Genomic DNA, 57,671 nt, shown 5'->3' with positions numbered 1-57,671 from the left:
CAAATTCCGCGACGAAATCATTCGCCAGATCGGTGACGACCTGTCTGGCTACGTGCTGGAAGACGCGGCCATCGATTACCTCGAACAGACCCCTTTATCCAAGCTCGACCCCAGCAACATCCTGGATGCCCAGGGCATCAAGAAGATCACCGAACTGACTGCCATCGAAAACGTGCGCACCAACGAGCTGCGCCGCAACGAAGAAATGCAGATCAAGAAGAAAGACGTGGAAACGCGCGAAACCATGCTGGAGCTTGAACGTCAGCAGGCCGACGCCGAAGCCCGCCAGGCGCGTGAAATCAACAATGTGCGCGCCCGTGAACAGGCGGAATCCAACAAGGTCGCATCGGAAGAGCACACGAAGTCAGAGCTGGCCCGCCTGCAGTCCGAGCAACTGGTTTCCGTGCAGCAAGAAAACGTGCTGCGCGAGAAAGAGGTCGCCGAGAACAATCGCAAGCGCGCCGTCGCTATCGAAGAGGAAAAGGTCACGCGTGCTCGCGAGCTGGAAATTGTTGATCGCCAGAAGGAAGTGACGCTGCAGGAGATCGAGAAGGACAAGGCAGTCGAAATCCAGAAGAAAGCGATTGCCGATGTGGTTCGCGAACGCATCATCGTCGATCGCACAGTGGCCGAGCAGGAAGAGGCCATCAAGGAATTGCGTGTGGTCGCCGAGGCGGACCGCAACAAGAAAGCCGTCGTGATTGCAGCCGAAGGCAAGGCTGAAGAAACCCTGGTTCTGGAAGTTAAAGCCGCCGAGGCGGATGAGCGCCGTGCGCGCCACAAGGCTGCGGAAGAAATCACGCTGGCTGACGCCAAGCTGAAGGTCGCCGAAAAAGATTCCGAGTCGAAGAAGCGCGAAGCCGAAGGCCTTGAAGCCATGGAGGCCGCACCGGGCCTGGCAAGCGCCAAGGTGATGATGGCAACGGCCGACGCCAAGGAAAAACAAGGCATGGTCGACGCCAAGGTAAAAATCGCTGAGGCCGACGCATTCAGCAAGTACGGTGCCGCCGAAGCCAATGCGCTGCGCTCGCGCATGGATGCCGAAGCCGACGGCAAGGAGAAACTGGGTATGGCCGATGTGCATGTACGTTCAGCAAATGCCGATGCCACCGTCAAGGCCGGTCAAGCCGATGCACAAGTGGTCGAAGCGCGTTTCCAGGCCGAAGCCAAGGGTCTGCGCGAGAAGTTCGAGGCCATGAAGGCCATGAGCCAGGACACACGCGAGCACGAAGAATTCCGCATGCAGCTGGAGCGTGCCCACACCGAAACCATGGCCGGCATCGAAGCGCAGACCGGCATCGCCAAGGAGCAGGCCGAAGTGCTGGGCGCAGCACTGTCGCATGCCAAGATCGACATCGTCGGTGGTCAGGGCGATTACTTCGACAGCTTCGTGCGCGCACTCTCCATCGGCAAGGGCATCGACGGCGCCATTTCCAAGAGCGACACGCTCAAGATCGGTCTCAAGGATCACCTCAGTGGCGAGCGCGACATGGTCGGCGACGTGCGCGACATCATTGGTGCATTGGGTGGCTCTGCGGGCGAGATTCAAAACCTCAGCGTCGCGGCCCTGCTGACCAAGGTGGCACGCGATGGCAACGACAGCCAGAAGGCTGCGCTGCAGACATTAATCGAAGGTTTCCGGAAATAAGGAGAAGACGAAATGAGTGAGAACCGTGATTACTTGGAGATTGCTTTCCGTTCCATCGAGTGCTTCACCGACGACGGCAAGCTGCGAGTGGATGAATTGCAGAAGCTGGTGGACGTGGCGCTGCGCGATGGTGTGGTGGACGCCAACGAGAAGCGCGTACTGCGCAACATCCTGCGTCGCCTGAAGACCGACGAACTGACGCCCCCCATGCTGGCAAAGATTGAGGCCGTGCGCGCGGCGACGGGCATCTGATGGGGATGCGCCTTTTCTGCAGTTGCGCCGCGCAAAGTGAGCTGGCCCGCGCTGAGCTGGCGCCCGGGCTAATGACACAGCAATGCGAAGCCTGCGGTGGCGTGTTGCTCGACATGTCGGACTATCGCCAGTGGCGGCAGCAGGCCGCGCCCTCTGCGGAGTCTGGCGCAGAGGATCACGAGGTCAGCGACAGTCCCTCGGCGCGTGGCTGCCCATCCTGCACGCGGCTGATGCAGCGCTACCGTGTCGGGTTGACGCCGGATTTCCGCGTTGATCATTGCCCGGCCTGCCAGTTGGTATGGCTGGACAAGGGCGAGTGGCAGACACTGGCACAGGCAGGCTTGACGGCCAGCCTGGGCGAGATCGTCAGCACAGCATGGCAGCGCCGCATACAGAGCGATGAATTGCGTGCGCTGCGCGAAACCGCCCTGCGCAGCAAACATGGTGACGCCTGCATCGATGAGATCAAACGCATGCGCGAGTGGCTGAACACCCAGCCGCAGCACGAAGAACTGATCGCGCTGCTGCGCGCCGATTGGTAACCCGCAGCTTCAAGCTCTGAACACTCAAGATGGCCACGATGGACAACACCGAACAAACGCAAACGCCTGACAACCAGACCGAATCCATGGTCGCCGACAGCAGCAGCTACGAGTTGCTCAAAAAGCGCTTGAGTGATCAGGGGGATGCACTGCTGGCGCAGGCCAGCGCGCTCAACGAGGCACGCGTGGGCGCGTTCGGCAAATCCGATCAGGCGCTGATCCTGCGGGCCCGTGCGCGCACCGAGAACAACTGCGTGGCACGCGACATCGTGCGCATCGGCGATCTGTTGCTGTTCGGCTACAACGTCACGCTGGGCCTGCGCCGCGAGACTACGGCGGGCGATGTGTTCGCGCTTTATCGGCTAGCCTCGAACGATGGTGCGGACGAGCTGGAGAGCGTGCCGCTCGCTGGCAGCTTCCTTGAAGACTCGCGTTTTACCTCCGATTTTCGCGAGCTGTACGCCTACTACAAGCAGGCGCAGCTGATCCAGTTGCGCGTTACGCAGGACAAGCTGCTGGCTGCATTCCGCATCGGTGCGCAGGTCAGCGATGTGCGCGTGTTCCGCTGGAGCATTGATCGCGATGGGCTGGTCAGCTACGTCGACAATCGCGGCGAACGGGACATGGCACTGCCTCCGACGCATGATTTTGAATGGATGCAAACCACACGCGAAGATCATGTGGACGGCAAGCATCCGCATGTAAACATCCTCGACACCGTATTCGTTGAAACGGTAGGCGGCGACCTGACCGTCAAGATCGAAAACAACAGTGAGACCGGCCTCGGCATATTTTCCGAGCCGGTCGAGGATCGCAACCAGTCACTGGCCGATGCCGATATTGCCTACGCGAAACTCGGCTCGCTGATCCTGCTGCGCGTGCGCCCGTATCGCGAACAGATTGAGCGTTTCCTGATCTACAACATGCGCACCCAGAAGGTGCTGCGCATCGATGCGATTGGCCGGGCCTGCGTCCAGTTACCCGAGGATCACGGCATCATTTTCCCCGGCGGCTATTACCTGCAGTCCGGCGAATCCAAGCGCTTCGACATGCCCGGCGAGGTGGTCGACAGCCTGCGCTTCAAGCGGATGATCCGCTCGCCCAACGGCGAGGATGTGCTCTACGTTTTCTACGCGCCAGGGATTGGTCACTACGGATTGTTCACCTACAACCTGATCAACAAGACACTGGCCACGCCCATTCTTGCCAACGGCTATGCGCGCTTCCCGGATGGCCGCGTGCTGGTCTTCATGGCCGAGAGCGGAGAGCCGACACGTGTGCACCCGATGCAGTTGTGGCAAACACCGTTCTCCACCGAAGAGCACGCAGCCGCCACACCCAAGGCCAAGGGGTTTTTCGGTCGCATCGGCAATGCCGACCTAGTGCGCGGCATTTCAGAATTGATGGCGATTGCCCGCGCGCTGCGTGAACAGACGCCGACACGCACCGCTTACGAAGACCTGATCCGCCAGTGCGTGCGCGTCCAGGACGCCTATTTCTGGCTGGATTCCGAAGAAGCCGGTGGCCTGCTGGCAGGTCTCAAGCGTATTGCCGAGGGCGCGCGCCAGACGCTGGATGAATTCGAGAAGGTGGACAGCATCCGCCGTGACACCGCTCGCGAGCTGACCAAAGCGCAGGGCGAACAACGTGCGCTGATGACCGATGTGGCCAGCATGCTGTGGCACAAGCCGGATGATTTCGTGCACGCGCTGGGTCGTCTGCGTGAGCAACGCGGCAAGCTGCTGTCCTTGCGCGAATTGCGTTACGTGGATCTGACCATCATCGATGCGCTGGATGCCGAACTGAGCGCCGAGCAGGCCCGCGTGGGCGAGCGCGCCGTGCAGTTCCTCGCAGGCGAGACTGCTTTCAATGGTTATCGCGGCACCCTGGAAAAACTCGCCAGCCAGCTGCCTTCCGCGGCCACCACGGGTGATATCGACCGCGCGCTGGCAACGCTGGACGAAACCGCGACCGGTCTTGATTTGCTGACTGAACAGCTGGGCACCCTGCCCGGTGGCGACGCCGTGGTGCGCACGCGGATTCTCGACCAGATCGGCATGGTGTATGCCGATGCCAATCGCCTGCGCGCCGAGGCGCGCCGCACACGCAAAGGTTTGGGAGCAAATGAATCGGCAGCCGAGTTCGGTGCGCAGTTCAAACTTTTCGGCCAGGCTGTCGAGAATGCGCTCGACTTCGCCGACACGCCCGAGAAGTGCGACGACGCGCTGACGCGATTGCTGGCACAACTCGAAGAACTCGAAGGCCGCTTCATCGAGCAGAACAACTTTGTTGCCGACATCGCCGCCAAGCGCGAGTCGGTCTACGAAGCCATGACTGCCCGCAAACAAAGTCTGCTGGAAGCGCGTCAGCGCCGCAGCCAAGCGCTGGTCGACGCGGCCGAACGCATCCTTGATGGCGTGCAGCGGCGCGTGGCGCAGCTCGCCGACATGCCTGCCGTGCACAGCTATTTCGCGGGAGATCCGCTACTGGGCAAGCTGCGCAAGCTGATTGAGGACCTGCGCGGTATTGGTGCCGCCGTTGCCGCCGATGAGCTGGATACACGCCTGAAGACCGCGCGCGATCAGACGCTGCGCGCTGTGCGGGACCGTGCCGACCTGATCAGTGATGGCGGCAATACCCTGCGCCTGGGAAAGCACGCCTTCACCGTCAGCCGTCAAGCGCTGGACATCACACTGGCACCGCGCGATAGTGCCCTGTTCTATCACCTGACAGGCACAGACTACTTCGCACCCGTGCAGGACGAACGCCTTACCGTGCTCAAGCCATTCTGGAACCAGAGTCTGGTCTCCGAGAGCGAGCAGCTCTATCGCGGCGAATACCTGGCGGGCAGCCTGCTCGCTTCGGTGCTGGACGGCAAAGGCCCGCTGGACTGGGATGAATTGCTGCTGGCCTGTAGTGAGGGTGACGCATCCCCGCGCCTCGCCGAGCAACTACGCACTTTCGCCGCCGCCCGCTACCAGGAGGGTTACCAGAAGGGTGTGCACGACAGCGATGCACTGCGCATCCTGCAACAACTGGTCAGCATGCAGGCCGAGGCGGGCTTGCTGGCCTTTGGCGCCACCGAGCGCGCCTGGGCACAGCTGTTCTGGTATCACGGCTGCTTCGACGCGGATCGTGACACCCACCAGCGCGGCGCACGCGCGGCCGAACAGATGCGCAGCCTGTTTGGCGCGCGTCACAGCTTCGAAAGACTGGCGGTCGACATTGCCGGCGCGATGCAGCCTTTCGTGCAGCGCTTCGGCTTGCAGCGCGGCATCAATGCCGCTACAGAGGAAACCCTGCGCGCACGCGCCGCCGAATACCTGGTAACGCAGCTTGCCAGCGAACGCAGCACAGACGCCTGGGTGATTTCCGGCGCAGGCGAGGATCTGGCAGCCGAGCTGTCACGCCAGCTCGATCGCGCGGGCAAACTGGCGGCATGGCAAAACGACTTGGCCAACGCACAGCCAGCCGAGCGCTGGGCGCTGGCCTGCGAGTGGCTGCGTGCCTTCGATGCCGCGCAGCCGACATCAGCGGCCGCATGGGTTGCTGATGCAGCCCTGCAACTGGCCCTGCCGGCGCAGCGCCTGCGCGTCAATGCCAAACTGGATCGCAGCGTGACTGCAATGCTGGGCGAACACCCACGCATCGTCGATGCCGCGCTGACACTCAACCTGAATGATTTCTGGCAGCGCTACATCGCCCACTGCCGCAGCGTCGTCCCGGCCTTCAATCAGTTGCAGGCCCTGCGCCAGGATCTGGTGGCAGGGGAAAAAAACCGCCTGCGCCTCGGCCAGTTCCAAGCCAAGCCGCTGGCCACTTTCGTGCGCAATCGCTTAATCGACGAAGTGTACCTGCCCATCGTTGGCGACAATCTGGCCAAGCAACTAGGCACCGCAGGCGAAGGCAATCGCACCGACCGCATGGGCATGCTGCTGCTGATCTCGCCACCGGGTTACGGCAAGACGACGTTGATGGAGTACGTGGCAGATCGCCTCGGCCTGGTCTTCGTGCGCATCAACTGCCCGGTGCTGGGCCACGAGGTCACCGGCCTCGACCCGGCCAGCGCCGCACATGCGGCGGCAAGGCAGGAGCTGGAGAAGCTCAACCTCGGCCTGGCCATGGGCAGCAACGTCATGCTGTATCTGGACGACATCCAGCACACCAGCCCCGAGTTTCTGCAGAAATTCATCGCACTGGCCGACGGCACGCGTCGCATCGAAGGCGTGTGGAACGGCGAGCCTCGCACCTACGACATGCGTGGCAAGCGCTTCGCCGTGGTAATGGCGGGCAATCCCTACACCGAATCCGGCGACGTGTTCCGCATCCCGGACATGCTGGCCAACCGTGCCGACATCTACAATCTGGGCGACATGCTGTCGGGTCGCGAAGCGATCTTCGCACTCTCCTATATCGAGAACGCCATCACCGCCAACCCGCTGCTGAAGCCACTGGCCTCGCGCGATCCGAAAGACATTCTCCGTCTGGTACGTCTGGCCGAGGGCGAGGATGTGCCGGGCAGCGAATTCGCACATGGTTACAGCGGCCAGGAACTGGATGAACTGACTGGCCTGATGAAGCGCCTGTTCCGCGCCCGTGATGTGTTGTTGAAAGTGAACGCCAGCTACATCGCATCGGCCGCGCAGCAGGAGGATTACCGCACCGAGCCGCCATTCAAGCTGCAGGGCAGCTATCGCAATATGAGCAAGCTGGCGGCGCGCATCACCGCGCTGATGCACGACGACGAGCTGGACGCACTGCTGCGCGATCACTATCGCGGCGAAGCGCAAACGCTGACCACCGGCGCAGAGGAAAACCTGCTCAAGCTGGCCCATCTGGTCGGCACGCCGAACGAAGCCGAGCGAGCCCGCTGGAAAAGCATCTGTGATGAATTCTCGCGCCTGAAAAAACTCGGCGGCAGCGACGATGCTAGCATGCGCATAGCCAACACAGTACTGGATCTGGCGCGCGCGGTCGATGGTCTGAAGCGCGACACGCGGCTGGACGAAAGTCTGCGCCAGGGCCTGGCCACACTGGCCGAAACGCTCAATGGTGTGAAGCCGAAAATCAGCATCAACAACAGCGCACCGGATGTGGCAGGTATCGAAACCGCCATCAAGGGCATGACCGAGGCCTACGACCGGGTGTTATTGCCCCTCGTGACCGCCACCTATCACAAGATGAAGCTGGACCACACGCTGTGGGAAGAAATGAAACGCATGTCCGGCTACGTCGAGCGATTGGAAAAATCACTGGAAGCCGGCAGCGAGCGCAGCCACAAGATCAACAAAGACAGCAAATAGCACACTGGGAGTGAAGGCATGAAACGCAGCCAGTACAAATGGACTTTACCCGCCGAGATCACGGCGCGACTGGGCAGCGAAAGCTGGGGCGCGCAGCGCGCCATTTTCGAGACCGGCCACCTGCTACTGGTACTGCACGCGCCACCGAAAGCGGATGGCAACGAGCGCGAACATGAAGTCTTCCTGCGCCTACCCGAAGGCAAGTGGCTGTACAAGGGCACTGATCGCGGCGATCACGCCTTGACCAAATACCTCGAAGACTACCGAGCGCTCTACACCGAACTTGAAAACCGCTTCGAGAAAGCCGCCAATATCGATGCGCTATTCGCCATCATCGACAGCCTGATCCCGCTGGCGCGCTCCGCGAGCAACATGAAGCAGGCCTTGCAGGCCGCGCGTGAATCACTGGGAAACGATGCTTTCATCATTGACATGCGCGATCGCGGAGTGGACATCGCACGTGGTTTCGAACTGCTGCTGGCCGATGCACGCCTGGCGCTGGAATTCCGCCTCGCGCGCAGCTCCGAAGCACAAGCCCGCGCCGCCGAAGTCGGCAACCGCGCGCAGCACAAGCTCAACATCCTCGCGGCCATCGCCTTCCCGCTGATGAGCGTATCGGCCGTGTTCGGCATGAACCTGCACAGCGGGCTGGAAAACCTGCACGTGCTGGCCTTCTGGCTGGTGTTCCTGGGCGGTCTGGGGCTGGGGCTGTTTGTGAAAGGCTGGGTCTCATCCACCGCGCCATCAGCCCCTGAAGGCAAGCGCCCGCCGCCTGCCAAACGATGAGAGACGCATTCACCGCGCAGGCTCCGATACGCTGAACTACTTCGGTGCATGGCTGAAGAGGCGCACCCACATTGCATCTTCAGCCATGCACGTTCAAGATGCAAATCCGGAGCGGCTCTTCAGCCACTCGCCCGCTACGCCAGACTTTCTGATTTCCCAAAAAATCATCCAAAGGGCAAGCCATGAACATTCTCATCACCGGCGGAACAGGCATGCTCGGCCGCGCCTTGTGCGCTGTACTGCTGGCCGAGGGCCATCAGCTTACGGTCCTCAGTCGGCAGCCCGCCAAAGTTGCCAAACTCTGCGGCGCCAGTGTTCAAGCCTTCGCCAGTCTTGATGACTGGCGGCCTGGCGTCCATTTCGACGCTGTCATCAATCTCGCTGGCGCCCAGATTCTTGATTTCCCCTGGACCGAAGTGCGCAAGCACGCGCTCTGGGCGAGCCGTATCACGCTGACGGAACAGCTTACAGCAGCCATCGCGCGAGCCGAACGCAAGCCCAGCGTACTCCTCAGCGGATCAGCCATCGGCTACTACGGAGACTGTGGCGAAGCGCCCTGTAGCGACGCCTTTGCCGTGCCCAACCCCTCGGCACACGATTTCGGCGCACGTCTCTGCGCGGCATGGGAAAACGCCGCCAGCCAGGCAACAGGTTGGGGAGTGCGCGTTTGCCTGCTTCGCACCGGCCTTGTGCTCGCGCGTCAGGGCGGATTACTCGCGCGCATGCGTCTTCCATTCAAGCTGGGCCTCGGCGCCCGCTTGGGCGACGGTCTGCAATGGATGAGCTGGATTCACATCGACGACTGGGTTGGCGCCGTACTCGCCCTGCTGCGCACCGAATCCGCCTGTGGCGCCTTCAACTTGACCGCCCCACAGCCCGTACGCAATATCGAGTTCACAACCACTCTGGGCCGTTCACTGAACCGCCCGACGCCTTTTACCTTGCCAACCGTCTTGCTGCAGCTGGCACTCGGACAACGCGCCTACCTGCTGCTTGGCGGTCAACGCGTACTCCCCGAGCGCTTGCAGGCCATAAGCTATCGCTTCCAGCAGCCCAGCTTGCCTGAGGCACTGCGAGGGCTTGCCTGAGGCACTGCGAGGGCTTGCCTGAGGCCCAACCGAAGGCAGCTCCCACACTCACTCTGCAAGCATGCAACCCGCCAAAGCAGCGACAAAGCGCTTGTGCGGGCATGACCGATGGACAAGCCCGGCCGACGGCCCTCTAAAGGCCGCTCATCTGAAGAGCCCCGCGACAAGACGCTCTTCAGGTTGCTCCAATCCACACTTGCACCCATCCGTCCGCACCGCTACGCTCCGCACTCCCTTCTTCCATCCTTATGCCCAATGCAATCCCTCTGCGTTTTCTGCGGTGCCTCCGCCGGCCATGACCCCATCTACCGCGAAGCCACGCGCGCCTTTGGTCAGACTCTGGCCGAGCATCAGATCGAACTGGTGTGGGGCGGTGGCCATGTCGGGCTGATGGGCGTGCTGGCCGATGCGGTGCATGCGCATCGTGGCAAGAGCTACGGCGTGATCCCCGAATTCATGGCCGAGCGCGAGCTGGCACACCCCTTCGCCACCCAGATGGTGATTGTGGATTCGATGCACACGCGCAAGGCCACGATGGCCGATCGAGCGCACGGATTTGTAGCCCTGCCCGGCGGGCTGGGCACGATGGATGAGTTTTTCGAAATCCTGACCTGGGCGCAACTGCACATTCACCACAAGCCGGTGGGCCTGCTCAACGTAAAAGGCTTCTTCGATCCATTGCTGATCCTGATCCGCCACATGGTGGCCGAAGGCTTTGTGAAGCAGGTCCATCTGGATCAGCTGTATGTGGCGGACACCCCGGAAGCACTGATCGCCGCGATGTGCCTGCACCGTCAGCCGGAGGGTGACTGGCTGGCCAAAGTCACCCCGGATCGCGGCTGATCAAAGGTAAAATGCAAACGGCCTGCCCGCGCTGGCCGTTTCGCTTTACTACGTCAGAAATGACTTACTGCGGTTTCATCTTCTGCATCGCTTCCATCATTTTCCTGATGTCTTCCTGGCTCATTTTCGGTGCCTGCCCGGCTGCGCCGCCCTGGCCGATTTTTACGCCATTCACCGTTGTATCGCCGGGCTTCATATCCGCTTTGCAGGCGCCCAGATAGCGCACCTTCATCGTGCTCTTCATTTCTTTCATGCCCTGCATAGGCGGCTCGAAGGTAGTCGTGCTGTCCATTCTGTAAGCGCTTTGAAAATCGCCGCTCATCACCGTGTGCCCACTGATGGTGGTTTTTTCCTGCTTGCACACGGTGTCCATTTCCCAACCGCTGGCGGTTTTTTTGCTGGAAACGAGTTTGCAATCGCTCTTGCCACCGCCATTGCCCTGCATGCTCTTTTTCTGCATATCGGCATCGCTCTTCTCGTCGATGCACTGCTCCATGGTGGTAACCATGCCTTGCATCATGGCGGACTCCATCTTGATCTCCCACTGCCCCGGCTTGCGCTTGGGCATATCAAGATTCTGCGCGCAGACCGCCCCGCTCAGCAGACTGAAGCCTATGCAACAACTCAACAGACGTATGTTCATTTATCCCCCTGCTGTGTCGAATAAAAAACCGGAATAAAACCGGGACAGGAAACAGCCCTAAGCCTAGCCCGACGAGCTCGTCTGCGCCAGTCGCACGAATGGCCGGGGTTTTTGCGCTGGATCGGCACGCAGCGATCCATTTGCCGGCACAATCCAAAGTCGTTCGCGTAGCCCTCCTTTGTCATGAAAAAATCCGGCCAGAAACTTGATCTCTTCGCCATCACTTGGCCCATGTTCGTTGAACAATTGCTGATGATGGCCATCGGCACACTTGGCCTGTGGATGGCAGGTCACGTCTCCACCGCTGCCGTAGCGATCTTTGGTTTGGCCAATCAGCTGCGCGGCATTTTTGATCGCCTGTTTCGCGTCGTCGGCATCGGCACCAGCGTAATGGTGACCCAACACAAGGGCGGCGGGGACGATGCAGGCGCCCGCGACGTAGCACGCGCCGGGCTGGCCGCGTCGGTATGGACGGGCCTGATCGCCATGGTTCTGATCGGTCTGGCCCCCGCGCAAGCGCTCAAACTACTGCGCCTGCCACCCGAGTTGTTCGAGCTGGCTACGCCCTTCTTCGTACTGACCGGCATCGGTCTGGCGCTGGATTCCATTTTCATCACCATGGTGTCGGTATTGCGCGCCTACACCTTCACGAAGGACTCGATGCGCCTGACCATGGCGATGAACATCCTGCAGGTGGCGGTGAGCGTTCCGCTGGTCTTCGGCTTTTCCGGCATTCCGGCGCAAGGCCTGATGGGGCTGGGCTGGGGACAGATAATATCGCGCATCGTGGTCCTGATCCTGCTCGCGGTCCTGTGGCTGCATCGTTTGCATATCCGTCTGACGCCCATCGATCTGTTCCGCCTCGCACGCGGCCCACTCTCCGGCATTCTGCATATTGGTCTGCCCAGCGCGGGCGAAAAAATCGCCTTCCGCATCGCCTTCCTGATGACCGTATCGATGGCTGCCGGCATGGGCACCAGCGCGCTGGCTTCGCACGCCTATGGCATGCAAGCCGCCAGCTGGGTGACGATGTACATGGTATCGCTGGGTTTTGGCTCGGAAATCATCATTGGCCACCTGATCGGTGCAGGCAAACTCAAGCAAGCCAACGCCACCCTGTGGCGCACACTGTGGATCGCGATGGGTATCACCATGGCCGGCGCCATTGCCAGCTGTTTCCTCACGCCGGCCGCCATCGGCTGGCTGGCCAATGATCCGCAACTGGTCAGCCTGATCACCACCATCGTAATCCTGGAGCTGCTGCTGGAGCCGGGCCGTTGCCTGAACGTTGTGCTGATGGGCGGACTGCGCGCAGCCGGCGACGTTCGCTTTCCGGTGAAGTTCAGCGTGGTCTCGAATTTCGTCTTCGGCGCCGGCCTTTCATGGCTGCTGGGCGTGCACTTCGGCATGGGCTTGCCCGGCATCTGGATTGGCTACATTGCCGATGAATGGGCACGTGGCCTGATCATGAGCTGGCGTTGGTATCGACTGGGCTGGACCACTACCGCGCGCGCTGCGCGGCGGCGCATCCTGAAGAAACTGGCTGCGGCATGATGCCGCACCGTCCGCCGCCCTTAACCTATTGGTCTCATAGTCGGCGCAGCTTCCCTCGGGGAGGCAATTTGGATAGGATTGAGGCTCACAGGCTTGATACAAAACCTAGCCGCGCATCAATACCCCCAGCGGCCTTCATTTCATTGCGAGGAATCATGAGCGACCAAATCGTCTACGTCACCGACAGCAGCTTCGAAAAAGACGTGCTGCAATCCCAACTGCCCGTACTGGTCGATTACTGGGCTGAGTGGTGCGGCCCTTGCAAAATGATTGCGCCGATTCTGGATGAAGTGGCCAAGGAATATGCTGGCAAACTCGTCGTGGCCAAGGTCAATGTCGATGATAACCAGGCGATTCCGGCGCAATTCGGCATTCGCGGCATTCCAACGCTGATGCTGTTCAAGGGCGGCAATGTGGAAGCCACAAAGGTCGGCGCGCTGTCCAAATCCCAGCTCATGGCTTTTGTTGACGCCAATCTCTGATTTAAAGTTTGACAGGCCGGAACTGAATCGCTAGAGTTCCGGCCAATTAACGCTGCAGCGCGTCGTTCAAGTCTCGCACTTCCCTTCCGCGCGAATCGCAGCTCTCGGTTTCCGAGACCCAAACATCCCCTTCATTTTCGGCATACAGGCAGTCCTCGCGACGCCAGCATTCCTTCCGCACATCTCCTTTCAGGGTTTGTCCATGCATCTGTCAGAGCTCAAGGCTCTTCACGTCAGCGAGCTGCTTGAAATGGCGCTCGCCAATGACATCGAGGGCGCCAATCGCCTGCGCAAACAAGAACTCGTTTTCGCCCTACTGAAAAATCGAGCCAAAAAAGGCGAGCCGATTTTTGGCGACGGGGCTCTGGAAACGCTGCCGGATGGCTTCGGCTTCCTGCGCTCACCGGACATTTCTTACTTGGCCGGCACCGACGACATCTACGTGTCGCCTTCGCAGATCCGCCGCTTCAACCTGCACACAGGCGACACCATCGAGGGCGAGATCCGCACTCCGAAGGATGGCGAGCGCTACTTTGCACTGGTCAAGCTGGACAAGATCAATGGTGAGCCGCCTGAGGCGTCCAAACACAAGATCCTGTTCGAAAACCTCACGCCGCTGCACCCGAACAAGCCTCTCAGGCTTGAACGCGAGATGCGTGGCGAGGAAAACATTACCTCGCGCGTGATCGACATGATCGCGCCGATCGGCAAGGGCCAGCGCGGCCTGATCGTATCGCCGCCCAAATCCGGCAAGACCGTGATGCTGCAGCACATTGCGCATGCCATCGCAGCAAATCATCCGGAAGCCGTACTGATCGTCATGCTGATCGACGAGCGCCCGGAAGAGGTGACCGAAATGCAGCGCTCGGTGCGCGGTGAAGTGGTTGCTTCGACCTTCGACGAGCCAGCTACACGTCACGTCCAGGTTGCCGAAATGGTGATCGAGAAGGCCAAGCGTCTGGTCGAGCACAAGAAGGATGTGATCATCCTGCTCGATTCGCTGACCCGCTTGGCCCGCGCCTACAACACCGTGGTGCCTGCCTCTGGCAAGGTTCTGACCGGCGGGGTGGATGCCAATGCACTGCAAAAACCCAAACGCTTCTTCGGAGCAGCCCGCAACATCGAAGAAGGCGGCTCGCTGACTATTATCGCCACCGCGCTGATCGACACCGGCAGCCGTATGGACGAAGTGATTTACGAAGAATTCAAAGGCACGGGCAATATGGAGATCCATCTGGATCGCCGCATGTCCGAGAAACGCATCTATCCGTCCATCAACGTCAATCGTTCGGGCACACGCCGCGAAGAAATGCTGATTGAACCCGCCAATCTGCAGAAGATCTGGCTGCTGCGCAAACTGCTCTACGGTATGGACGATCTTGAGGCGATGGACTTCCTCCTCGACAAGATCCGTCAAACCAAGAACAACGCTGAGTTTTTCGAGGCCATGCGCCGCTGAGAAACTTGCGGCCGCAGGAAAATCCTGCGACAATCGCGATCTTATTTTTCAAGGGTGGTCACATCCTCCACCCGCGCAACAAGGAAACGAAATGAAAACCGAAGGCCATCCGAATTACGTTGCAGTCAAGGTTACCTGCTCTTGCGGTAACGTTTTTGACACCCGCTCTACGCTGGGCAAGCCCGCTTACCATGTGGAAGTCTGTTCCGAATGCCACCCGTTCTGGACGGGCAAGCAAAAGGTTCTGGATACGGCTGGTCGCATTGAGCGCTTCAAGCAAAAATACGGCAAGCGCGCCTGATCTGGCCCGCTTCGCAACAAAAAAGGCAGCCCGATGGCTGCCTTTTTTGCTTTTGACTTTTAGTCGGGTCGTCTGAAGCCCACCGAACCCGTACAATTCTGCCCATTACGTCCAGCGCCATGCGAGCGATGCAATTCACCGAATTCCCGAGTAGCAAACCCGCGATCCATGTGCCCAACTGGGCCCTGATCCTGCTGTTCATTGCCTATGCACTGCCCGGCAACCTCGGCCATGTCCCGTGGCGGGGTGATGATGCGCTGCACATCGGCGTGGCCTACAGCATGCTGCGCGAAGGCAATTGGCTGGTTCCGCAAATTGCAGGCGTTCCTTATATGGACTGGCCGCCCCTGCTTCACTGGCTAGGGGCCTTGAGTGGCAGTCTGCTCGGCTGGTTGCTGCCCCTACACGATGCCATTCGCCTCGGTGGAGTGATCTCGGTCACGGCGTTACTGGTATTCCTGCGCTTTGCTGCGCGCGAAATCTATGGCCGCGAGGCGGCCTCTGCTGCAGCCATGCTCGCCTTGGGCTCACTTGGCTTGCTGGTTCACGCCCACGAAATGCAGCCACAGGTATTGGTTGCCGCGTGTATCGCCGCCACAATCTACGGTCTGGCACACATGCGCCAGCGGCCTGTGCGCGGCGCCCTGATCGCCGGAACGGCAAGCGGAGCGGCCTTCCTGGCGGGGGGGCTGCCAGGACTGGCGCTGAGCCTGCCTCTCTGGGCAGCCTTGCCTGCAAGCGAGGCGGAATGCCGCTCGCGGGCCTTTCTGCTCGCATATCGACATGCGCTGTGGCCGCTTGTGCTGCTCGTGCTGCTGTGGCCACTGGCACTTGCAATTTGGCAACCTGACTATCTTGCCGTCTGGTGGGCAAAAGAGCTGGCAGATATCACCCCGCATGCAGGACATCTTCAACGCACCGGCGCGCTAGGCAATCTGATCGGCTGGTTTACCTGGCCTCTCTGGCCGGTCGTGCTGTGGTCGCTATGGCATCGACGTACCAGCCTGCGGGCCTTTGGCCACAGCCTGCCTTTGCTGGCAGCCGCACTTTCACTCGGCCTTATCGTCACCACAGGCGCGATGCGCCCCGCCAATGTCGTACCGCTTCTACCAGCCCTGATCCTGATTGCTGCGGGTGAAGTGTGCCGGCTCCGGCGTGGAGCGGCCAATGCGTTCGACTGGTTTGGCTTGATTACTTTTTCGCTGCTGGGTGTCGGACTTTGGCTGGCGTGGAGTGCGCTGATCTTTGGCTGGCCAGTGCCATTGTCACGCAACGTCCTGCGCCTGCTACCTGGCTTTCAGCCAAGCTGGCACTGGTATGAGGTACTGCTGGCGATCACGCTGTCCATTGCCTGGATCATTGCCATTGTGCGCTTGCCCTTCTTCCAGTTACGCGGGGCGGTACACTGGGCGCTGGGCATAACCCTGAGCTGGGGACTGGCGACTACGCTATGGCTGGGCTGGTTTGATTACGACAAAAATTACCGGCCGGTCGCCAACGAAATTGCCCGTCAGATCCGTCAGCAAGACAAGGGCTGCGTCGCCACTCTGGATACCGGCGACTCACAACGCGCGAGCCTGTACTACTTTACCGACATCAAGCTGGAACCCGGTGCGGCGGCACGCGCCCGCTGCCCGCTGCTGCTGGCCTATTCAACCGGACAACGCGCCTTGCCCAGCATGAATCCTGGCTGGGAGCGCATCTGGCAAACCCAGCGAGGGCGCGGACGTCTGATGGAACGCTTCGGGCTATACCGGAAAGTCGGCAATCAATCGGAGGCGGCGGACCAATCCGCCAGATAAGCCTGCAGATGCGCTAACGGACTGTTCTGCAGGGTTTGACGCAACAGCGCAAACTCCTGCAAACACGCAGCCGAATCAAGCTGGCCCTTGAGCAAACCATAGCGCAGCCAGAGCAGATGCAAGCTCAGAAGCCGGGCTGTATTGAGCACATCGATGCGCTCCCGGTCGCCGCCCATAAATGTTTGCCAAATCTCATCCAGACTCATTTCCTGGCGCAAAGGCAGACGTGCCAGCGTGGCCATTTCATGCAGAGGTAGCATTGCCGGAGCCAGAGGCGCGGCCAGACACGCGGCCAGATCGATCATCGGCAATTCCGGCACAGCCGCAAGTTGCCACAGCAATGCTCTGCAATTCAGAATGGGTGCAGCCGACAGGACCTCCAGCCCGAATGGCCGCGACCACTCCACGAGCTGTTCAGCCTCAGCAAGCAAAGCATTGAACGCTTGCAGAATGTCAGCTTCATCACCAGCCAGGGAGACGTATCGCAATTGATCCCCTGTCCGTAGCAGCGCCGCAATATGCACCACTCGCTGCTGATGCGGCGGCAGGCTATCACCCGCACCATTAGCGCGACGCCGTTGGTAGGCGTATTCGGCCACTTCTTCATCGGACAAATCCGTCGGCAATCCGTGCAAGCGCCGCAAGCCAACGACATCCGGTACGGTTACCAGAGAAAACGTCAAAGTTGGTTTCACCATGCGCCTCAGGCCGGAAATACGCCAGTCGACAGGTAACGGTCACCGCGATCACAAACAATCGACACGATCACGGCATCCTGCACCTCCGCGGCGATGCGCAAGGCCACACTCATTGCACCACCAGAAGAAATCCCCGCAAAAATCCCCTCCTCGCAGGCCAAACGCCGGGTCAGATCCTCGGCCGCCGATTGCGCAACCGACTCAACCCGATCTATGCGTGCCGCGTCGAAAATTTTCGGCAGATAGGCCACAGGCCATTTGCGGATGCCAGGAATCTGCGCGCCATCTTCAGGCTGACAACCGATGACCTGGATCGCTGGATTCTTTTCCTTGAGAAAACGTGACACGCCCATGATGGTGCCGGTGGTCCCCATGGCACTGACAAAATGGGTGACCCGGCCATTGGTTTGCTTCCAGATTTCGGGGCCAGTGCTTTCGTAATGGGCCAGAGGATTATCGGGGTTGCCAAACTGATCGAGCACCGTGCCACGACCTTCGTCGCGCATGCGAATAGCCATGTCACGCGCCAGTTCCATGCCGCCTTCGCGCGGCGTCAGCACCAGTTCAGCCCCGAAGGCGCGCATGCTCTGCCGCCTTTCCACGCTCTGGTTCTCAGGCATGACCAGAATCATCTTGTAGCCACGCATGGCTGCGGCCATCGCCAGGGCTATCCCGGTGTTGCCACTGGTGGCCTCGATCAGGGTATCGCCGGGCTTGATCTCACCGCGGCGCTCGGCATGAACGATCATGGATAGCGCCGGCCGATCCTTCACCGAGCCGGCCGGGTTGTTGCCTTCGAGCTTGGCCAGCAGCACATTATTGCGCTGTGCAGCGAGATCGCCCGGCAAGCGTTTGAGTTGCACCAGTGGCGTGTTGCCCACGTAATCATCAAGACTGGGGAATTGCATCGGAATGACCGTCTGTTGGCGGGCCTGCAATCATACCGGAGCCGCTGCGAAAGTACCCGGCCTACTCCGCCGCAGCGGGGGGCAGCATGCTCTCAAAGGTGCGTGACTGCTCGCGAAGTTGCCCCAGATGCCCTGACAAAGCCGCCAGATGCTCGCCCAGCATGCCCAGCAACTGACGCGAAGCCTTGACCGGCGTACCGGCCTCTGCACGGGAATGATCAATCAAAGCCTGCAATGCCTGCAACTCTCCACTCAAACGCCTCGGTGCGGCGTCCATGAAACTCTTCAGCACCTGCTCACGCGCAGCAAAAAAGGCCGCAGGATCTTCCTCAGCCAAAGAACGCCAATGATCGAAATCGAACTCAAACCTGAACTGCGGCACAGCACACCTCTTATCACTAAAGTACAAGTCTCTAGTGGGATGCTATGCAAGAAAAAGGCCATCCGCAAGAAGGCAACAACATGCAAGGCGAGCGCAAAACAAGCTAACCGAAGAGCCCCGCGGGGCTTACATCTTCAGCCACCCTACCCGCACAGGCTTGCTGCATGCGGTTTTGCGGGCATGCCGCACAAAAAAAGGGCGGGATTGCTCCCGCCCTGACAGATGCCGCTTCAAGTATCAGGCTGCCGCTGCGATTTGCCCCTCCAGCAAAAGCTGGGCACGCGTAGCAAAACGCTGCTCACCCAGGCTGGAGAGCAACTCCTTCATATCCAGAATCAACACAATCTGCCCATTCGACAAGGTCGTCACGCCTGCCACGCCCTTCGGCCTGAAGTCGTAGAGCGACTTGATCACCGCGTCCTCACGGCCGGCGAAGGTGTCGATGGCCAGAATGAAACTCTGATCCGCCGACTGCATGAGCACACCGTACTCAGGAATCCGTTGCTGTGGCCAACCCAACAAGGCTGCCAAGGTCACAATCGGCAACACCTCGCCGCGCACCACCATGGTGGCGCGACCGCCCAGTTCCTGCACTTCTTTGGACTCGATTGGCAGAATTTCGCGCACCATCGACAGTGGTACAGCAAAAGGCTGATCTTCCAGACACACCAGCAACACTGGCAAGATCGCCAAAGTCAGCGGCAACGAAATGATGAATTCAGTGCCTTTGCCCTGTACCGAACGAATATCGATCGAGCCATTGAGCTTCTGGATATTGGTTCTCACCACATCCATCCCCACCCCACGCCCCGACACATCAGAGACCGCGCTAGCCATCGAGAAGCCGGGCAGGAAGATGAGATTAAAGCTCTGACGCTCATCCATTGTGTTGGCCTCTTCATCGGAGATGAGGCCCTTTTCCAGCGCTTTGGCACGCAACCGTTCAGCGTTCATGCCGCGACCATCGTCGGCAACGACGATCACAATGTGATCACCCTCTTGCCGTGCCGCAAGCTTGACGAAGGACTTCTCACTCTTGCCCATGGTCATGCGTTCGGCCGGCAATTCGATGCCGTGATCTACCGCATTGCGGATCAAGTGAATGATCGGATCAGACAAATCCTCAATCATCGTCTTGTCGATTTCGGTGTCCTCACCTTCAAGCACCATTTCGACGTCTTTGCCCAGAGAGCGCGCCAGATCACGAGCGATACGCGGATATTTCTGGAACAGCCGGCCAACCGGCTGCATCCGGGTTTTCATCACCGCGTTCTGCAGATCCGACACCAGCAAATCAAGCTGACTTACCGCCAGATCCAGTGCGTGTAAAGTGTCCGTATCATTCTTGCCGTTCAGGATGTCACTGCGCAAAGCCGTCAGACGATTTTTTGTCAGGCCGATTTCACCCGACAGATTCAACACCTGATCCAGGCGCGAGGTATCCACGCGAATCGAATTGTCACGCTGGCGTTCGCCTTCGCGCCGCCCTCCCGGTGGGCCTTGGTAGCCAGGCTTGTCCGTGGTACGTCGCCCAACCGCGGCAACGATGATCTGCTCGGCAACCACCTCATCCAGATGCAGATCGTCAGCCTCGTCAAAGGAAGCCTCCACAACCGGTAACTGTGCGGCCACCGGCTCGGTACCCGTCACGGCGTGATAGTACGCGTCCCAGTCAGGCTCGTTGCCTGCAGCAGGAACCACCGCAACCGACGCTTTCGGCGTCACGGCTGGCTTGGGAGCTGCTACCGGTTTTGGGGCGGCACCACCACTCTTGAGGCCGCCCGCAAGCGCTTGCTTCAATTGTTCCAGTAAGGCGGGATCTGCGGCTCCGGGCTGCACGGAGCGCTCCAGATCATCAAACATGGTGCGTACCGCAGCAGTCGCACTGAGGATGACGTCAAGCATCTCCCCCGTCACCTGCATTTCATTGGTGCGCAATTTGTCGAACAGATTTTCGGTGAGGTGGCACAAGTTCACCAAGGCGCTGGCATTCAAAAAACCAGCACCGCCCTTGATCGTGTGGAAACCCCGGAAGATTTCGTTCAACAAGGGCAAATCCCGAGGATTGCGCTCCAGGTCGACAAGCTTGTTATCAACCCCGGAGAGCAAATCCCCCGCCTCGACCAGAAAGTCCTGTAGCAGGTCTTCCATTCCCGCGAAATCGCTCATAGCAGACTCCGGTACCGTTGTAATGCACTACACCATTCCGGGAAAATCCCGGCGCCGTTCAGAACCCCAGACTATCGAGCAAGTCATCAACCTGCTCCTGGCTGGTTACAACATCTTCACGCCCCTCAGCGCTCACCACCGGCCCGTTCAGCAAGCCATCCTCGGCCACCACACGCTTGTTTTCCGGCATGATTTCGATCAGCACTTTAAGCAAACCGTCTTCCATCGTTGAGGCCATATCCACGATTTTCTTGATGACCTGACCGGTCAAATCCTGGAAGTCCTGCGCCATCATGATTTCAAGCAGCTGCTCGTTAACTACTTTGCTATCTTTTGCTGATTGCCCCAGAAAACTCCTGGTTTCTCCAGCCAACTCCTTGAACTCCGCCACAGACAGCTTCCTGTCATACAGCTTGTCCCAGCGCTTGCTCAGATCCGTCGCACGCTGTTCAATCCGGTCCTGAATCGGCTTGGCAATATCCGTAGCATTCAATACCCGACTGGCGGCCTGCTCTGTCATTTGCGAGATATAAGACAAGCGCTGACGAGCATCCGGCAACTTCTCTGCGGTTTCCGAAAGCATGCGGTCGTAACCGAGCTGACGAATCGTGTCGTGCAACAGTCGCGTCAGCTGCCCCAATTGCAGGAAAGCTTGTTCCTGACGCTCTTGGGCTGACATGTGAGACGAGGCCGCAACAACTTCCTTTAGGTTAACGCCAAGTTCACTGGTTACAACAGGTGCTGCTGCGCTGCCTTGTGATTGCCCGGCAACACTGTCAAAGAGCGCTTGCAAATCGTCGGAATCACCCAAATCACTCACTGCACTCACAACCGCGTTTGCCACCGCAGGAGAGAGCGTCGCCGCCGGTTGATTGGCACTATCCGCGATAGAGTCAAACAGCGTCTGCAAATCATCGTTATCGCCAGATTCGTCCGCTTTCAGGCGTTTGGCCATGGTGTCGGCTCCTAAGTCTTGTAAATACCTTTGCGTCAATGGGCTAAAGCCCTGCGCAGCCTTGTCTTTCGCAAGCCGCGCGAATCAACCCTTACCCATTTTTTCAAAAATCTTGGCCATCTTTTCAGCCATGGTCGCTGCCGTAAAAGGCTTCACGATGTAACCACTGGCCCCGGCCTGAGCGGCTTCAATGATGTTTTCCTTTTTTGCCTCGGCGGTAATCATCAGCACCGGCAAATGCGCAATCTGAGCGTTGGCCCGGATTGCACGAAGCAACTCGATGCCCGTCATGTTCGGCATGTTCCAGTCCGTCACGACGAAATCGAAACCACCAGAAGTCAGCTTTTGCATCGCCACGACACCATCTTCGGCCTCGTCAACATTGCTATAGCCCAACTCTTTAAGGAGATTTCGCACGATGCGACGCATCGTTGAAAAGTCATCTACCACCAGGAATTTCATTTTTGGATCCGACATGATTTGTATTCTCCGGATTAATCCTTGTGGGCTTTCAAAAGATACGGGCGCAAAGTTTCCGCCAATATTTCAGCATCAAACTTTGCAACATAAGCATCGACCCCCACCGCCTTGCCCATCGACCGGTTTGCCTCTGACGACAAAGAGGAATGCATCACTACAGGAATCCCGTCAAAACGCGGATCATTTTTGATATTGCGAGTCAGCACGTAGCCATCCATTTCCGGCATTTCAGCATCCACCAGAATCATGTTGATCTCGTCCGCCAGCTTGCGTTTCTGCTGCTGTGCATGTGCGGCCATGCCATCCAGCCGAGTCCAGGCCTCCAGACCATTTAACGCATGCTTATGACGAACTCCCAGTTTGTCGAGAACCTCCGCAATTTTCTTGCGGGCAATCGCCGAATCATCGACAAAAAACAGATTGGCCTCAACGCCGTGATCCAGCGCAGCAATCTGACCCACCGGCGCCTCACCGAAGGTTTGCGAAAGAATGGTTTCCACATCAAGAATGGAAACCAGTTTTCCGTCTGCAAGTTCAGTAATCGCAGTAATGTAATTCTGGGTTGCCCCCGCCATGTTCTCGGGCTGGCGAACTTTGTCCCACTCCACGCGAATGATGCGATCCACGTCATGCACGAGAAAGCCGAGAGTACGCTTGCTGTACTCGGTCACCATCATCGAGTTTCCCAAGGCCTGCCCAGGCTTGGCAATACCAATGATCTTGGCCAGCGACAAAACCGGAATGACGTTGCCACGCAAGGAGATCAAGCCTTCGACCCCTGCCGGCATATTCGGCGCCTTGGTGATGAAAGGTGTCTTGGAAACCTCACGCACCTTAAACACATTAATGCCGAAAGTTTCGCTGGTACCCAGTGCGAACAGCAGGATCTCCATGCGATTGGAGCCAGCCAGTTTGGTTCGTCCATCGACTGTATCCAGCAGGTTACTGTTTGCGTGTTCCATGTTTGCCCCTTATTGACTCAGCACCCGTGGGTTCAGGAAATGGTCTCAATGACCTGGTCTGGCGCCAGCATCGAACGAATCGCGTCCGCCAGACGATGTGGTTCAAATTTCGGCACATAACCATCCACGCCGACAGACTTACCCAGCGTCTGGTTCGACATGCTCGACAAGGAGGAATGCATCAGTACCGGCACTCCGTCAAACCGCGGGTCACTCTTGATTTTCTTGGTCAGGATGAAGCCATCCATCTCCGGCATTTCCACATCAGTGAGGATCAAGTGCAACACCTCCCAAACCTTTCGCCCAGTGACTTCTGCATGTTTGGCAATGCGTTCCAGCTCGTCCCAAGCGGCGCGGCCATTGACGGCTGCGACGTAACGCACACCCAATACGTTCAAGGTTTTCTCGATCTGCTTGCGCGCCACGGAGGAATCGTCGGCAAACAGCACGGTGTAATCCCGGCCGATGGGGGGAATATCCTTGAACAGGTAATCGTCGTCGTAGCGAGTGGTCTCCGCCAACACTTTCTCGACATCCAACATCATGATCAAGCGTCCGTCTTCCAGCTCGGTCACTGCCGTCACCAGACCACCAAGCTTGGTGGTCATCATTTCTGGAGGAACCCGCATCTGCGACCAGTCCAACCGCAAAATGGTATCTACTCCCTCGACCAGAAAACCTTGGGTATGACCGTTATACTCAGTCACGATCATGATTTCGCGCTTGCCCGTGGGATCTATTTCGCAATACTTGGCCAGATCAACAATCGGCACCAACTGACCACGCAATGACACCATGCCCTCAACGCCAGGCTGCATGTCAGGAGCTGCGGTGATGGGCGGCGTACGCATCACCTCGCGCACTTTGAAAACATTGATCCCAAAGCTTTCCTTGCGCCCGGTCCGCACATCTGTGCCCAGCGAGAACAACAGGATTTCAAGCTTGTTCGTCCCGGCCAAGCGGGTTCTAGCATCAATGCTCTTCAGCAATTCCGACATGGTGTTCTCCGCGATTTGATTCAGCCCCGTCAGGCCCTGATCTGCAGTGCTCAGTCCCTGATGAGTTTACGACACCCGTTTTACAAACTTGAGACCTCACGAGCACGCTTTGCTTCTGGCTTTCAGCGAAGTTTTGCCTTGCAGACGACCTTGCTTCACAAAGCCGACACGCACTCATGACTCCGCAGTACTCGTCGGATAACGGTTGCGCCGGCTTTAACTTGAGCGAAAGAAAGGGACTTAGGCCATCAGGGTGTATTGGCACGCCCCGCTACGGAAAAGGTTTGGCAGAAAAAGAAACGGCGCGATCCGTAGGTCGCGCCGTACAAGCTTGGTCTGCCGCAAAGGCAGGCTTCAATTCACGTTCAGGTAATCGCAAAAAGCTTGGAGAAGTTCGCAATATCCAGCACTTGCCGAACACTGCCCTTCACACCAACCAGCGCCACATCCTTGTTGGCGGCCTTAGCCTTGTCACGCAGCATCAACAGCATGCCCAGTGCCGAGCTGTCCAGATAGGACACTTCACCGAGATCGACCTGAAGCGGCCGAGCACCCGCCTGCCCCAGCAGCGAATCAACCGCATCACGAAACTCGCGGTGAGCCTTGAAATCGAAACGGCCGGCCAAACGCAGCACTGCGTGCGCGTCGTTCATCGAAACTTGAGCATCCATCGAAAACCTCCTTTTGCAATACGTATTCGGACAGAGATGCCGTGTTATCGAGCGCTTCACACCCTCGATAAAACTTACGGCACCGCGACAATTTGCTTGAGGTGGCATTATCCAGAAATCTGCCACCAAGAGCTTGCCATGCACGTGAATATCTTCACCCGATTGCGCGAAAAAGCCCGATACATGCCTGTTTCCACATATTCGCGCTTCGCGGCGCGCACCGCCAGCCGCACTATCGGGCAGCCCACAGGTTCACGCGCCTCGCAGGCTGTGTATCACCCGCCCAGGGATATCACGTAAAGCAGCAACCTCGTGCGCCGCGCCGTTGATGGTTGCCTCACGCGGCATACCCCACACCACGCAGCTTTCCTGATCTTGGCAGATGTTGTAAGACCCCGCCTGACGCATGCCCAGCATGGCCACAGCACCATCCTTACCCATCCCGGTCAGCATCACGCCGACCCCGTTACGCCCGACCTGAGAGGCTCCGGAGTTAAACAACACCTCAACCGAAGGTCGATGACGGTTAACCGGATTCTCGCGCGACAACTCACACTGAAACCCCCCCGTTACTCGCCGCGCCATCAAGTGTGAATGCCCTGGCGCGATGTAAGCCGTGCCCGGTTTGATTCGCTCGCCATGCTCGGCCTCCTTCACATGCAGACTGCACAAGCCATCCAGACGTCGCGCAAAAGAGGCAGTGAACATTTCCGGCATGTGTTGCACGATCAGGATGCCGGGCATTCTTTCCGGAAAACGTATCAGCACCTCACGAAGCGCTTCAGTTCCGCCGGTCGATGCACCAATCATTACCAGCTTGTCCTGCAAGACTTTGCTGGGCAAAGGCGTATTGATCAGGTTCGACAAGCTGGGGGTGCTTGTCGCAACCGGCGAACGCATCAGATGTTTGCGTGACATAGCGGCGGCGCGAATCTTGTCGCACAGCGAGTCCGCGTAAGTATGGATATTCCCCACCGGATCGGTCTTGGGCTTGGTGACGAAATCAATCGCCCCCAACTCCAGAGCACGTAGTGTGGTTTCGGAATCCTTCTCGGTCAGCCCGGACACCATCACCACCGGCATGGGGCGCAAACGCATGATCTGCGCGAGAAACTCCAGACCATCCATGTGCGGCATATCGACGTCCAGCGTCATCACGTCGGGATTCAGGGTCTTGATGGATTCGCGTGCCTCGAGTGCATTGCAGGCCGTTCCCGCCACCTGAAGATCCGGGGTGGCATTGATGACTTCAGACAGCACTGCGCGCATCAGCGCCGAATCATCCACCACCAGAACCCGGGTTTTCATCTATGCGGCCTCAGGGCTTGCGCGTGCCAGGAGCAAGCGACGCCTCCGCACGGGCATAGACCGTTCGCCCCAGCGATTTGAACAAACTCACCGCATGGATGAAATTCTCGGAGTGGCCGGCGTACAACAGGCCTTGTGGGTGAAGCAAACCGGTAAAGCGCTCGAGGATCTTGAACTGGGTCGGCTTGTCGAAGTAGATCATCACATTGCGGCAGAAAATCGCATCGAAACTCTCACGCAAGGGCCAGCCGGGTTCGAGCAGATTGATCTGTTTGAAGGTAATCAAGCGCTGCAACTCCGGGCGCACCCGCACATGCCCCTCCTGATCACCCGTACCACGCAGGAAGAAGCGCTGCACGCGCTCTTTGTCCAGGCGTTCGACCCGATCTGCGGTGTAAACACCCTTCTGCCCATGCGCCAGTACATTGGTATCCAGATCGGAAGCAATGATCTGTACAGGTGGATTGTTGCCAAAAACCTCGCACGCGGTGATCGCCAGCGAATACGGTTCTTCACCGGTTGAAGCCGCACTGCACCAGATCTTGAACGGACGCCGGTCGGCGGACTTGCGCATCTGATCAGCCAGCAAATCAAAGTGATGTGCTTCACGAAAGAAGGAGGTGAGATTGGTCGTCAGCGCATTGACGAAGGCTTCCCACTCCGCCGCATCACCGCTGCGCTCGAGCTGATCCAGATACTCCGCAAAACGTTTATGGTTATTGGCCCGCAAACGACGCGCAAGCCGGCTATAGACCATGTCTTGCTTGACAGGTGAGAGCGAAATCCCGGCATGCTTGTAGATCAGGGTGCGCACACGCTCGAAGTCTTGCGGCGTGAACTCGAACTCGCGTGTGCCGGTATCGATCCGGCTCAGCGCGTCCATGATGCCTTGGCGTGGGTTCTGAGCAGCGGCACTGGCAAGACCCGCACGCGGCGGCAATGCAGCGGCGCTCGTTGTCCGCGCAGGCAAACTGCCAATTCCGGCCGGCTTGTTCAAAACGGGCTTGCGTTGTTCCATGCTATCTCGCTCCTATAAATCATCAGCCCGCTCAGCCGCATGCAGCGGCACTATCCGACGAACATGCTCCAAGACGCACGCCAATGGCCGTTGTCAGAGCAGCATCCCCTGAAAGGCCCTGTTGGCGCCGCTTCAGCAGCAAGCGCAAACCATCTACAGCTTCCTCACACCACACCAGACGTGCCGCAGTCATCGGCACCTCCTGTCGTTCCAGCTGACGCAAAAGCGACTCCAGCAGTTGAGCCAAGTCCACAATTTCTTCAAAACCAAAGGCGCCGCTACTACCTTTGATCGAATGCACAGCCCGCGCTGCTTGCCGCCAATCCGCCAACTCCGCGACTCTCAAAACTTGATCCACGCGCAGCAAGAGTTCAGCGCTTTCCTCGAAGTACAAACCCAGAAATTTGCTCAGATCGACAGCCATTTTTGCCCCCAGTCAACGCGGCGGGCGCGGCGGTAAATCAATCCGCGGACGAGAGCTCAATTCACGCTGCGCAGCGTCCACCAGTGGCTTTGGCTCCAGCGGCGCATTCGCATCCACATCCAGATCACGCCCCTCCTGCAAGATGGCTTCCTCTGTACGTTTATTCATTACGATCAAGGTGATGCGCCGATTGATTGCGCTGTAAGGATCGTTCCGATCCAGTGGAATAGTCGAAGACAAGCCCACCACGCGCATGATCTTGCGTTCATCCATGCCGCCCAGAATCAACTCGCGACGCGAAGCATTCGCCCGGTTTGCCGACAACTCCCAATTCGAAAAACCACGATTGCCACCGGCGTACTGGGCCGCATCGGTATGCCCGGAAATACTGACCCGGTTCTCGACCTGATTGAGCACCTGACCAATCGCCCGGACGATGCCTTTGGTGTATGGCTTCATCTCGGCACTGGAGGTATCAAACATCGGGCGATTCTGCTCATCCACGATCTGGATGCGCAAACCCTCGGAAGTGATATCGAGCAGAAGCTGACGTTTGAATTGGCGCAGATCCACACTGGCTTCAATCATCGCCTCTGCCTTGGCTTTCAGATCCTGCAGCAGGATGCGCTCGGCTTTTTCCTGCTGCTCCTTTTGCTCCGCCTGCTTTTCGGCCTGTTTGTCCGCAGCCTCCTGCTCCGCCAGCGTGAGCTTCTTGGCTTGCCCCGGAGCCAGCTTAGAGTCGGCCGGAATAATCTTGACTTCGCTGATTTTGCGCGGCTCCTTGTAACTGCCGCGTGCCGCATCCCCCACGGATTTGGTCAGATCCGTACCGCCACCTGACAAGGGCGAATTGGATGAACCAGTACCTGGCCCACCGGCCATGGACAGTTTGAGCGGTGATTGAAAGTGATCAGCAATCCCTTTCAGATCACCCTTGGTGGTCGAACCCAGCAGCCACATCAGCAGGAAGAAAGCCATCATTGCCGTCACGAAATCGGCGTACGCAATCTTCCAGGCGCCGCCATGCGCGCCGCCGCCGCCTTTTTTTATGCGCTTGACGATGATCGGTTGCTGGTTGTCAGCCATGTTTAGGCACTATTTCCTTGGATTCAGGATCAATCAAACGGTAACAATTTCAGGCCCCTGCCCGCAGATCCGCGCAGCCATTCACTCTTGCGGCACATATCCCGAAGACCCTTACGGAGAGGGGCTCTTCAGCCATCCCATAAATGCACGGTTTCACCGGCTATTTCTTGCGGTTTTTGATCTCGGCTTCCAGCTCGGCAAAGCCCGGCCTGTCGGTGGAATACAAAACCTTGCGACCGAATTCAACCGCCACCTGCGGTGCGTAGCCACTCATGCTCGCCAGCAAAACTGTCTTGATGCACTGAAAAATCTTGCCACCCTCTTCGCACTTTTGCTCCAGCTGCGAAGCCACTGGAGATACGAAACCATAGGAAACCAGAATCCCGAGGAAGGTACCCACCAGCGCGCCACCGATCATCTTTCCCAGCACAGCAGGCGGCTCGCCCACCGAGCCCATCACGTTTACTACACCCATCACCGCAACCACGATACCGAAGGCAGGTGTGGCATCGCCAACCTTGGCCATGATGTGCGCCGCGACATGTGCCTCGCTATGGTGGGTCTCAATCTCGACATCCATCAGGCTTTCCAGCTCGAAAGCGTTCAGATTGCCGCCCACCATCATGCGCAGGTAATCACACAGGAATTCCATCGCATGGTGATCGTGCAGAAATACCGGATACTTGGTAAAGATCGGACTGGCCTCGGGATTCTCGACGTCGTTTTCGATCGACATCAAGCCCTCCTTGCGCACCTTGGCAAGAATCTCGAAAAGCATCGCCAGCACTTCGACGTAGAAAACCTTGTTGTAATGCGAAGGCTTGAACAAACCCGGCAGGGCGCCGAGCGTCGCCTTGATGTTCTTCATCGAATTGCCTGCGACGAATCCGCCGATGGTCAGACCGATGATGGCCAGATACTCCAGCGGCACGAACAGAGCGGCCAGACTGCCGTGCACGGCATACGTACCGACCGACGCCAGCAGAATGATGATGTAACCGACAATCAGGAGCATTGCTTAAACCCCGTGCTGTGGATGAGCTAGCCAAAGCTTGTCGTGACAAGCCCGGCGACTGCCGGAAAACTGTCCCGAACCAATACAGGTATCGGCCCCACGCGACAAAACTTGATTACCCGAAGTGGCAAAAAAAACGCCGGACTCAGCCGGCGGTTTTCTGACGTGTGACAGGCGCAATCTCAGGCAACCGCGCACACCACATCTTCACGCATTGGGCGCTTGCCCTTGCCGGCACGCGCAGGCACATGGCACAGACCACATACGTAACTGCGCGTCGGATCATAGGCATGGGCCACGAATTCACCACCACAACAGGTGCAGCGCGTCTGCTGCAACATTTTGGCCTCAAAGAACCTTACCAGCGTCCAGGCGCGCGTCAGGCTCAGCACCTGATCAAGTTGCATGCTCGCGACCTGCTCACGGTACATGTGAAAGGCCTGCAAGGTAGCCTCCAGCGGCTTGGTCTCGGTATTGCGCATAACAAAGCCACGCAAGGACATGAACAACGAGGCGTGCACATTTTGCTGCCAGGGAATGAACCAATCGGTCGAAAATGGCAGCATGCCCTTGGGCGGCGATTCACCACGGATTTCTTTGTACAGTTTGAGCAGGCGCTCCCGCGACAAGCCTGTTTCCGATTCCAGCATCTGCATGCGCGCACCGAGTTCGATCATCTCGATCGCCAAGCGGGTTTCCTGCGCATCCTGAACGAGACTTTTCATTCGCATGATCTTGCCTCCTCAGGACAGATGTTCAACAGGCTTGCTTGCAGCCAGGATAGTCGCGTGAATCCGCGAAACCACGCCTTCGCTGCCATGATTGCCCAACAGATTGAGCAGCAAGGTGTCATCAAAGCGAAAACGGCACAGCAACATGTCACTGGAGGCCATGCGCAGAATCTGCGCAGGGGAAAGATTTTCGATGACTTCGGCCACATCCTCGCCGACCCCGAGCTTGAACATCGCGCCGGCCTTGTCGGCCATGATCATCTGCTGCGCCAGCATCAGGTACGACAAATTGAGTTCCCGAATTTCGTTACCGATATCCATTTTCATGATCAACCTCCTCTACGCCGTGGAGAAGCCCTTGTTAACCGGGCTCTATGGGATTGGATTCTCCACGACAAGGGGGCGACAACCAATCAGGCATGGTCGGAAAATGATGTAACAGTCGACGACGGGCGGCACGTAAGAACGTCTCTTACATGCATGCCATGAAGACTGGATAGAAGGGCAACAGGAGATGGATTACGGCGTTATCACTCGTACTAACGGACAGGATTTCGGAAACTTTACGGTTTTCAACAATATTTTTTCGCTGCCCGAAAACCAGACGACACCAGCTTGTTCCTGTTCCAGATAGAGACGAGACGCGAAGACGAGCCACAGACAGAGCTAGAGCACGGCAAGGCGACGTCAACAAAATATCGTTTCTATCTGGAACTGGAATTACGCGGCGCCCGCTGCACGTGGCTTGAGTTGCGCCGCCTCCACTCGGTTGCGTCCCGCCTGCTTGGCCATGTACAAACCCTGATCAGCGCGCTTGAGCAAACTCTCGGCATCCACAACATTCTGATCGCGGGAAGCGACACCGACACTGATCGTCACGCGCAGATGCACCAACCCGGAAGCGACCAAGGCTTCTTCAACACCATGCCGCACCCGCTCGGCACAAGCCATCGCAGCCTCGATCGCCGTATCCGGGCACAACACGATGAATTCATCCCCCCCCGTACGCGCGATCAGATCATGCCCGCGCAGCGCACTGCGAATGGCGGCCGCCACCTGGCGCAAGACGGAGTCACCCACATCATGTCCATAGGTGTCATTGATCGCCTTGAAATTATCGACATCCACCATCAGGCAAGACAAAGGACGCGCACTGCGCGCAGCGGCAGCCCATTCCTGGGTAAGGCGATCCGTAAAGAAACGCCGATTGGGACAGCCCGTCAGCGGATCCATCAAGGCTACTTCCTGCAGGCGCCGGTTGCTCACTGCAAGTTCCGCGGCGAAGTGACGAATCTCCTCGCGGTCGCGTTCAATTTCATAATGCAAGGCCGTCAGACGACGCCCCGCCCGGATCTTGGCCAGCAAGACACGCGGATTGACCGGCTTGGGCAGCAAATCGTCCGCACCCGCGTCAAAAGCGGCAATCACGGTCTCTTCAGAGGCATCGTCGCCCATCACGACAGCGTAGATAGAGCGGCCAATACGCGTCTGACGCAAGGTTCGCAAAAGTTCGGCGCCCGGGATATCCACCAACTGCCAGCCCAGCAACAACATGTCAGGCCGGAAATCCAGCGCCATCTCAGTCGCGGTGTAGCCATCACCCGCCTCGGCCACGTCGTAGCCGCTCTCCATCAGCGCCTGCTTGAGGCTGCTACGCGCGAGCGCATCACTATCCACGATGAGCACCCGCAAGAGCCGCTCGTGCTGGACCTCTCCAGCCACATCCTCGGAAACGCCCGCCTGCTGGGCCTCTTCAGCAGGGGTTGGCAAAACTGGCTGGCTTTCTGCCTGTTTGACCAGATGCTCGAAGGGCGGCAATTTCTCGGCGTGCACATTGAGCAAAGCACCCCACTCCACCCACTCCGCCACCACGCCATCCGACAGAGTCGCCAGCGTTTCATCATCAAAAGACAGGCGCGAGCCGGCCAGCTTCACCCGGCGCAAGATATCCGGCCGTTCCGCTTCAGCCGCCAGACACAAATTCCCGAGCTGGCGTGCCAGCACCAGCGTCTGGGTCAAAGTTGAATCACGCGAGCCTTCCGCCTGCTGACATTCGATGCCCGCAGCTACGCAATAAGCGGCATCCGTAAATAAGCGCGGCAAACCCCAGTCGGCCAGCATTGCCGCGCCCAGCTCGGCATTGTTCATGGCAAAGGCCCGCGACTCCAGTTCTGCCAGGCGCTGCGGCTCATGCTGGCTATCGGCCAGAATTTTTGCATAATCGTGCGGATAAAGCGTTGCCAGCGCCAGTTCGCCGACACGCCCCAGCAAACCCAGACAATAGGTTTCATCGGGCGCAGCGATCCGGGTCCGCAGCGTGACCGCCTGTGTCGCCACTGCCGTAAGCATGGAAAATGACCAATACCGCGAGTAATCAAAGCCATCGCAAGCGCCACTGCGGTAATGCGTCAGGAGCGAAAAGCCCAGCGCCATGTTGCGCACAGCCGGCATGCCAAGGATGGTCAAAGCATCCTGCACCGACACAATCGGGCGCCGTCCGTAACCGATAACGCCATTAGCAGCCTTGATCAGACGGCCAACGAAGGCCGGATCGGAACGGATGACCTGCGCCAGTTCGGGCATGGACACATCATCTTGCTGCGTCATGCGCATGATGGCCAAGGCTACGCCCTTGGGCGAAGGCAGGTCGCCCGAGGCCTTGAGCTGCTCGAAACGGGAGACATCAATAGGAGGAGCCATATACCGCGTACCCGGAACGCCAGAAATATCTGAACGGCGCGCCTCCTGCCAAAGCAGAAAACACACTCTCTGAGGCCTATTTACGGCACACAAGGAACCTGACTTAACGGAAAAAACCCACCGTCTGGCAGGGAATCAGGGCTCTTTCACTACTCTGCCCTTTTGGCTTGGTCCTGAAAGCAGCGCTTCGCAACAAAGACGCCAGGTTTTTCAGTTCAGGACTTCGCAAGCTGCACGCAGTTGCGCCCGGCGCGCTTGGCGGCATACAGCGCGTTGTCGGCAGCCACCATCAGCTCCATCATGTTGCTGAAACTCGGGTAATGAGCCAGGCCGGCACTGAAGGTCACTGCAAAGATCCCCTCATCGTAAGCGTGATAAATCTTGGAAAAACCCTCGCGGATACTGTCCAGCCGCTCCAGTGCCTGCTCTTCCGACGCATCGAAGAACACCACTACAAACTCTTCGCCGCCATAACGTCCGACCACGTCGGCACGCCGCAAACGCTGTTTGAGGTAACGCGCCAAGGTCTTGAGAACAGCATCTCCCACCGTGTGGCCGTAGCTGTCGTTCACCCGCTTGAAATGGTCCAGATCTAGGATTGCGTAGCAGACCGGCAAACCCTGACGTTCACCCTGCAACAAAGCCTGCTGCAGCAAGGCCTTGGTCTTCACGTGATTGAACAGGCCGGTCAGACTGTCTTCCACCATCAATTTGCGCAAGCCGCGATAACGCTCAGCCTTGCTGATCACGGTATTCACCAGTTGCGCCTGGCTGATCGGCTTGGTCAGGAAATCATCGCCACCATGGCGCATCGCTTCCAGCTGTACGGCCTGGCTGGTCTCGCTGGTCAGGAAGATGATCGGAATCGACTCGAAAGCCTTGTTTTGACGGATTATTTTCGCCACTTCCAGGCCATTGCAGCCCTGCATGTGAAAATCCAGCAACAGCACGTCCGGCGAAAAGTCCAGCAAGGTCTCCAGCACCAGATCCGGCTGGCGAATCGCCCGCAAGCTCAGATTCGGCATTTGCTCCAGTGCTTTCTGAATTGAAGCCAGCACAGTGGCCGAATCATCCAGCGCCAACACCCGATAGGGATCTTCCTTGGCCGTGAACACCAATGGATCGACCGCATCCACCAAGGCATTGATCGACAAGGGTTCGAGAAAAAAACCCTGCGCGCCATGCCTGATCGCCTGCAAGCGCAAGCGAAAATCTCCCTTGCGCGACATCGCAAACCATTTCAATCCGCTGCGGCTGATCTGATCAGCCAACCCTGCCAGGCGGGCATCCAGCCCGTCGCCAACCTCCATCACCACGGCCACTGCGCGCTGCGCCAATGCAGTCTGCAGCCCCTGACGGTAATCAACGAACACTTTGAACGCGTAGCCGTAGTGTTCCATCTGCAAGAGCAGATCCTGCACAGAATCGGTGTCGGAGGTCAGCATTACGACCAGCGGCAAGCCTTCATCCTCGACCTGGCTGGCGACTGTCGATCGCTGCAGCGCCGGACTGCATACATCGCGCACGACAGCAAAAATATGCGGCAAGAGCAGATCGACCGCCGAAGTCTGTTTGGCGCCCGGCTCCTTCACATTGGCCAGCAGCACGCTGAGCGGACGCAAGGCGTCTTCCAGCTCGGTCAGGCCCTGCTCGCGCGCCAAAGCCAGCAGTCGGTCACAGTGCGGCATGAAGGCGGCCCAGCGCTCCAGCTCATGGCTGGCCTGCCAGACCATTTTCCAGGCCGGCACCAGTTCATTCCACGCGTTGTGAATCTCGATCCGGTTACTCATGACTCAAGCATACGATGGACACCGCTGATTTGCCACACGACGATTGCAAAACCATGTCGTAAAAACCACAATGAGGGTCATCATATTCCAGATTCCAGTCGGCCAAACAGCCGAACTGGAACACAAACACCCCTCTTGGCCGGAAAACATCTGCAATGAAATACTGCTCTGCCTGTGGTGCTGAAGTCGGTTTACGCGTTCCCGCGGGCGATCAACGTCCCCGCCACGTCTGCACCGCCTGTGGCAGCATCCACTACCTGAATCCAAAGCTGGTCGCCGGCGCCTTGCCAATCTGGGAGGACAAGGTCTTGCTGTGCCGCCGCGCCATCGAACCTCGCTCAGGCTTCTGGACCTTGCCGGCGGGCTTCATGGAAATCGGCGAATCAACCGGTGAGGCCGCCATCCGCGAAACTCTGGAAGAGGCCTGCGCCCGTATTGAACTGGGCGAAATGTACACACTGGTCAATCTCCCGCAAATCAGTCAAGTGCACATCATTTATCGCGCCCGCCTGCTCGATCTGGATTTCGCGCCGGGCGAAGAGTCGCTGGAAACCCGTTTGTTTGCCGAGCACGAAATCCCGTGGGAGAAAATCGCTTTCCGCTCCATCTACCTGTCACTACGCCATTATTTCAAGGATCGCGCAAACGGCCACTTCCTGTTTCGCGAAGAAACCCTGGGCGCCCTGAGTTAAGGCCAGAACTCCAGATCCAGCACAAAAGCCTGTCCAGCCAGCACCTCTGGTACCTCTGCACGCAGCACAGCGCCGCGAACGGCCTCCAGCCAGACCTGATCCTGCACCGCATCGCCTGACGAGATCCGGATCTCTACCTGAGCACCGCCCGGCGAAGCACTCAGACTCAGCTGCACAGGAGAAATCAGTCTGGCAGACGGCGCACCCAGAACCGCCAGCAAAGCCAGCCGATAAGCCACCAGACCCTCGGCCCGCGACAGCGGCCGCAGCCCGGACTCAACCGATGACGCCACGACAACGGCAGACGACGCATCCGCGACACTCACCGCTGAGCGCGGTACCGACCGCTGCGCGACTCTTGCCGGCAGAGCCGGACGAGCGCTTGGTTTCTCGCCTACGGCCTCGCCAAGGCGCACCGATGAAGGCTCTTCAGACAGCCTGTCGGCAGACGCAGGCTGCAGGCGGGCCTGCAAGGCCACCTGTCTGAAACCCATATCCGGAGCGCCTTCCAGGCCTGCCATGCCGCGCCAAAAATCCAGTGCAGCGCCATGCAGTACAACTGACACCACCAAACCGATCAGCAACAAACGCCCCCAGGCCGGCAGCGGGCGTGTCATCAGGCGCACGGGAAGATTGATTATTCGATTCAAGGCGATTAGCTTGTGGCCTGAAACAGGTAATAACGGTACAGTAAAAACGTGGTCAAACGAGGTTCACTCCCGGCGACACACTCATGCGTACTCCCGAATACCGCCCAGAAATCCGCCCGATCCACCGTGAGCAGCGCCCGCTGATCCTCACCTTGGATGCGCAAGGTCAGCCACATCGCTGGGTGACTTGGCAACATGCGCTTTTTTATTACTCGCGCAACATGGTGGCCTGGGATGCCGGTGACGCGTGCTTCACTTTCTTCGGAGGCGTCTCGCGCAAAACCGGCCATCGCTCCCTCATCACCGCCAACAGCATCATCGCCATCAAGGGAAAATCCCTGTCCACGCGCAGTCTGCGTCAGGTGCCGCCACTGACCAATCGCGAGCTCTTTCACCGCGACCGTCACATCTGCGCCTACTGCGGCGCCGAACTGAATACCGCACGCCTGACCCGCGACCACATCAAACCCGTTTCGCAAAACGGTGCCGACACCTGGATGAACGTCGTCGCAGCCTGTCGCAGCTGCAATCAGCGCAAGGGCGGACGCACGCCGGAGCAAGCCCGCATGATGCTGCTCTACGCACCTTATGTGCCGAACAAAGCCGAATACCTGATCCTGTCCAACCGCCTCATCCTCGCCGACCAGATGGATTTTCTTGCCCATCATTTGCCGGCACAAAGCCGCTGGCGTCGCGCCTGATAGAATCTGCACCCACTTCAGCCGCACTCCGTACTCCGCACAATGAATGATCTGATCGGCTACACCGCGGCGTTCTGCACCACCGTCGCCTTCATCCCGCAAGCCTGGCTCACCTGGAAAACCCGTTCCGCCCGCGGCGTCTCGCTGGGCATGTATGGCATTTTCACGCTCGGCGTTGCCCTCTGGCTGATTTACGGCCTGCTGCTCGGTTCCTGGCCAATCATCGTCGCCAACATCATCACCTTGGCACTGGCCATTTTCATTCTGGGCATGAAGATCCGCTTCGGCTGAGCGGCCGATTCCGGCCATCCATCCTGCCGGCCTCGCCAAACATCCCGCACTTACATATCCTGACGCGTCAAGCGCGAGCTCCGGTACAAAACTCTCCGATAGAGACTGCCCTTCTGGACAGCCGACGCTTTGCGTGCCTTGCCCGTACTGCCCGGTATGATCCGCGCTGCGTGTCAGGCACGCCTTGATACCCGCCCGCCAACCTTCCCGCAAAGTGGTGTATGAGAAAGCTTCTATCTGTTGTCATGGCGTTGATTTGCGCCACCTCTGTGTTGATTACCCCAAACGCTCGCGCCGCCGAAGCCACCCTCGCCGGGTTCGCCTTTGCCGGTGATTACAAAACGGCTCAGAGCCGCTTCCCCTACAGCTTCAAGACTTTCGAGAAGCTCAAAGCCGCCGGCGTCGGCCAGAGTCTTTCCGCGCAGGTGTTCAGTCGCACCCAAGGCATCAGTAATCCGGCCATCGAATTGCGTCCGGCCGGCAGCCTGGTCAATCTGAAAGCCAGCGATCAAGCCCTGATGATCGTGCTGGTACTGACCGACGAGGTCGTCTCTACGGAAAATTACGGGGCCTATTACAAGACCTTCGTCAATCTGCGAGGCAACTTGCTGATCTTTGATTACAAAGCGCAAACCGTTGTCCGCACTTACCCGCTGAGCACCGTGATTTTCGACGCCACTCCGAATGCACCTTCGGAAGCGCGCCTGCAGGCGCTGGTCGAAAACCAGCTCACGAGTCAGGATGGCCAGGGACTGATCAGCCTGTTTGCCAAGCGTCTGGCAACAGGCGAACTGCCCAAGGAAGGCACAAAGACCCTGCAGGTAAAAAAGGTGGAAGTTTCTTCTGAGGCGCTCGCCGAGTTTCCCGAACCGCTACGCAGAAATCCCAAAGCGGCCGCGACCATGGTCGCTGATGCCTTCGCCTCGCTGCTGTCTTCCCGCGTTGGCGTTCCCCTCCTGCCCAGCAGCATCGGCGCAGTCGGCGGCGTGATGATGATGCGTCTGGAAAACGGTGACGACTTCAAGCTCAAGGTGGCAGAAGGTGACTACCTTTTCGACATCAAGATCAACGAATTTGTGAAGAAGAAAACCGACGAAACCAGTGTCGGCATTGCCTACGTCTATGGGGTGAAGTCCAGCCTCAAATTCTATGAGCCAACATTGGGTACGGACTTCATCAACACGGACCTGAAAAACGGCGAGTCCAGCGTCGTCCCGGCTACTCAAATCAGTAGTGACAATTTCCCTGCTTACGCCGAAGTCATTAACAGCATGTACAAGAAATTCGCCAATTTCCTTGTCGAAGGAGGCCAGGCCGACCAGAAGTGGCTAGCCGCAGCCGCTTCGGCCAAAGACATCAAATCGCAAGTTGAAACCGCCCGTGACATTCTGAGGAAGAGTAAATGAACAAACTGCTATTGGCCCTTGCCGGCCTGATCCTGTCCACCCAATGCATGGCCCAGGTCGTCACCGCCAAAGGCGTAGGCACTGCGCCCTACGGCTGGAGCCTGTCGGCCGGCGACAAGGACAAGGCCTATAAAGCCGCCCAGGTCTCCGCCGTCGAGCGTTACTTCGCCGAAGCAGGTGAAGCCGAATCCGAGAATTTCGAGGCGATCCAGCCGAAGATCGAAGCCAATCTCGAAAAGTTCATCCTCAGCACCACGATCATCAACGAGCAGAATCAGGAAAGCGCCAAGAAGTACTCGGTGTCCGTGCGCGTCGAGATCAATGTTGCAAAGCTGCGCAGCACCATCCGCGGCTCCAGCGCCACGGCAAAAACTGCACAGGGCGAACGCTCCCAGCTCGTCTATGTCTTCGTCGGCCGCGAAGTCTCCAGCGTGCGCTCCTTTGACGACCGCGTCGTCAAGCGCGCCGAAGTGGAACGCGAAGCCTCGGTGGATCGTTCGCGCTCGAGCAAGGGTGCCGAAGGCGAAGTGGTGCGCGGCAATGCCGTGGCCACGGCCGCAAAAAGGGACTCCAGCGAAAGTGTGACGGCCAAGGCATCGATCAAGGTCGAAACCGGCGGCAGCACGACGCGCAAAGCTGATGACACGAGCTATCGTCTGCTCGCCATGAACAACACCAAGACCTCGATCACCAGTGTGTTCTCGCAAGGTGGCTTCCAGGTGGCAGAACCCGAGTTCGTGCTTGAAGACAAGGACATCAAAGCCGTGAATCAGGATTTCTCGACCGGTAACGATCTCGCCCCGGCCACGCTGCGGGGTGTCGTCGCCGCCCTGCGCAATAGCCAGGTCCCGTATCTGGTGCTGGCAACGCTGGACGTCGGCGCACCGATGCAGGACGACGCTACCGGGATGCAGCGCGTGGCGGTCACCGTCACTGGCCGCGTGCTGGACGTATCAGCCAAATTGCCGCGTGAAGTCGCTTCCGTGCCAGCCGTGCAGTATTTCGGTGTCGGCCCGGACAATGCCAGCGCATCCGGCAAGGCTCTCAAGGACGCCTCAATGGCAGCAGCTCGCGAAGTAGTCAGCCGTTTGAACGCCGCCGGCATTCGCTAAACGAACATTTCCTGATGGCGCGCGCACCGGCCGCCTCCATCAGATTTTCCGAGCCGGTGATTAAACACTCCAACAAGGAAGACCAAATGAAGACGAAATTTCTGGCAGTGGTGATGGGCGTGACCTTGACAGCAGCTTCAGGCATGGCTTGTGCGCAATTCGGTGGACTGGGAAAAATAGCCGGTATCGGCGGTGATGCAGCTGGCGCGAGCGTGAGCTCTGATCAGATCGTCAATAAATATGTGGGCGGCGCCAAGAACGTGAACAAGGCTGACGTGAAAATGCTGCGTGCTGTGGGTCTCAAGGATGAGGCCGACAAGGCTGAACTGGCAGGCAAGAACCTGACCGAAGGAGCCACCAAGGACTCGTTGGAAGAAGCCAGCAAGACACAGACCGAGAGCAGCAAGGCCCTCGAAGCCAAGATGAAGGACAAAAAAGTCGAGATGGATGCCAAGAGCAAGCAGCAGTTCAGTGATGGCATGGGCGATCTGGCTCGCGGCATCATCCAGTACGTCGGCATGGGCGGCGACGCCAAAAACTTCAAGCCGAGCCCGACCTCCATCGGCGGCTCGACCAATTCGGCCCTGTTTGTCGTCAAGAGCCTGCCTGACTCGATCAAGGCACTGGGTGGCACACTGAAGAGTTCCATTGATTTTGCCAAGACCAACAACATTCCCGTTCCCAAGGAAGCCAACGACGCTACCAGCATGATCTAAGTGCAGGCGTAGCCATTCCGGACGGGGCAGCGACTACATGTGTCGGGCCCCGTTTTTCATTCCCGACTCAGGAAATCCCGACATGAAAACCCTGCTTCTGTCCGCACTGCTGATCGCCGCGCTCAGCGCATGCAACAACAAACCCCCCGCTGATCCAGCGCCTGCGGTCCCCACCCCGGTTACAGCCCCTCAGCCCCCGGCAACCGGACAGAACACACCCGATGTCGGCAAGGTCGAACATGTTTCGGTTACGGCCAAAGGCATGGGTATGATGCCCGGAGCTGCCGTCAATGACGCGCTGAAAACAGCCGTCATGCAGGTCAATGGCGTCAACGTTGATGCCAGCAGCGCCAACCTCAACGTGATTGCCAAGGCCACGGCCCAGATCGATGTTTACTCCGATCAGGGGCACGACAGCGCCAAAGCTACGGCCCAGCTGCAAGGTCAGGCTTTCGCCGAACAGATCATTACTCAATCCAGCGGACTGGTCTCGTCTTTCAAAGTCTTGAACGTCGTGCCGCCCGCAAAGGATGGCGGCACTTACGTGGTCGACATCGAAGCGAAAATCGCCAAGTTCAAGGCCCCGGCGGATGCCGGCAAGATCAAGATCGTGATCGCCCCGCTGCGCAGCAAGCAGGCCAGCTTCAATATCGGCGGCCGTAACGTGCCTGCCAGCGAAGTACTTGAGCCCCTACACCGCCAAATCGTCGACGCACTTGCACAAACCGGCCGCTTCACCGTGCTGGATCGTCAATTCGAAGGTGAGATTCAGGACGAGCTGGCAATGATCGGTTCGGGCCAAACAGTGAATACCGACATCGCCAAGCTCGGCCAAGCGCTCAGTGCCGATCTGATCTGGATCGGCGAGATCAACACCCTGGCCTACAACAAGCACGTGCGCCAACTACAAACCTCGGATCGCGATCTGGTCAGCTACTCCGGCGGCTGGTCTGTCTCGCAACGCATGATCAATGTCGCAACCCGCCAGATCCAGCAATCGAGCAGCCTGCAAGGTAGTGCCCCGTCAATCGGCCCCAGCACCATGGGCGCCGGCATTGATGGCAACAAGACCCTGGCGAACATGCAGGCCGACATCGTCAAGAAGGCCACCGAAGCGATCCTGCTGCGCAGCTTCCCGATCTCGATCATCGAACGCACCGGCAATCAGGTCGTCCTCAGTCAGGGCGGCGCCGCAATGGCGCCGAACAGCCGCTACCGCGTGTATCTGCTTGGCAAGGCGCTGAAAGATCCGCAAACCGGCCAGTCGCTGGGCAACATGGAATACGCCTGCTGCGAACTGGTGATCAACCGGGTCACGCCTACCGTTTCCTACGCCACCCTGGAAAACGTGCAGATCAAGCTCGACGACATCCAGGCCGGTGCGCTGCAAATTCGCGAATCGATGCTCGCCAGCGCCAGCAAGGCCGCCGACGACGCGGCAGCAACGATCGCCCCGGCCAGCCCGAAAGCTGCTCCGACCCGCTCAAGCAAGGCGGCTGCGGTGACCGAAGCGCCTGTCGCCAAGAGCAAGGCGAAAGACGACTGGTAACACCTGCCTCTCAAGAAACATAAACGCAAGTTACTGTTTTTATTAAGAACACCTATTCCACGACTTTGGTGGGATTGGGATGCTGAAGAGCCGCACCGCGCCTGCCTCTACAAGCAGGCATGCTGCACAGGAGAGCTGAATGCGGCTCTCCAGAGAGGTCAATAAAATAGAAAGGCCGCTGTTGAAGCGGCCTTTTCTCATGGCAGGGATCAGCCCATGCCGAAATGCCCACTCAATCCTTGACCTCAAACTCAGCCTCCATCAAACGGCCAACGCCAAACTGGAAACTATCTACGTGCGTCTCGTCCAGATACTCCTGTCGTTCAATCTCCGCATCGGCGCTGTAGCCATGATCGGAACTGATATCGAATGAGATGCTCTTGCTCATGATTTTCCCCTCTGCTCAACACGGATTGACCATCTGGACGCTGCACGGGCCGGGCGAACGGCTTGGTGCACAGCATGCAAGTTCTGCTCCAGGAATGCTGCACCGCAAAGAAGGAATTTTCCGAACCTTCCGGAAGCCAAGCGGGTCGTGGCTTTACGAAAAAATTTAAATAGCTCAGAGGCATTTCCGGAATGCGTTCGGGCGCAAACAAGAGGCGCGCACTGCATTGCAATGGGGCGCAAATGATCGCTGGCCGTGCATACGGCACACCGAGTACGGATTCTGAAAAGCCAAAGGCCGCTTACCGGCCTTTGGCTTTTGCAACAGACCTCTTTACTTCACGCTCATCGCGCCATATCCAGCATCAGCTGGTTCATGCGCTTGATGAAGGTTGATGGATCATCCAGAGTTCCGCCTTCAGCCAGCAAGGCCTGATCGAAGAGCACCGCAGCCCAATCGTCAAACTTCGTGTCCTCGGTCTTCAAACGCGTCAGCATCGGGTGGCCAGGATTGATTTCGAGGATTGGCGCTGCCGTCGGCATGTTCTGCCCAGCAGCCTTGAGCAAACGGGCCAGATTGGCGCCCATTTCGTGCTCATCGACCACCAGACACGCCGGGCTGTCGGTCAGGCGATGCGTCACGCGCACATCCTTGACGCGCTCACCCAGCGACGTCTTCAGCTTCTCCAGCAGCGGTTTGAACTCTTCAGCCTGTTCCTCAACCTTCTTCTTCTCTTCCTCATTTTCCAGCGCGCCCAGATCCAGACCGCCCTTGGCCACCGACACGACCTGCTTGCCGTCGAACTCGGTCAGCTGGCTGATTGCCCATTCATCCACGCGATCAGACAGCAGCAGTACTTCGATGCCCTTCTTGCGGAAAACTTCCAGATGCGGGCTGTTCTTGGCGGCGTTGAAGCTCTCGGCCGTCACGTAGTAAACCTTCTCCTGACCTTCCTTCATGCGGCTGATATAGTCCTTGAAGGAAGTGCTTTCTTCTGCCGAATCAAGGTGTGTCGAGGCAAAGCGCATCAGGCCGGCGAGCTTATCCTTATTCGCCATGTCTTCGCCCAGGCCTTCCTTGAGCACCCGACCGAACTCGCTCCAGAACGCCGCGTAGTCTTCCTTGCGGTTCTCGGCCAGATCTTCCAGCAGGCTCAGAATGCGCTTGGCACAGCCACCGCGAATGGTGTCGACGTCCTTGCTCTCCTGCAGGATTTCACGCGAGATATTCAGCGGCAGATCGGCCGAATCGACCACCCCGCGCACGAAGCGCAGGTAATGTGGCAGCAACTTCTCAGCGTCGTCCATGATGAAGACGCGACGCACGTAGAGCTTCAAGCCGTGATGCGGATTGCGATCCCACAGGTCAAACGGCGCGCGCTTCGGGATGTAAAGCAGCTGCGTATATTCCTGACGGCCTTCGACGCGGGCATGCGTCCACGCCATCGGATCTTCGAAGTCGTGCGAGACGTGCTTGTAGAACGCCTTGTACTCGTCGTCCGTAATGTCGTTCTTGCTGCGCGCCCACAGTGCATTGGCCTGATTGATGGTCTCGTCTTCGTCCTTGAAAACGTTCTCGGCCTTTTCCGCATCCCATTCTTCCTTCTGCATCAGGATGGGCTGGACGATATGGTCCGAATACTTGCGCAGGATCGAGCGCAGCTTGTAACCAGAGAGCAGGTCGTCTTCACCTTCGCGCAGATGCAGGATGATGTCCGTGCCGCGCAACGCCTTGGCGTAAGGCTCCACGCTGTATTCACCGGCTTCGTCACCGGCCATCGAGCATTCCCATTTCACGCCGGCTTCAGCAGCATCACCGGCACGACGCGTCAGCACAGTCACCTTGTCGGCAACGATGAATGCGGAATAGAAACCCACGCCGAACTGGCCAATCAGGCTCGCATCCTTCTGCTGATCGCCCGACAGGCGCGAGAAAAATTCCTTGGTACCCGACTTGGCGATGGTGCCAAGGTGGTTGATCGCCTCTTCACGGCTCATGCCGATGCCGTTGTCCGAAATCGTCAGCGTACGCGAGGCCTTATCGAAAGCCACGCGAATCTTCAGATCGGAATCGGTCTCGAACAAAGCGGCGTTATCCAGCGCTTCGAAACGCAGCTTGTCGCAAGCGTCTGATGCGTTTGAAACCAGCTCACGCAAGAAAATCTCGCGATTTGAATACAGCGAGTGAATCATCAGGTGAAGCAGTTGCTTCACTTCTGCCTGGAAGCCGCGTTTTTCCGCGGCGAATGCTGCCCGTTCAGTCATGCTTGGTATCCTCCGGTAAGGCTTTTGTTAACATTCCTCGATATTGAGGCGCTTGACGCAATTTCAAGCCCGCCCTCACACTGGATTGCCACACCCAATCACGCCAATACAGGTCCCGCTTTTGCACACCATCCAGTCCGATCCGGATCCACAGCGCGCAGCAGAGCCCCACCCGGCCCCCAGCGCGGCGATCAGCCGCTCGGGCCTGACCGTGATTGGCGTCTATCTGCTGATCATGGCACTCATCATCATCAGTGCCTGGACGCTAATCACACAGGACTGGGTGCGCCAGCAACGCATTCAGGAAATCGAGCTCACCAGCCTCGCCCGCGCCCAGAACGAACACGTCTCGCATACCTTCAACCAAGCCAACAGCGCCCTGAACGAGATGGCCGCCCTGCTTGCCTTCAGCACGGCCGACGCCCGCCAGCAAGTCAGGCGTCTGCACGAGCAAGCCACCGAACACATGCTGCGCACCCCGCAACTGCGCTTGTTCGCTGCCTACAATGCCGCAGGCGTGGAGCTGATCAGCGTGCGACAACGCGGCAGCGCCCGCAAGCTCAACTTGCCGCCGCCCTCTCTTGCCTACTGGCGCCAGAACTCGGATTCACGGACCTTCATTCATCCTCCCAGCGTTGACACCAGCGGCCACTGGTTCATTCCGATCGAACAAGGTGCACGCGATGCGCAAGGTCAAGTCCTCGGCAGCGTATTCACGCTCTTGGCGACTGAAGATTTCAGCGATTTTTTCCGTGAAACCCAACTCACGCCACAAGACCGCTTCAGCCTGCTCAGCCTCAACGGCCAGCTTCTGCTGCATTTTCCTGCTGAAGCCAACGATGCCCCGCCCGACTTTGCCAGTCTGCTCATCCAGGCGTCCCGTGATCGCAATGCAGTCAGCTTCGAAACGACTTACCAGTTTGGCGACAGCCGTCACATCGGCGTATTTCGCCTGCTCCGTGACCTGCCCCTGATCGCCGTCGTCTCGCGTCCCACCGATGTAGCCCGCGCCGGATTTCTCGCCATGAAGCAGCGCTTGGTATGGGGCGTCACCGCCCTGAGTATCCTGCTTGCCCTGCTCGCCTGGCGTATTCATGCTGACGCCCGACGACATGAACAAGCGCGTACCGTCCTCGGTCGACTCAATGCCAATCTGGAAGCCCGCGTCGGACGCCGCACAGCCGAACTGGAACAATCCAACCGCGAGCTGATCGCTTTCAGCTACTCCATCTCGCACGATCTGCGCGCCCCGCTGCGTGCCATCAACGGCTTCGCCCACGCATTAAAGGAAGACTACGGTGACAAATTCGACGCTCAGGGCCGCGACTATCTGGATCGCATTTACCGCGCCAGCGTGCGCATGGGCGAGTTGATCGACGAACTGCTGAGTCTGGCCAATGTCTCAAGAGCACCGCTGACCATCCGCAAGGTGGATCTATCCACCATGGCACAGGAAATCATCGACGACCTGCGCATCAGCAGCCCCGGGCGCGAAGTAATCTTTGATGCCCAGCCGGAGATGCATGCAGAAGGCGACGAAGCCCTGCTGCGCAATGCGCTCTCCAACCTGCTGCACAACGCCTGGAAATTCACCCGAGCCAAACGACCCGCCACGATCAGCCTCACTGCGCAGGAAGAAGGTGAGTTTCTGCGTTTCACCCTCTCCGACAACGGCATCGGCTTTGACATGGCCCACGCCAAACGCCTGTTCCAGCCCTTCCAGCAGCTACACGTCAATCAAGGGTTTGGCGGCACGGGCATCGGTCTCGCCTCCGTACGCCGCATTATAGAGCGCCACGGCGGCAGCATCTGGGCCGAAGCCAACACTGACGAAGGCGCGCGCTTCATCTTCCTGCTGCCGCTACGCGCCAAAGTAATCCGGCGCAGAAAGAAGTAATGCGCCTGCGCCTGCGGCGCAGTGCTGAGTGCTGAGTGCTGAGTGCTGAGTGCTGAGTGCTGAGTGCTGAGTGCTGAGTGCTGAGTGCGTAGGCAGGGTGTCCTGAGAGCCGCGCCGGTCAAGCCTCTTCAACACATATATCCGAAGATCCTCACCCGCATTACCTCTGCAACACACCAGCCAGAAGAAGCTTGCTGGATGAGGCTCTTCAAGCATGCCCACTCAGTCCTCAGCACTCATTGCTCAGCACTCATTGCTCAGCACTCTGCCGCAGGCAGCAAGCTCAGCACTCCGCCGCTAGCAGTCAGACATATCTGATCTCAAGAATATCCAGCTCGCGCATGCCGCCGGGACTGGCAAAGCGGATCGTATCGCCCTCACGCGCCTTGAGCAGCGCCTTGGCCAGCGGTGAAATCCAGCTGATCAAACCGTGACTGGCGTCCACTTCATCCACACCGACGATCTGGTAACTGAACTCCGCCCCCTCCTGATCGCAAACCGTGACAGTCGCGCCGAAGAACACCTGTTCAAGGTTCTCCTGCGCTTCGGGGTCAACAACCGTCGCAGACTCCAGACGCTTGATCAAAAAGCGGATGCGCCGGTCAATCTCGCGCAGGCGCCGCTTGCCGTAGATGTAATCGCCATTCTCGGAGCGGTCGCCATTTGACGCAGCCCAGGACACAACAGACACCACTTCTGGGCGATCAACGCGCAGCAGATGGTCGAGTTCCTCCTTCATGCGCACAAAACCACGCCGCGTGATGTAGTACTTGCTGCCCGGTGGCAGCGAGGGCGCCGCAGCGACGTCGTCTTCATCCTCGTCGTCACTCTCTTTGGTGAAAGCTTTATTCATGTTCGCAAGGATGCCACAGGCGCCCGCCCCATGGACAGCAGCCCGGGGCAATCCGGGCGGTTCAGCTGCAGACTGGCGCCCACAGGTCGCTATACTCATAATTCCCTTACTTCAAACCCGGAGATCGCCACGATGAAACACCGCTTCTGGCCGCTTGCCGGACGCAAACACCGCCGCAAGCGCAGCGTGCGCCCACCGGCACGTCACGGCCAATTGCCGCGCATCCTCAAACGCATTGTCTTCGCCGCCCTGCTTCTGCTGCTGCTGACCTTCGTCGGCACACTTGGATTTCTGGCAATTGGCGGGGCACAGACAAACATCTCCGACGCGCTGTATATGACCCTGATCACCGTCACCACGGTGGGCTATGGTGAAGTCGTGCCGCTGCCCGGCATCGGATCGCGCCTGTTTGCCGGCCTGATCGCCTTTGCCGGTTTCGGCGCAGTGACCTTTCTGTTCACCAGCCTGACCGTGTTTTTCCTCGAAAGTGATTTTGACTTCAGCCTGCGGAGGCGCCGCATGAACAAGAAAATCGATCGTCTGGAACATCACTTCATCGTCTGCGGTTACGGTCGCGTGGGCCAGAACGTGGGAAGCGAACTCAGTGCAACGGGTCGCCCCTTCGTGGCCATCGAACCGAACCTGCAGATGCTGCTGGAACAGGCCGAACGCGATCAGAATCTGGTCTGGCAAGCGGGCGACGCCACCGACGATGAAGAACTGGTTTCCGCCGGTATCGAGCGCGCGCAAGGCGTGTTTGCCGTCTCCAACGACGACGCCAAGAACATGATGATTGCGCTCACCGCCAAGCAGCTCAATCCGAAAATACGCGTGGTGGCGCGCTGCCACGAATTACGCAACGTTGAAAAGCTCAAGAAAGCCGGTGCCGATCACGTGGTGCTGCCGGATTTCACCGGCGGCATGCGCATCGTGACGATGATGGTGCGCCCGCATGTGCAGAGTTTTCTGGAGGAAATGCTGCGCTCCGAGCACAAGATCCGCATGGAAGAAATCACCGTACCGGCGCATTTCACGCCACGCCCGCTGAGCGATCTGCAACTGCGCAGCCCAGACTACATTCTGGTAGCCGTACGCATCGGCAAGGAATGGCAATTCAATCCACAGGAAGATTACGAACTCCATCCCGGTCACGTACTGGTCGCCATGGCTACGCCTGCCGGGCGACGCGAGTTCGAACAAGCGGTGGGCTGATCGCAAGTCGCAAGTCGCAAGTCGCAAGTCGCAAGTCGCAAGTCGCAAGTCGCAAGTCGCAAGTCGCAAGTCGCGGCAGCGATTATCGTTTTTATTGAGCCTGCTCGCAGAACCGCGCGGGGATTGCCTGTGCAGCAAGGATGGCTGAAGAGCCAATCCCCGCGCGGCTCTTCAAGCACACCCACTCTGCACTCCACCGCAGGCGGCAGCTCAGTCCTCCGCCGCAGGCAGTTCCGCCGTCAGCAAGCCACTGACCTCTTCCAGCTGCACCTTCTCGATCTTCTCGAAGTGGCCGGAAATCTTGCGGCTGGAGATGTGCACGTCCTGAGCGTCCTCGTGCGCCTGACGGATGTGATCGGCCAGCTTCTTCATGCGCACGTCGAACAGGCCGAAGTCCTTGGAGAGTTTGCCCAGCGCGTCCTTGATGACGTGAATCTGCTTGCGCGTTTCGACATCCTTGAGCACCGCGCGCGCGGTGTTCAGCACCGCCATCAGGGTGGTCGGCGAGACGATCCACACGCGCTTGTTCTGCGCGTAGCTGACCAGATCCGGATGGTAGGCGTGAATCTCGGCAAACACGGCTTCGGCCGGCACGAACATCACTGCGCCATCGGCGGTTTCGCCAGGCACGATGTATTTATTGGCAATCGCATCGACGTGGCGCTTGATGTCCTGCTTGAACACCGTCGCAGCGGCCTTGCGTTCAAGCTCGCCGAGGCTGGCATCGAACATGCGATGGTAATTTTCCAGCGGGAACTTGGAATCCACCGCCACGCGCCCGGTCGGCTCGGGCAGCTTCAACACGCAGTCGGCGCGCACGCCTGACGAGAGCTGGCACTGGAATTCGTAGGCATCCGGCGCCAGCGCGTTCTGCACCAGGGCTTCGAGCTGAACTTCACCGAAAGCGCCGCGCGCCTTCTTGTCGCCCAGCAGCTCCTGCAGACTGACCACATTCACCGCCAGATCGCCGATCTTCTTCTGCGCCTCGTCAATGGTGGCCAGACGCGCCACGACGCTCACGAAGGTCTCGTTGGTCTTGGCGAAGCCTTCATCCAGACGCACATTGACCACGCCGGCAATCGCATCGAGGCGTTCATTCATGGTGCGCGTCAAGGTTTCGGTGGTTTCGGCCTGCTGCAAGAAGGCCTTGCGCAAGCCCTCCTGCAATAGCTCGCGATCCGCCCGCGCAGCCTCGGCAAGCTTTTCCAGCGTCTGCGAAAGCATCTCGGTCTTGAGCTGCTCCTGACGCTGCAAGAGCGTCGTCGCCAGTTCGGTCAGGCGTGTGGCGGTGGCCGTGCCCTGCTCCGTAATCAAGACCTGCATGGCCAGATGCAGCGCCTGCATGGCTTCGCGCGTGGCACGCAACTCGGTATCCACCAGCGCCCGCTGGCGCTCGGCGCTCTCAAGCTGCGCCGTGGTCATGCGATCACCCAGCCGATCCAGCCCGACGGCCAGATCGTTGAGCATGGCGCGGTGGCCGCCCGCTTGCGCAGCTTCCATGCGCTGCAGCAGCACATCGGCCTGCGCTTGCTGAGCGCTGGCCTGCTGGCTCAGACGCAAGCCGAGCCACAGCACGACAACAATCAACAAGGCCAGGGCGATGAGAACCGCAATATCCATCTCAGCGCTCCACGGTCAGGCGCTGCGGCTCGATCTGCAAGGTGTCGCTATCGGCGGCGACCATCACGTGGCCATCCTGAATCGTGCATTGCAATTTCATGCCGCGCTCGGCGAGCTTGGCCATGTCGGCGCACTCCTGCGGCGAGACACGCCAGACTTGCAGCTTGTCCTGCTTGCCCAGCGCTTTCGAATTCGTCAGCCACCATTGATCGACGCCACGCCCGAAGGCATACACGGTGACCTTGTCAGCCTTGCCGCAGGCGCGGCGGATCAGGCGTTCATCGGGCTGACCCACTTCGATCCAGTGCTGGACGGAGCCGGTGAGGTCGCGATCCCACAGCGCAGGTTCATCGTCGGTGGAAATACCGCGGCCGAATTCGAGGGATTCCGAAGCGTTGAGGACGAAAGCAAGCAGGCGCACCATCATGCGCTCGTCGTTTTCGGAGGGGTGGCGGGCCAGAATCAGGTTGTGGTCCTGGTAGTAATGGCGGTCGAGATCGGCAATGCCGATCTCCGCCTTGAAGACGGTTGCGCGAAGTGCCAATGGGGTCGCCTTATTTACGACGTAGCAGGAACACGAGATCCTCGCCTTCGCCGGTACTGGAGCTGATCATCTCATGACCGGTCTGACGCGCGAACGCATCGAAATCCTTCACCGCACTCGGGTCGGTGGCCAGCACCTTGAGCACCTGACCGGACGCCATCCCTGCCAGGGCCTTCTTGGTGCGCAGGATGGGCAGCGGGCACTTCAGGCCGCGCACATCGAGCTCCGTATCGGAATATTCCATTCTCATGTCTCCCATTTTTTTTACGCGCCTCAGCGCTCCCTTTCCTTGATTTCAGCCTTCAGATAGCTGCGCAGTTCGCGCAGGCGGGCGTCAATCGATGCCTGCTCGATGTAGTCACCGCCCCCGCTGCGCTGGGCAAGTTCCAATTGATCAATCGCAGCCCCCAGATCGCCCTGCAGCATGTAAGCCTCACCCAGCGCCCGATGCGCCAGCGTAGTGCGGCCCAGCGCCGTATTGGCCTTGGCCTGCAAAAGGTAAAGCCGGTAATCCTGCCGGTTATAGCGCGACGGTCCATCCACTGCCTTGAGCGCATTTTCTGCCTGCCCCGCCGCCAGCCAGAATTCAGCCTCGCAGTATACGAGGGATTGACGTGCCGGGTATCTGGCAATTGCCGCATGGCAGATCTGTGCGGCCTCAGCGGGCAGGCCCTCGGCGGCGGCCAGGTCGGCGGCCAGCATCGATGGCATCGACGAATCGAGCTTGAGCGCTTGCAGGGCCGCCAGCGCCTTGCGCGCCTCGACAAACTGGTGATCCGCCAGATAAGCCTGAGTCAGCCCATACCAGCGCGAGGCCTGCTCGGCCTGAGTCTTGCCCGGACGCGCCGTGAAGCGCGCAATCGCCGTCTGCGCCCCGAATTGCTGGGCTTCGATCTTGGCGCGCACCAGCACGTAATCCACTGAATTGGGCTGCGGCTTCGCGCCGATCTGACGCACACGGCCACTGATATCCGAGATCCGGTCCTGCGTCAGCGGGTGCGTGCGCAGATAGGCCGGCGCATTGTTTTCAACCACCCGCGTGTGCTGATACATGCGCTCGAAGAAATCCGGCATGCCCTGCGGATCAAGCCCGCTGCCACTGAGGATCTGCAGGCCGACGCGGTCCGCCTCGCGTTCGTAATCACGCGAATAATTGAGCTGATTCTGGATCGCCGCCGCTTGCCCACCGGCCAGCACGGCGCCTGCCACGTTCGGATTACTGCGCCCGGCCAGCACGGCGACAAGGATCGAGGCCAGCAGCAAGGCCGTCGTATTGCCCTGACGCGAAAGCATGCGCGCCATGTGGTGTTGCTCGACATGGCCGATTTCATGCGCCAGCACGCCGGCCAATTCCGACTCGCCCTGCGAGGTGACGATCAGCCCGGTATGCACGCCGATCACTCCGCCCGGCATGGCAAAGGCATTGATCGTCGGATCGCGCAACACAAAGAACTGATAATCCTGATTCTGTGGCACGCCACCGGCGACCAGTTTCTTGCCCAGCCAGGCGAGATACTCCTCCACCTCTGGATCATTCAGATAAGTTGGCTCGCGAAAGCGCACTTCCCGCATGATCTCCTCGGCAATCCGCCTCTCCTGCGCGGGCGTCAGCGACGCCTGAGCCGGATCCCCCAGATCGGGCAATGGCGTCGACGATGGCGCGGGTAATTGCGCCGCAACCGATTGAATCAGCAACACGGGAATCAGCGCCCGCACCAGCCAGCGCCGCCATTGGGCCCAGCACAGCACACCGGGATTCATGAAATGAATTTTCTGCATCGGGCTATGATACTGCCCGCAAGGAATCGTTCAAACGTGCCGCGCATGTACAGGCCGCAAAATCAGGTAAAGCCACCGCCATGAATTCCTCCCTCACCCATTTCGACGCTCAAGGCCAGGCCCATATGGTCGATGTCAGCGCCAAAGCCGAAACCACCCGCCGGGCTATTGCCTGCGGGCGCATCCGCATGCTGCCGGCCACCCTGGCCATGATCCAGGCCGGCAACGCCAAAAAAGGCGACGTGCTGGGCATCGCGCGCATCGCCGCGATTCAGGGGAGCAAGCGCGCGGCCGATCTGATCCCGCTGTGCCACCCGATTGCCCTGACCCGCGTGGCCGTCGAATTCACGATTGACGCAGCCGCCAGCAGCATCGACTGCAGCGTCACCGCCGAAACCGTCGGCCGCACCGGCGTCGAAATGGAAGCCCTGACCGCCGCCAGCGTGGCCCTGCTGACCATCTATGACATGGCCAAGGCGGTGGATCGCGGCATGGTGATCGAATCCATCCGCCTGCTGGAAAAAGAAGGCGGCAAGTCCGGGCATTGGGTGGCTGAGTAATGGCTAACGAAATCGAACTCAAGCTGGCCTTCCCGCCTGCGGCCCGCGCTGCAATCCTGCGCCATCCTCTGCTGGCCAACGCCAAGCGCATCGGGCGGGCGCAAACCCTGATCAACACCTATTTCGACACGCCGGAGATGGCGCTCTCCGCCAGGCGCGTGGCGCTACGCACACGCAAGGCCGGCAAGCTGTGGCTGCAGACGGTCAAGTGTGCGGCCGAGTCGCTGGGCGGCTTGTCCTCGCGTCCGGAATGGGAGCAGGCCTTCAACGGCAGCTTCGACTTCTCGGCCATCGATGCGCCTGCGCCGCGCCGTCTGCTGGAAAAACATGCGCACAGGATCGTGCCGTTATTTACCACCAACTTCCGCCGCGAAACCCTGCTGCTGACGCCGCGCGAGGGCGTGCGCATTCAGGTAATGATCGACAGCGGCGAGATCAGCGCAAATGGCCGCGTGGAGCCGATCAGCGAACTGGAACTGGAGCTGGAAACCGGCTGCGCCGACGACTTGCTGGCGATTGCGAGCGAATTGGCCACCAGCCTGCCGCTGCTGCCCTACGACCCAAGCAAGGCCGCGCGCGGTTATGCGCTGTTTCGCAACGAGTCCATCAAGCCTGCCCGCCCAGCCGCGCCCCGCCTTGATCTGCAGGCAGCCCCTCTGCAAGCCTTTGTGGGCGCGGCTTTTCAGACCATCACCGCATGGGCCGCCAATCAGCACGCGGCCATTGAATCCGATGATCCTGAATTTGTTCATCAGCTGCGTCTGTCCCTGCGTCGCCTGCGCAGCCTGATCCGGCTGTTCACGCCGGTATTGCCGGCCGATTTCGTCAGTCACTGGCAGGCCGCGCTGGCCGCTGAAGCCAACAGTTTCGCCGAAGCCCGCGAACTGAGCGTGCTCTGCACAGAGGTGCTCGACGCCGCCAGCGAGGGCGACAGCGATCAGCGCCTGCCCGCCTTGCGCTCACGTGCCCAGAGCGCAGCTGCGGCCGCCACCGCAGCCGTCAAAGCGCGACTCGGCGCGGCCGGTGCGGGCGTTGTGCTGCTGTCGCTGAGTCGCGCCCTGCACGCACTGCCCACCCAAACGACTCAACCGGCGCTTGCTGATCTGGCCACGCAGGCGCTGCATGCCCAGCACAAACATGCCTGCCGCTGCTTCGCCAAAGCCAAAGCGGAGCGCAGCGCCGAAAATCTCCACGCGCTGCGGATTGCCCTGAAACGCCTGCGCCACGCCGCCGAAACCTTCGCCCCGATTTTCCCCGCCAAGGCACATGAGCGCGCACTGGCCGAACTGGGTTGCCGGCTGTCAGAACTGGGCCGTTTGCACGATCTGGCCGAAGCCCTGCCACGCCTTGCCGACTGGGCCAGCGAAGACCCGACACTGCGCGAGGCCGTCGCCTTCGTCGCCGGCTGGCATGCTGCAACAAGTCTGAAACTTCGCCGACGTATCCTGCCGCGCTGCGCCGAACTGCTGAAACAGAAACACTGGCGCGCATGAGCGTGCGCGAGACACCCCGACCGACCGAGCATCAGGAGAAGCACTTGGATCTATTGTTGTGGCGACACGCCGATGCCGCCGAAGGCAGCCCGGACCACACGCGCACCCTCACCCCGCGCGGCCTGAAACAATCCCAACGCATGGCCAGCTGGCTGGATCAGCACGCACCAGCCGATCTGCGCATCCTCGTCAGCCCCGCCACACGCACGCGCCAAACTGCCGAAGCCTGGGGCCACAGCTATGAAATCTGTCCGGCCGTAGGCCTGGATGCCACCCCGCAAACCCTGCTGGATGCGGCCGGCTGGCCCGATGCCGGCGGCGCTGTGCTGGTGGTCGGCCACCAGCCGACGCTGGGCGAAGTCGCCTCGATCCTGCTGCGCGACGAAAGCGGTGGGCTCTCCTTCAAAAAGGGCTCGCTATGGTGGTTCCAGCTGCGCGAGCGTGAAGGCGAACTGCAGACCGTACTCAAGACCGTGATCAATGCGGATCTGATTTAGAAATAGTGCTGAGGACTGAGTGCTGAGTAACACCCTCCGCACAGCCTCGCCGGTCTTGACTCTCCAGCCGGCCTGCCGCAAGAGCCAAACTGAACGCGCCTCTTCAGACCCCATACCACAGTGCGGCATCCAGACTTACGAAACGCAATGAAGCCCGGAATTCCATATGGAATTCCGGGCTTCGCTTTATTCAATTTTCAATGTGGCTGCAGCAGAACGCCGTCGCAAGCGGCACCACTACAAACACCGCGAGCAGTGCTTAACGACGCGGCGCTTCGCCTCCTTTGTTTGAGGCAAGGAACTCGGCCTCGGACAATCGGCCGTCGCGATCCTTGTCGGCAGCCTTCAGCAGATCGGCAAATTGCTGCATGGCCTCGGCCTCCTTCACATCGATATAGCCATCGCGATTGACGTCCAGGGCTTTGAAGTCAGCCTCCTTCAAGGCAAGCAGACTGGCAGCCAGGGCAGGGCCGGTCAGCAGGCACAGCGCCGAGGTGATGAGGACGGCGCGCGTGTTTTTGCGAAATTCTTGATTGGACATGGTGTTCTCCTTGCGTTTATTGAGGGAGCCCCGCAGTGAGTCGCGAGGTGCAACACCTATCGCAAGGCATGTGCCATCCAAAAATATTTATAAAAATCAACAGCTTGAAAAATAAAACGCGCAAACCGCTGTCGCTGACGAACGACAGCCCAAGTGCAGCCACCAAGCTGTTTCTGCAAAATCAGACACTTAGCCTGTCGCTACCGCACAACAGTGTCACGACAAGCCTTTCACACCCCTGCCCGCAGAGCCTCACGCAGCGGGCCTGTACAGGCAACCAACCTGCCAAGGCAAGCACAGCGGCCATCTCCAGCCACCCTGCCCGCGCAGGCAGGCCAGATGCGGCTTTGCAGACCACCAAAGAATGGCACGCAAACCCCTTTGACGGCGCCTCCTCCATTCGTCGCCCTCGCACACAAATCCCCCACAGCCCCCTTTGCCAGCGGCGCGGTCGCCTTATACTTGCGGCTCAGAAAAAGCGTGTCAGGCGTCGGCCCTAGTGGCCGGGTTCATCCTGACGCGCACACCAATTCGCCGGGGAAAACACCATGGATCAGCCGCAATACTCATTGATTGAAACGCTCTCAGCCATCGAATGTGGCGACTTTCCCAGCAACGGAACGCTGATCGAGCAGATCCTCAGCCTGCTCAGTTCCAACATCATCTTCAGCGACATCATCATTCACCAGAACAGCCCGCTGATGCTGCGCCAGCCCAAGCGCCTGGTCGCCGTGTCGGACATCCCGGTCACCGGACAGGAGCTGGAAGAATTCTTCGAGGTCATCGAACCCAATTGGGAAGAGCGCATCATGGATCGCGCCTTCGACCGCGCCAAGGATCTGTACAGCGCACGCATCCGCGTCAATTGCTTCACCTTCCACGGGCGCAAGCGTCTGGGCTGCGTGATCCGCCGTTTCCCGACCGAACCGCTGGCGCTGAGCCAGCTCGGTCTGCGCCAGAGCGGGCAGGATTTTGCCAAGCTCTCCAGCGGCCTCGTGCTGATTGTCGGCGACACCTGCCAGGGCAAATCCACCACGATCGCCTCCCTGCTCGACCAGATCAACAAGACCCGCGCCGGCCACATCATCACGATTGAAGACCCGGTCGAAACCCTCATCCCGCAGCGCAAGAGCATCATCACCCAGCGTGAAGTCGGCACCGATGGCGATGTGCAGAGCTATTATCTCGGCGCGCTGGACGCCCTGCGCGAGCGCCCGGACGTGATCCTGATCGGCGAAATCCGCGACGCCCAGACCGCGCAGGAAGCGCTGGCCCTGTCCGAAGCCGGCCCGCTGGTCTTCGCCACCCTGCACGCGCGCTCTACCGAGCTTGGCCTGCAGAAGATGTTGCGCCTGCTCGGCAACACTGAAGCGCAAGCCCAGACCCTGTCCAACGCGCTGCGCGGCGTCATCTGTCAGGCCCTGCTGCCCTCGACGGCTGGGGATTCCTATCACCTCGCCACCGAATGCCTGACCATGACCCCCGAGGCGGCGCAACTCATCAACACGCATAATTACGCCGGCATCCGCACCCTGATCGATCAGGAAACCCAGGATCCGACGTCCGGCACGCACAGCATGAACGACGACCTGAAGAAGCTCATCCAGCGTCGTCAGGTCAGCGTGGACGACGCCCGCCGCGCCAGCACCGATCCGCTGAACTTCGCCGACGTCACCCGCAGTAAGTAAGCATCTCCGACACGTTCCCGCCTCCAGCGCGGGAACGCAGCGCTTATCGATTGACGGCCGGGTAGAGTTTTTGCAAGCGCGGCTTCGACCGCTAATGCCCACGCTCATTCGCGGCTGAAGCCGCTCCTACCACACCGCCTGCTTTGCGACTTGCGACTTGCGACTTGCGACTTGCGACTTGCGACTTGCGACTTGCGACTTGCGACTTGCGACTTGCGAC

At 59.2% G+C, this 57,671-nt stretch carries 53 protein-coding genes (1 of these 53 running past the window's edge); 25 read left to right on the top strand and 28 right to left on the bottom strand.

Translation table 11 applies throughout. From position 1 onward, the window contains the following. From ABXR19_RS15320 to ABXR19_RS15290, 7 genes are all read left to right on the top strand, one after another. A protein-coding gene (locus tag ABXR19_RS15320; protein ID WP_354602014.1) for a flotillin family protein crosses the window boundary here: on the top strand, positions 1-1,648 show its 3' portion. 455 nt of this gene lie to the left of the window's left edge; the window shows 1,648 of its 2,103 coding nt (coding positions 456-2,103); the start codon falls outside the window, past its left edge; it ends in the stop codon at positions 1,646-1,648. Positions 1,649-1,660: 12 nt separating this feature from the next. Further along, the gene (locus ABXR19_RS15315) at positions 1,661-1,900 is read left to right on the top strand and encodes a hypothetical protein (RefSeq protein WP_354602013.1); all 240 of its coding nucleotides are present in this window, start codon (positions 1,661-1,663) and stop codon (positions 1,898-1,900) included. 71 nt (positions 1,901-1,971) lie between these two features. Further along, the gene (locus ABXR19_RS15310) at positions 1,972-2,442 is read left to right on the top strand and encodes a TFIIB-type zinc ribbon-containing protein (protein WP_354602012.1); all 471 of its coding nucleotides are present in this window, start codon (positions 1,972-1,974) and stop codon (positions 2,440-2,442) included. Positions 2,443-2,480: 38 nt separating this feature from the next. Then, positions 2,481-7,745: a DNA repair ATPase gene (locus tag ABXR19_RS15305; protein ID WP_354602011.1), complete on the top strand. Its 5,265-nt coding sequence runs from the start codon at positions 2,481-2,483 to the stop codon at positions 7,743-7,745. Between the two features lie 18 nt (positions 7,746-7,763). Further along, entirely contained in the window at positions 7,764-8,531 is a 768-nt protein-coding gene (locus ABXR19_RS15300) for a magnesium transporter CorA family protein (protein ID WP_354602010.1), read from the top strand. A 182-nt stretch (positions 8,532-8,713) separates the two neighbouring features. Further along, on the top strand, positions 8,714-9,619 hold the full coding sequence (locus ABXR19_RS15295) for a TIGR01777 family oxidoreductase (protein WP_354602009.1): 906 nt from the start codon (positions 8,714-8,716) through the stop codon (positions 9,617-9,619). Positions 9,620-9,874: 255 nt separating this feature from the next. Beyond that, complete coding sequence (locus ABXR19_RS15290) at positions 9,875-10,462, top strand: LOG family protein (protein WP_354602008.1); 588 nt, start codon at positions 9,875-9,877, stop codon at positions 10,460-10,462. Between the two features lie 64 nt (positions 10,463-10,526). Here ABXR19_RS15290 and ABXR19_RS15285 read toward each other — a convergent pair whose 3' ends face one another. Continuing rightward, positions 10,527-11,105 (bottom strand): DUF3617 domain-containing protein, encoded by a 579-nt coding sequence (locus ABXR19_RS15285; RefSeq protein ID WP_354602007.1) that lies wholly within the window; start codon positions 11,103-11,105, stop codon positions 10,527-10,529. 183 nt (positions 11,106-11,288) lie between these two features. On the opposite strand from ABXR19_RS15285, the gene ABXR19_RS15280 reads away from it, so the two are divergent. The 5 genes from ABXR19_RS15280 to ABXR19_RS15260 all read left to right on the top strand — a co-directional run bounded on the left by ABXR19_RS15280 (position 11,289) and on the right by ABXR19_RS15260 (position 16,703). Beyond that, positions 11,289-12,659 (top strand): MATE family efflux transporter, encoded by a 1,371-nt coding sequence (locus ABXR19_RS15280; protein ID WP_354602006.1) that lies wholly within the window; start codon positions 11,289-11,291, stop codon positions 12,657-12,659. 155 nt (positions 12,660-12,814) lie between these two features. Next, positions 12,815-13,141 carry a thioredoxin TrxA gene (gene trxA / locus ABXR19_RS15275; protein WP_354602005.1) on the top strand — a complete coding sequence of 109 codons (327 nt, stop codon included), beginning with the start codon at positions 12,815-12,817 and terminating at the stop codon, positions 13,139-13,141. 202 nt (positions 13,142-13,343) lie between these two features. Then, positions 13,344-14,600, top strand: coding sequence for a transcription termination factor Rho (gene rho / locus ABXR19_RS15270; RefSeq protein WP_354602004.1), 1,257 nt, complete (start codon positions 13,344-13,346; stop codon positions 14,598-14,600). A gap of 91 nt (positions 14,601-14,691) precedes the next feature. Continuing rightward, positions 14,692-14,901, top strand: a complete 210-nt coding sequence (gene rpmE, locus ABXR19_RS15265) for a 50S ribosomal protein L31 (RefSeq protein ID WP_354602003.1) — start codon at positions 14,692-14,694, stop codon at positions 14,899-14,901. Between the two features lie 128 nt (positions 14,902-15,029). After that, a complete protein-coding gene (locus ABXR19_RS15260) occupies positions 15,030-16,703 on the top strand; it encodes an ArnT family glycosyltransferase (protein WP_354602002.1) in 1,674 nt (557 codons plus the stop codon). Here ABXR19_RS15260 and ABXR19_RS15255 read toward each other — a convergent pair. The 18 genes from ABXR19_RS15255 to ABXR19_RS15170 form a co-directional block, all read right to left on the bottom strand. Continuing rightward, entirely contained in the window at positions 16,670-17,401 is a 732-nt protein-coding gene (locus tag ABXR19_RS15255) for a 3'-5' exonuclease family protein (protein ID WP_354602001.1), read from the bottom strand. The genes ABXR19_RS15260 and ABXR19_RS15255 overlap by 34 nt on opposite strands. Before the next feature lie 5 nt (positions 17,402-17,406). Then, positions 17,407-18,309, bottom strand: a complete 903-nt coding sequence (cysM, locus tag ABXR19_RS15250; RefSeq protein ID WP_435594335.1) for a cysteine synthase CysM — start codon at positions 18,307-18,309, stop codon at positions 17,407-17,409. A 61-nt stretch (positions 18,310-18,370) separates the two neighbouring features. Continuing rightward, positions 18,371-18,691: a DUF3135 domain-containing protein gene (locus ABXR19_RS15245; protein WP_354602000.1), complete on the bottom strand. Its 321-nt coding sequence runs from the start codon at positions 18,689-18,691 to the stop codon at positions 18,371-18,373. Positions 18,692-18,928: 237 nt separating this feature from the next. After that, a complete protein-coding gene (locus ABXR19_RS15240; RefSeq protein ID WP_354601999.1) occupies positions 18,929-20,860 on the bottom strand; it encodes a chemotaxis protein CheA in 1,932 nt (643 codons plus the stop codon). Positions 20,861-20,918: 58 nt separating this feature from the next. Further along, positions 20,919-21,815 carry a protein phosphatase CheZ gene (gene cheZ / locus ABXR19_RS15235; RefSeq protein WP_354601998.1) on the bottom strand — a complete coding sequence of 299 codons (897 nt, stop codon included), beginning with the start codon at positions 21,813-21,815 and terminating at the stop codon, positions 20,919-20,921. A gap of 84 nt (positions 21,816-21,899) precedes the next feature. Beyond that, positions 21,900-22,292 (bottom strand): chemotaxis response regulator CheY, encoded by a 393-nt coding sequence (cheY, locus tag ABXR19_RS15230; protein ID WP_354601997.1) that lies wholly within the window; start codon positions 22,290-22,292, stop codon positions 21,900-21,902. Positions 22,293-22,309: 17 nt separating this feature from the next. Further along, a complete protein-coding gene (locus tag ABXR19_RS15225; protein ID WP_354601996.1) occupies positions 22,310-23,257 on the bottom strand; it encodes a chemotaxis protein in 948 nt (315 codons plus the stop codon). Between the two features lie 32 nt (positions 23,258-23,289). Further along, on the bottom strand, positions 23,290-24,255 hold the full coding sequence (locus ABXR19_RS15220; protein WP_354601995.1) for a chemotaxis protein: 966 nt from the start codon (positions 24,253-24,255) through the stop codon (positions 23,290-23,292). Positions 24,256-24,620: 365 nt separating this feature from the next. Next, positions 24,621-24,926: an STAS domain-containing protein gene (locus tag ABXR19_RS15215; RefSeq protein ID WP_354601994.1), complete on the bottom strand. Its 306-nt coding sequence runs from the start codon at positions 24,924-24,926 to the stop codon at positions 24,621-24,623. Positions 24,927-25,178: 252 nt separating this feature from the next. Continuing rightward, positions 25,179-26,234, bottom strand: a complete 1,056-nt coding sequence (locus ABXR19_RS15210) for a protein-glutamate methylesterase/protein-glutamine glutaminase (protein ID WP_354601993.1) — start codon at positions 26,232-26,234, stop codon at positions 25,179-25,181. A 10-nt stretch (positions 26,235-26,244) separates the two neighbouring features. Continuing rightward, positions 26,245-27,252 (bottom strand): CheR family methyltransferase, encoded by a 1,008-nt coding sequence (locus ABXR19_RS15205; RefSeq protein ID WP_435594334.1) that lies wholly within the window; start codon positions 27,250-27,252, stop codon positions 26,245-26,247. A gap of 31 nt (positions 27,253-27,283) precedes the next feature. Beyond that, positions 27,284-27,676: an Hpt domain-containing protein gene (locus tag ABXR19_RS15200; protein ID WP_354601992.1), complete on the bottom strand. Its 393-nt coding sequence runs from the start codon at positions 27,674-27,676 to the stop codon at positions 27,284-27,286. Between the two features lie 12 nt (positions 27,677-27,688). After that, the gene (motB, locus tag ABXR19_RS15195; protein ID WP_354601991.1) at positions 27,689-28,762 is read right to left on the bottom strand and encodes a flagellar motor protein MotB; all 1,074 of its coding nucleotides are present in this window, start codon (positions 28,760-28,762) and stop codon (positions 27,689-27,691) included. 160 nt (positions 28,763-28,922) lie between these two features. Beyond that, positions 28,923-29,777 carry a flagellar motor stator protein MotA gene (gene motA / locus ABXR19_RS15190; protein ID WP_354601990.1) on the bottom strand — a complete coding sequence of 285 codons (855 nt, stop codon included), beginning with the start codon at positions 29,775-29,777 and terminating at the stop codon, positions 28,923-28,925. A gap of 182 nt (positions 29,778-29,959) precedes the next feature. Continuing rightward, positions 29,960-30,508 carry a flagellar transcriptional regulator FlhC gene (flhC, locus tag ABXR19_RS15185; RefSeq protein WP_435594333.1) on the bottom strand — a complete coding sequence of 183 codons (549 nt, stop codon included), beginning with the start codon at positions 30,506-30,508 and terminating at the stop codon, positions 29,960-29,962. Positions 30,509-30,520: 12 nt separating this feature from the next. Then, positions 30,521-30,835: a flagellar transcriptional regulator FlhD gene (gene flhD / locus ABXR19_RS15180; RefSeq protein ID WP_354601988.1), complete on the bottom strand. Its 315-nt coding sequence runs from the start codon at positions 30,833-30,835 to the stop codon at positions 30,521-30,523. A gap of 393 nt (positions 30,836-31,228) precedes the next feature. Then, positions 31,229-33,208 carry a diguanylate cyclase gene (locus ABXR19_RS15175; protein ID WP_354601987.1) on the bottom strand — a complete coding sequence of 660 codons (1,980 nt, stop codon included), beginning with the start codon at positions 33,206-33,208 and terminating at the stop codon, positions 31,229-31,231. Positions 33,209-33,423: 215 nt separating this feature from the next. Further along, positions 33,424-34,998 (bottom strand): GGDEF domain-containing protein, encoded by a 1,575-nt coding sequence (locus ABXR19_RS15170; protein WP_354601986.1) that lies wholly within the window; start codon positions 34,996-34,998, stop codon positions 33,424-33,426. Positions 34,999-35,153: 155 nt separating this feature from the next. Between ABXR19_RS15170 and ABXR19_RS15165 the strand changes: the two genes are divergently transcribed. Continuing rightward, entirely contained in the window at positions 35,154-35,690 is a 537-nt protein-coding gene (locus ABXR19_RS15165; RefSeq protein WP_354601985.1) for an NUDIX hydrolase, read from the top strand. On the opposite strand, the gene ABXR19_RS15160 is transcribed toward ABXR19_RS15165, so the two are convergent. Next, positions 35,687-36,307 carry a hypothetical protein gene (locus ABXR19_RS15160; RefSeq protein ID WP_354601984.1) on the bottom strand — a complete coding sequence of 207 codons (621 nt, stop codon included), beginning with the start codon at positions 36,305-36,307 and terminating at the stop codon, positions 35,687-35,689. The genes ABXR19_RS15165 and ABXR19_RS15160 overlap by 4 nt on opposite strands. Positions 36,308-36,423: 116 nt before the next feature. On the opposite strand from ABXR19_RS15160, the gene ABXR19_RS15155 reads away from it, so the two are divergent. The 6 genes from ABXR19_RS15155 (at position 36,424) to ABXR19_RS15130 (ending at position 42,115) form a co-directional block, all read left to right on the top strand. Beyond that, positions 36,424-37,041, top strand: coding sequence for an HNH endonuclease (locus ABXR19_RS15155; protein ID WP_354601983.1), 618 nt, complete (start codon positions 36,424-36,426; stop codon positions 37,039-37,041). Between the two features lie 42 nt (positions 37,042-37,083). Continuing rightward, the gene (locus tag ABXR19_RS15150) at positions 37,084-37,332 is read left to right on the top strand and encodes a SemiSWEET transporter (RefSeq protein WP_354601982.1); all 249 of its coding nucleotides are present in this window, start codon (positions 37,084-37,086) and stop codon (positions 37,330-37,332) included. A gap of 221 nt (positions 37,333-37,553) precedes the next feature. After that, positions 37,554-38,738, top strand: coding sequence for a hypothetical protein (locus ABXR19_RS15145; RefSeq protein ID WP_354601981.1), 1,185 nt, complete (start codon positions 37,554-37,556; stop codon positions 38,736-38,738). Beyond that, positions 38,735-39,850, top strand: a complete 1,116-nt coding sequence (locus ABXR19_RS15140; protein ID WP_354601980.1) for a hypothetical protein — start codon at positions 38,735-38,737, stop codon at positions 39,848-39,850. Before ABXR19_RS15145 ends, ABXR19_RS15140 begins: the two co-directional genes overlap by 4 nt. An 86-nt stretch (positions 39,851-39,936) precedes the next feature. Beyond that, complete coding sequence (locus ABXR19_RS15135; RefSeq protein WP_354601979.1) at positions 39,937-40,566, top strand: hypothetical protein; 630 nt, start codon at positions 39,937-39,939, stop codon at positions 40,564-40,566. A gap of 82 nt (positions 40,567-40,648) precedes the next feature. Next, on the top strand, positions 40,649-42,115 hold the full coding sequence (locus tag ABXR19_RS15130) for a CsgG/HfaB family protein (protein ID WP_354601978.1): 1,467 nt from the start codon (positions 40,649-40,651) through the stop codon (positions 42,113-42,115). A gap of 232 nt (positions 42,116-42,347) precedes the next feature. Here ABXR19_RS15130 and ABXR19_RS15125 read toward each other — a convergent pair whose 3' ends face one another. After that, positions 42,348-42,503 carry a hypothetical protein gene (locus ABXR19_RS15125; RefSeq protein ID WP_354601977.1) on the bottom strand — a complete coding sequence of 52 codons (156 nt, stop codon included), beginning with the start codon at positions 42,501-42,503 and terminating at the stop codon, positions 42,348-42,350. A gap of 344 nt (positions 42,504-42,847) precedes the next feature. Then, positions 42,848-44,767 carry a molecular chaperone HtpG gene (gene htpG, locus ABXR19_RS15120; RefSeq protein ID WP_354601976.1) on the bottom strand — a complete coding sequence of 640 codons (1,920 nt, stop codon included), beginning with the start codon at positions 44,765-44,767 and terminating at the stop codon, positions 42,848-42,850. 121 nt (positions 44,768-44,888) lie between these two features. Between htpG and ABXR19_RS15115 the strand changes: the two genes are divergently transcribed. Further along, entirely contained in the window at positions 44,889-46,664 is a 1,776-nt protein-coding gene (locus ABXR19_RS15115) for a sensor histidine kinase (RefSeq protein WP_354601975.1), read from the top strand. A 304-nt stretch (positions 46,665-46,968) separates the two neighbouring features. Here ABXR19_RS15115 and greB read toward each other — a convergent pair whose 3' ends face one another. Then, positions 46,969-47,517, bottom strand: a complete 549-nt coding sequence (gene greB, locus ABXR19_RS15110; protein WP_354601974.1) for a transcription elongation factor GreB — start codon at positions 47,515-47,517, stop codon at positions 46,969-46,971. Positions 47,518-47,649: 132 nt separating this feature from the next. Here greB and ABXR19_RS15105 point away from each other — a divergent pair, with 132 nt between their 5' ends. Beyond that, positions 47,650-48,729: a potassium channel family protein gene (locus ABXR19_RS15105; protein ID WP_354601973.1), complete on the top strand. Its 1,080-nt coding sequence runs from the start codon at positions 47,650-47,652 to the stop codon at positions 48,727-48,729. A gap of 210 nt (positions 48,730-48,939) precedes the next feature. Here the strand turns inward: ABXR19_RS15105 and ABXR19_RS15100 are convergent, their stop codons facing one another. From ABXR19_RS15100 to ABXR19_RS15085, 4 genes are read right to left on the bottom strand one after another with little or no spacing between them, the layout of a single operon-like run. After that, positions 48,940-50,349, bottom strand: coding sequence for a DNA recombination protein RmuC (locus ABXR19_RS15100; RefSeq protein ID WP_354601972.1), 1,410 nt, complete (start codon positions 50,347-50,349; stop codon positions 48,940-48,942). A gap of 1 nt (position 50,350) precedes the next feature. Further along, positions 50,351-50,893, bottom strand: a complete 543-nt coding sequence (locus ABXR19_RS15095) for a YaeQ family protein (RefSeq protein WP_354601971.1) — start codon at positions 50,891-50,893, stop codon at positions 50,351-50,353. Positions 50,894-50,903: 10 nt separating this feature from the next. Further along, a complete protein-coding gene (locus ABXR19_RS15090; RefSeq protein WP_354601970.1) occupies positions 50,904-51,137 on the bottom strand; it encodes a sulfurtransferase TusA family protein in 234 nt (77 codons plus the stop codon). A gap of 29 nt (positions 51,138-51,166) precedes the next feature. Further along, on the bottom strand, positions 51,167-52,672 hold the full coding sequence (locus ABXR19_RS15085; RefSeq protein ID WP_354601969.1) for a beta-barrel assembly-enhancing protease: 1,506 nt from the start codon (positions 52,670-52,672) through the stop codon (positions 51,167-51,169). A gap of 80 nt (positions 52,673-52,752) precedes the next feature. On the opposite strand from ABXR19_RS15085, the gene moaC reads away from it, so the two are divergent. The 3 genes from moaC to ABXR19_RS15070 are packed head-to-tail and all read left to right on the top strand — an operon-like array spanning position 52,753 to position 55,222. Then, on the top strand, positions 52,753-53,232 hold the full coding sequence (moaC, locus tag ABXR19_RS15080) for a cyclic pyranopterin monophosphate synthase MoaC (protein WP_354601968.1): 480 nt from the start codon (positions 52,753-52,755) through the stop codon (positions 53,230-53,232). After that, a complete protein-coding gene (locus ABXR19_RS15075) occupies positions 53,232-54,725 on the top strand; it encodes a CYTH and CHAD domain-containing protein (RefSeq protein WP_354601967.1) in 1,494 nt (497 codons plus the stop codon). The genes moaC and ABXR19_RS15075 overlap by 1 nt, the downstream gene beginning before the upstream one ends. Positions 54,726-54,769: 44 nt before the next feature. Continuing rightward, the gene (locus ABXR19_RS15070; RefSeq protein WP_354601966.1) at positions 54,770-55,222 is read left to right on the top strand and encodes a SixA phosphatase family protein; all 453 of its coding nucleotides are present in this window, start codon (positions 54,770-54,772) and stop codon (positions 55,220-55,222) included. A gap of 259 nt (positions 55,223-55,481) precedes the next feature. Here ABXR19_RS15070 and ABXR19_RS15065 read toward each other — a convergent pair whose 3' ends face one another. Next, complete coding sequence (locus tag ABXR19_RS15065; protein WP_354601965.1) at positions 55,482-55,763, bottom strand: EF-hand domain-containing protein; 282 nt, start codon at positions 55,761-55,763, stop codon at positions 55,482-55,484. 548 nt (positions 55,764-56,311) lie between these two features. On the opposite strand from ABXR19_RS15065, the gene ABXR19_RS15060 reads away from it, so the two are divergent. Then, positions 56,312-57,451, top strand: coding sequence for a type IV pilus twitching motility protein PilT (locus ABXR19_RS15060; protein ID WP_354601964.1), 1,140 nt, complete (start codon positions 56,312-56,314; stop codon positions 57,449-57,451). Positions 57,452-57,671 lie beyond the last annotated feature (220 nt).

It is taken from the genome of Uliginosibacterium flavum, from assembly GCF_040566545.1.
GTDB lineage: Bacteria > Pseudomonadota > Gammaproteobacteria > Burkholderiales > Rhodocyclaceae > Uliginosibacterium > Uliginosibacterium flavum.
Note: the sequence above shows the minus strand (reverse complement) of the source record. Positions and strands in the feature narration are given on the sequence as shown.

Coding starts and splice junctions, on each gene's coding strand:
- trxA (WP_354602005.1), top strand. CDS start 12,815: ATGAGCGACCAAATCGTCTACGTCACCGACAGCAGCTTCGAAAAAGAC.
- ABXR19_RS15105 (WP_354601973.1), top strand. CDS start 47,650: ATGAAACACCGCTTCTGGCCGCTTGCCGGACGCAAACACCGCCGCAAG.
- ABXR19_RS15205 (WP_435594334.1), bottom strand. CDS start 27,252: ATGGAACAACGCAAGCCCGTTTTGAACAAGCCGGCCGGAATTGGCAGT.
- ABXR19_RS15150 (WP_354601982.1), top strand. CDS start 37,084: ATGAATGATCTGATCGGCTACACCGCGGCGTTCTGCACCACCGTCGCC.
- ABXR19_RS15170 (WP_354601986.1), bottom strand. CDS start 34,998: ATGAGTAACCGGATCGAGATTCACAACGCGTGGAATGAACTGGTGCCG.
- ABXR19_RS15305 (WP_354602011.1), top strand. CDS start 2,481: ATGGACAACACCGAACAAACGCAAACGCCTGACAACCAGACCGAATCC.
- htpG (WP_354601976.1), bottom strand. CDS start 44,767: ATGACTGAACGGGCAGCATTCGCCGCGGAAAAACGCGGCTTCCAGGCA.
- ABXR19_RS15285 (WP_354602007.1), bottom strand. CDS start 11,105: ATGAACATACGTCTGTTGAGTTGTTGCATAGGCTTCAGTCTGCTGAGC.
- ABXR19_RS15100 (WP_354601972.1), bottom strand. CDS start 50,349: ATGGATATTGCGGTTCTCATCGCCCTGGCCTTGTTGATTGTTGTCGTG.
- ABXR19_RS15125 (WP_354601977.1), bottom strand. CDS start 42,503: ATGAGCAAGAGCATCTCATTCGATATCAGTTCCGATCATGGCTACAGC.
- ABXR19_RS15200 (WP_354601992.1), bottom strand. CDS start 27,676: ATGGCTGTCGATCTGAGCAAATTTCTGGGTTTGTACTTCGAGGAAAGC.
- ABXR19_RS15220 (WP_354601995.1), bottom strand. CDS start 24,255: ATGTCGGAATTGCTGAAGAGCATTGATGCTAGAACCCGCTTGGCCGGG.
- ABXR19_RS15155 (WP_354601983.1), top strand. CDS start 36,424: ATGCGTACTCCCGAATACCGCCCAGAAATCCGCCCGATCCACCGTGAG.
- cheY (WP_354601997.1), bottom strand. CDS start 22,292: ATGTCGGATCCAAAAATGAAATTCCTGGTGGTAGATGACTTTTCAACG.
- ABXR19_RS15215 (WP_354601994.1), bottom strand. CDS start 24,926: ATGGATGCTCAAGTTTCGATGAACGACGCGCACGCAGTGCTGCGTTTG.
- ABXR19_RS15075 (WP_354601967.1), top strand. CDS start 53,232: ATGGCTAACGAAATCGAACTCAAGCTGGCCTTCCCGCCTGCGGCCCGC.
- ABXR19_RS15310 (WP_354602012.1), top strand. CDS start 1,972: ATGACACAGCAATGCGAAGCCTGCGGTGGCGTGTTGCTCGACATGTCG.
- cysM (WP_435594335.1), bottom strand. CDS start 18,309: ATGCAATTCCCCAGTCTTGATGATTACGTGGGCAACACGCCACTGGTG.
- flhD (WP_354601988.1), bottom strand. CDS start 30,835: ATGAAAATGGATATCGGTAACGAAATTCGGGAACTCAATTTGTCGTAC.
- moaC (WP_354601968.1), top strand. CDS start 52,753: ATGAATTCCTCCCTCACCCATTTCGACGCTCAAGGCCAGGCCCATATG.
- ABXR19_RS15130 (WP_354601978.1), top strand. CDS start 40,649: ATGAAAACCCTGCTTCTGTCCGCACTGCTGATCGCCGCGCTCAGCGCA.
- ABXR19_RS15290 (WP_354602008.1), top strand. CDS start 9,875: ATGCAATCCCTCTGCGTTTTCTGCGGTGCCTCCGCCGGCCATGACCCC.
- ABXR19_RS15175 (WP_354601987.1), bottom strand. CDS start 33,208: ATGGCTCCTCCTATTGATGTCTCCCGTTTCGAGCAGCTCAAGGCCTCG.
- ABXR19_RS15165 (WP_354601985.1), top strand. CDS start 35,154: ATGAAATACTGCTCTGCCTGTGGTGCTGAAGTCGGTTTACGCGTTCCC.
- ABXR19_RS15060 (WP_354601964.1), top strand. CDS start 56,312: ATGGATCAGCCGCAATACTCATTGATTGAAACGCTCTCAGCCATCGAA.
- ABXR19_RS15065 (WP_354601965.1), bottom strand. CDS start 55,763: ATGTCCAATCAAGAATTTCGCAAAAACACGCGCGCCGTCCTCATCACC.
- rpmE (WP_354602003.1), top strand. CDS start 14,692: ATGAAAACCGAAGGCCATCCGAATTACGTTGCAGTCAAGGTTACCTGC.
- ABXR19_RS15280 (WP_354602006.1), top strand. CDS start 11,289: ATGAAAAAATCCGGCCAGAAACTTGATCTCTTCGCCATCACTTGGCCC.
- ABXR19_RS15145 (WP_354601981.1), top strand. CDS start 37,554: ATGAGAAAGCTTCTATCTGTTGTCATGGCGTTGATTTGCGCCACCTCT.
- ABXR19_RS15315 (WP_354602013.1), top strand. CDS start 1,661: ATGAGTGAGAACCGTGATTACTTGGAGATTGCTTTCCGTTCCATCGAG.
- ABXR19_RS15160 (WP_354601984.1), bottom strand. CDS start 36,307: ATGACACGCCCGCTGCCGGCCTGGGGGCGTTTGTTGCTGATCGGTTTG.
- ABXR19_RS15300 (WP_354602010.1), top strand. CDS start 7,764: ATGAAACGCAGCCAGTACAAATGGACTTTACCCGCCGAGATCACGGCG.
- ABXR19_RS15090 (WP_354601970.1), bottom strand. CDS start 51,137: ATGGAATATTCCGATACGGAGCTCGATGTGCGCGGCCTGAAGTGCCCG.
- ABXR19_RS15085 (WP_354601969.1), bottom strand. CDS start 52,672: ATGCAGAAAATTCATTTCATGAATCCCGGTGTGCTGTGCTGGGCCCAA.
- ABXR19_RS15135 (WP_354601979.1), top strand. CDS start 39,937: ATGAAGACGAAATTTCTGGCAGTGGTGATGGGCGTGACCTTGACAGCA.
- ABXR19_RS15225 (WP_354601996.1), bottom strand. CDS start 23,257: ATGGAACACGCAAACAGTAACCTGCTGGATACAGTCGATGGACGAACC.
- greB (WP_354601974.1), bottom strand. CDS start 47,517: ATGAATAAAGCTTTCACCAAAGAGAGTGACGACGAGGATGAAGACGAC.
- flhC (WP_435594333.1), bottom strand. CDS start 30,508: ATGCGAATGAAAAGTCTCGTTCAGGATGCGCAGGAAACCCGCTTGGCG.
- rho (WP_354602004.1), top strand. CDS start 13,344: ATGCATCTGTCAGAGCTCAAGGCTCTTCACGTCAGCGAGCTGCTTGAA.
- ABXR19_RS15260 (WP_354602002.1), top strand. CDS start 15,030: ATGCAATTCACCGAATTCCCGAGTAGCAAACCCGCGATCCATGTGCCC.
- ABXR19_RS15255 (WP_354602001.1), bottom strand. CDS start 17,401: ATGGTGAAACCAACTTTGACGTTTTCTCTGGTAACCGTACCGGATGTC.
- cheZ (WP_354601998.1), bottom strand. CDS start 21,815: ATGGCCAAACGCCTGAAAGCGGACGAATCTGGCGATAACGATGATTTG.
- ABXR19_RS15210 (WP_354601993.1), bottom strand. CDS start 26,234: ATGAAAACCCGGGTTCTGGTGGTGGATGATTCGGCGCTGATGCGCGCA.
- ABXR19_RS15295 (WP_354602009.1), top strand. CDS start 8,714: ATGAACATTCTCATCACCGGCGGAACAGGCATGCTCGGCCGCGCCTTG.
- ABXR19_RS15140 (WP_354601980.1), top strand. CDS start 38,735: ATGAACAAACTGCTATTGGCCCTTGCCGGCCTGATCCTGTCCACCCAA.
- ABXR19_RS15240 (WP_354601999.1), bottom strand. CDS start 20,860: ATGAGCGATTTCGCGGGAATGGAAGACCTGCTACAGGACTTTCTGGTC.
- motA (WP_354601990.1), bottom strand. CDS start 29,777: ATGCTCCTGATTGTCGGTTACATCATCATTCTGCTGGCGTCGGTCGGT.
- motB (WP_354601991.1), bottom strand. CDS start 28,762: ATGGCTGACAACCAGCAACCGATCATCGTCAAGCGCATAAAAAAAGGC.